This window comes from Streptomyces sp. NPDC046887, assembly GCF_040644755.1.
Taxonomy (GTDB): Bacteria; Actinomycetota; Actinomycetes; order Streptomycetales; family Streptomycetaceae; genus Streptomyces; species Streptomyces lichenis.
This window is the reverse complement of record NZ_JBEYXH010000049.1, coordinates 1-45,764: the sequence shown is the minus strand read 5'-3', so window position 1 is coordinate 45,764 and position 45,764 is coordinate 1. Positions and strand designations below refer to the sequence as shown.

Annotated in this window: 35 protein-coding genes and 1 pseudogene; 22 read left to right on the top strand and 14 right to left on the bottom strand. The window is 72.8% G+C overall.

All coding sequences use genetic code 11. The annotated features are described in order from the left end of the window. Positions 1-145: 145 nt before the first annotated feature. Positions 146-613 (bottom strand): ATP-binding protein, encoded by a 468-nt coding sequence (locus ABZ945_RS30335; protein WP_361276045.1) that lies wholly within the window; start codon positions 611-613, stop codon positions 146-148. Between the two features lie 287 nt (positions 614-900). Here ABZ945_RS30335 and ABZ945_RS30330 point away from each other — a divergent pair, with 287 nt between their 5' ends. The 9 genes from ABZ945_RS30330 (at position 901) to ABZ945_RS30290 (ending at position 11,595) form a co-directional block, all read left to right on the top strand. Continuing rightward, positions 901-1,782, top strand: coding sequence for a hypothetical protein (locus tag ABZ945_RS30330; RefSeq protein ID WP_361276043.1), 882 nt, complete (start codon positions 901-903; stop codon positions 1,780-1,782). 92 nt (positions 1,783-1,874) lie between these two features. Continuing rightward, positions 1,875-2,657: a YcnI family protein gene (locus tag ABZ945_RS30325; protein WP_361276040.1), complete on the top strand. Its 783-nt coding sequence runs from the start codon at positions 1,875-1,877 to the stop codon at positions 2,655-2,657. A gap of 287 nt (positions 2,658-2,944) precedes the next feature. Next, the gene (locus ABZ945_RS30320; protein WP_361276037.1) at positions 2,945-3,712 is read left to right on the top strand and encodes an SCO family protein; all 768 of its coding nucleotides are present in this window, start codon (positions 2,945-2,947) and stop codon (positions 3,710-3,712) included. Further along, positions 3,709-4,221 (top strand): copper chaperone PCu(A)C, encoded by a 513-nt coding sequence (locus ABZ945_RS30315; protein ID WP_361276035.1) that lies wholly within the window; start codon positions 3,709-3,711, stop codon positions 4,219-4,221. The genes ABZ945_RS30320 and ABZ945_RS30315 overlap by 4 nt, the downstream gene beginning before the upstream one ends. Positions 4,222-4,240: 19 nt before the next feature. Further along, positions 4,241-6,376 (top strand): copper resistance protein CopC, encoded by a 2,136-nt coding sequence (locus ABZ945_RS30310; protein ID WP_361276033.1) that lies wholly within the window; start codon positions 4,241-4,243, stop codon positions 6,374-6,376. An 8-nt stretch (positions 6,377-6,384) separates the two neighbouring features. Next, the gene (gene efeB, locus ABZ945_RS30305; protein WP_361276030.1) at positions 6,385-7,758 is read left to right on the top strand and encodes an iron uptake transporter deferrochelatase/peroxidase subunit; all 1,374 of its coding nucleotides are present in this window, start codon (positions 6,385-6,387) and stop codon (positions 7,756-7,758) included. A gap of 180 nt (positions 7,759-7,938) precedes the next feature. Continuing rightward, positions 7,939-8,874 (top strand): prephenate dehydratase, encoded by a 936-nt coding sequence (gene pheA / locus ABZ945_RS30300; RefSeq protein WP_361276027.1) that lies wholly within the window; start codon positions 7,939-7,941, stop codon positions 8,872-8,874. A gap of 556 nt (positions 8,875-9,430) precedes the next feature. Further along, positions 9,431-10,720, top strand: coding sequence for a serine--tRNA ligase (gene serS / locus ABZ945_RS30295; protein WP_361276024.1), 1,290 nt, complete (start codon positions 9,431-9,433; stop codon positions 10,718-10,720). A gap of 86 nt (positions 10,721-10,806) precedes the next feature. Continuing rightward, on the top strand, positions 10,807-11,595 hold the full coding sequence (locus ABZ945_RS30290) for an HAD family hydrolase (RefSeq protein ID WP_361276058.1): 789 nt from the start codon (positions 10,807-10,809) through the stop codon (positions 11,593-11,595). Positions 11,596-12,152: 557 nt separating this feature from the next. Here ABZ945_RS30290 and lpdA read toward each other — a convergent pair. Further along, positions 12,153-13,556 carry a dihydrolipoyl dehydrogenase gene (gene lpdA / locus ABZ945_RS30285; RefSeq protein WP_361276021.1) on the bottom strand — a complete coding sequence of 468 codons (1,404 nt, stop codon included), beginning with the start codon at positions 13,554-13,556 and terminating at the stop codon, positions 12,153-12,155. A gap of 194 nt (positions 13,557-13,750) precedes the next feature. Here lpdA and ABZ945_RS30280 point away from each other — a divergent pair, with 194 nt between their 5' ends. Both ABZ945_RS30280 and ABZ945_RS30275 read left to right on the top strand, forming a co-directional pair. Then, on the top strand, positions 13,751-14,431 hold the full coding sequence (locus ABZ945_RS30280; protein ID WP_361276018.1) for a FadR/GntR family transcriptional regulator: 681 nt from the start codon (positions 13,751-13,753) through the stop codon (positions 14,429-14,431). 234 nt (positions 14,432-14,665) lie between these two features. After that, a complete protein-coding gene (locus ABZ945_RS30275; RefSeq protein ID WP_361276016.1) occupies positions 14,666-15,943 on the top strand; it encodes an MFS transporter in 1,278 nt (425 codons plus the stop codon). A gap of 78 nt (positions 15,944-16,021) precedes the next feature. On the opposite strand, the gene ABZ945_RS30270 is transcribed toward ABZ945_RS30275, so the two are convergent. From ABZ945_RS30270 to ABZ945_RS30255, 4 genes are all read right to left on the bottom strand, one after another. Further along, positions 16,022-16,744, bottom strand: coding sequence for an ABC transporter permease subunit (locus ABZ945_RS30270; protein ID WP_361276014.1), 723 nt, complete (start codon positions 16,742-16,744; stop codon positions 16,022-16,024). A gap of 15 nt (positions 16,745-16,759) precedes the next feature. Next, positions 16,760-17,671: an ABC transporter ATP-binding protein gene (locus ABZ945_RS30265; protein WP_248631545.1), complete on the bottom strand. Its 912-nt coding sequence runs from the start codon at positions 17,669-17,671 to the stop codon at positions 16,760-16,762. 76 nt (positions 17,672-17,747) lie between these two features. After that, positions 17,748-18,641 (bottom strand): ABC transporter permease subunit, encoded by an 894-nt coding sequence (locus tag ABZ945_RS30260; RefSeq protein ID WP_361276055.1) that lies wholly within the window; start codon positions 18,639-18,641, stop codon positions 17,748-17,750. 83 nt (positions 18,642-18,724) lie between these two features. Beyond that, positions 18,725-19,738 (bottom strand): ABC transporter ATP-binding protein, encoded by a 1,014-nt coding sequence (locus tag ABZ945_RS30255; protein ID WP_361276053.1) that lies wholly within the window; start codon positions 19,736-19,738, stop codon positions 18,725-18,727. 380 nt (positions 19,739-20,118) lie between these two features. On the opposite strand from ABZ945_RS30255, the gene ABZ945_RS30250 reads away from it, so the two are divergent. The 6 genes from ABZ945_RS30250 (at position 20,119) to ABZ945_RS30225 (ending at position 26,578) form a co-directional block, all read left to right on the top strand. After that, on the top strand, positions 20,119-21,000 hold the full coding sequence (locus tag ABZ945_RS30250; protein WP_361276012.1) for a M24 family metallopeptidase: 882 nt from the start codon (positions 20,119-20,121) through the stop codon (positions 20,998-21,000). An 80-nt stretch (positions 21,001-21,080) separates the two neighbouring features. After that, complete coding sequence (locus ABZ945_RS30245) at positions 21,081-22,850, top strand: SDR family oxidoreductase (RefSeq protein ID WP_361276051.1); 1,770 nt, start codon at positions 21,081-21,083, stop codon at positions 22,848-22,850. 73 nt (positions 22,851-22,923) lie between these two features. Next, positions 22,924-23,856, top strand: coding sequence for a MerR family transcriptional regulator (locus tag ABZ945_RS30240; protein ID WP_361276009.1), 933 nt, complete (start codon positions 22,924-22,926; stop codon positions 23,854-23,856). A gap of 137 nt (positions 23,857-23,993) precedes the next feature. Further along, on the top strand, positions 23,994-24,536 hold the full coding sequence (locus ABZ945_RS30235; RefSeq protein ID WP_361276049.1) for an RNA 2'-phosphotransferase: 543 nt from the start codon (positions 23,994-23,996) through the stop codon (positions 24,534-24,536). 124 nt (positions 24,537-24,660) lie between these two features. Further along, a complete protein-coding gene (locus ABZ945_RS30230) occupies positions 24,661-25,572 on the top strand; it encodes an LLM class flavin-dependent oxidoreductase (protein ID WP_361276007.1) in 912 nt (303 codons plus the stop codon). 145 nt (positions 25,573-25,717) lie between these two features. Further along, positions 25,718-26,578: a Cof-type HAD-IIB family hydrolase gene (locus ABZ945_RS30225; protein ID WP_361276005.1), complete on the top strand. Its 861-nt coding sequence runs from the start codon at positions 25,718-25,720 to the stop codon at positions 26,576-26,578. A 10-nt stretch (positions 26,579-26,588) separates the two neighbouring features. Here the strand turns inward: ABZ945_RS30225 and ABZ945_RS30220 are convergent. From ABZ945_RS30220 to ABZ945_RS30210, 3 genes and pseudogenes are all read right to left on the bottom strand, one after another. Next, a pseudogene (locus ABZ945_RS30220) lies at positions 26,589-27,005 on the bottom strand (M23 family metallopeptidase); the annotation flags it as partial. 1,524 nt (positions 27,006-28,529) lie between these two features. After that, positions 28,530-29,558, bottom strand: a complete 1,029-nt coding sequence (locus ABZ945_RS30215; RefSeq protein WP_361276002.1) for an MBL fold metallo-hydrolase — start codon at positions 29,556-29,558, stop codon at positions 28,530-28,532. A gap of 44 nt (positions 29,559-29,602) precedes the next feature. After that, a complete protein-coding gene (locus ABZ945_RS30210; RefSeq protein WP_361276000.1) occupies positions 29,603-30,496 on the bottom strand; it encodes a helix-turn-helix domain-containing protein in 894 nt (297 codons plus the stop codon). A 386-nt stretch (positions 30,497-30,882) separates the two neighbouring features. Here ABZ945_RS30210 and fabG point away from each other — a divergent pair, with 386 nt between their 5' ends. Further along, complete coding sequence (gene fabG / locus ABZ945_RS30205; protein ID WP_361275997.1) at positions 30,883-31,587, top strand: 3-oxoacyl-ACP reductase FabG; 705 nt, start codon at positions 30,883-30,885, stop codon at positions 31,585-31,587. Between the two features lie 150 nt (positions 31,588-31,737). On the opposite strand, the gene ABZ945_RS30200 is transcribed toward fabG, so the two are convergent. The 5 genes from ABZ945_RS30200 to hisC all read right to left on the bottom strand — a co-directional run bounded on the left by ABZ945_RS30200 (position 31,738) and on the right by hisC (position 41,328). Beyond that, positions 31,738-33,444 carry a GAF domain-containing protein gene (locus tag ABZ945_RS30200; protein WP_361275994.1) on the bottom strand — a complete coding sequence of 569 codons (1,707 nt, stop codon included), beginning with the start codon at positions 33,442-33,444 and terminating at the stop codon, positions 31,738-31,740. 107 nt (positions 33,445-33,551) lie between these two features. Next, a complete protein-coding gene (gene cydD / locus ABZ945_RS30195; RefSeq protein ID WP_361275992.1) occupies positions 33,552-37,274 on the bottom strand; it encodes a thiol reductant ABC exporter subunit CydD in 3,723 nt (1,240 codons plus the stop codon). A gap of 117 nt (positions 37,275-37,391) precedes the next feature. After that, on the bottom strand, positions 37,392-38,396 hold the full coding sequence (gene cydB, locus ABZ945_RS30190) for a cytochrome d ubiquinol oxidase subunit II (protein ID WP_361275989.1): 1,005 nt from the start codon (positions 38,394-38,396) through the stop codon (positions 37,392-37,394). Between the two features lie 21 nt (positions 38,397-38,417). Further along, positions 38,418-39,941, bottom strand: coding sequence for a cytochrome ubiquinol oxidase subunit I (locus ABZ945_RS30185; protein WP_361275986.1), 1,524 nt, complete (start codon positions 39,939-39,941; stop codon positions 38,418-38,420). Positions 39,942-40,227: 286 nt separating this feature from the next. Next, positions 40,228-41,328, bottom strand: a complete 1,101-nt coding sequence (hisC, locus tag ABZ945_RS30180; RefSeq protein WP_361275984.1) for a histidinol-phosphate transaminase — start codon at positions 41,326-41,328, stop codon at positions 40,228-40,230. Between the two features lie 572 nt (positions 41,329-41,900). Here hisC and ABZ945_RS30175 point away from each other — a divergent pair. From ABZ945_RS30175 to ABZ945_RS30160, 4 genes are all read left to right on the top strand, one after another. Further along, the gene (locus ABZ945_RS30175) at positions 41,901-43,007 is read left to right on the top strand and encodes a LacI family DNA-binding transcriptional regulator (protein WP_361275981.1); all 1,107 of its coding nucleotides are present in this window, start codon (positions 41,901-41,903) and stop codon (positions 43,005-43,007) included. 256 nt (positions 43,008-43,263) lie between these two features. Next, positions 43,264-44,319 (top strand): metallophosphoesterase, encoded by a 1,056-nt coding sequence (locus tag ABZ945_RS30170; protein ID WP_361276047.1) that lies wholly within the window; start codon positions 43,264-43,266, stop codon positions 44,317-44,319. Positions 44,320-44,515: 196 nt separating this feature from the next. After that, on the top strand, positions 44,516-45,337 hold the full coding sequence (locus ABZ945_RS30165) for a hypothetical protein (RefSeq protein ID WP_361275977.1): 822 nt from the start codon (positions 44,516-44,518) through the stop codon (positions 45,335-45,337). A gap of 65 nt (positions 45,338-45,402) precedes the next feature. Continuing rightward, a complete protein-coding gene (locus tag ABZ945_RS30160; RefSeq protein WP_361275974.1) occupies positions 45,403-45,609 on the top strand; it encodes a hypothetical protein in 207 nt (68 codons plus the stop codon). The last annotated feature ends 155 nt before the right edge of the window (positions 45,610-45,764 follow it).

The window sequence follows — 45,764 nt, the reverse complement described above, 5'->3', positions numbered from 1 at the left end:
GTTGTGGTTGGGGGGCGGCGGGCGGGGGGGGGCGCCCGGGGGGGGCCCCGCCACCACCGGGGTGGGGGGGTGTTTATACCACGTGAAACCGATGTTTCACGTGAAACATCGCCCCGAACTGCTTCCTGGAGGAGTCAGGCGGGGATCAGGAGGCGACGAGCGGTGCCGGCGCGTCCGTCCCGTCCGTCCGCCACTTGACGATCTTGTCGAAGCTGACCACGGCCCCGCCCCGGCCGGAGCGGTTGCCGAAGTGGACATGGTCGGCCAGCTCCTCGATGAGGCTCAGCCCCCGTCCGCTCTCCGCCTCCGGGGTCGGTCTGCGCACTGCCGGGACCGGCCCCCGGGGGAATCCGGGCCCGGAGTCGGCCACCTCGATACGGCACTTCTCACCGTCGAGGTAGGCGGTCACCCGGTACTCGGCCGACGGCTCGCCCGTCCCCGTCCGGCCGCCGTGCTCCACGGCGTTGGCGCAGGCTTCGGTGAGGGCGAGCGACAGGTCGTACGAGACGTCCGGGTCGACGCCCGCGGTCTCCATGGTGCCGAGGAGAAGGCGGCGGGCGAGCGGAACACTCGCAGCCTCACGCCGCAAATGGAGAGACCACCAGATGCTCATGCTCCAGCCTCCTGGCTGCGGCTTGACATACCGATACGTATTGCCCGGCGACACGGACCGTAAGCGCGGGGTTGACAGGAGCGCGCCCGTTCGGCGGATGCGGGTAGCCCGGACGACGGGGTAGTGGAGCGCGGGCGCGGAGGAGCGCACGGGTGGTGGGGCACACGGGTGGTGGGGCACACGGGTAGCGCACCGCTAGGGGAGCGGCCGACCCGGGTCGGTCCCAAAGGTGATGTTCCGGACCTGCCGTAGGGCGGCGGGTGCGGCAGTGCGATGATGGCCCGGCCATGTCTGCCCCCTCCGGGTACGCCCCGACCACCGGTCCGCGGGTGCTTCCGCGACTGCTGAGGGCCGCGGTGTTCGCCGCGGTCTGCGTCGCGCTGTCCGGAGTGGGCCACGCCCTGGCGGCCTGCGCGACGGTCCCCTGGTGGACCCTGGTCGCCGGTTTCCTCGGGGTGTTCGCGGCGATCGTCCCGCTCGCCGGGCGCGAGCGCTCCCTGCCGCTCATCGCGACGGCCCTCGCCGGAGGCCAACTCGGCCTGCATGCGCTGTTCGGGCTGGGCGAGCGCTACCAGCATCTGCTGCACACCCTGCTCGGCGGCTCCCGCGCCGGCGGCGGGAACCTCGCCGCGAGCGGTGCGGGCGCGGGCGGGCAGGCGGACGACGCACTGATCCGGATCGCCGCCCAGCTGGTGTGCGGGGCCGGTCCGCGGTCGATCAGCACGGCGGACGCCTACCGGATCGTCGCGGGCGCGGGACTGGACCCGCAGGACGCCGCCACGGCCGCCACGGCCGGGCAGGGGGCGCACACCGCGCACGGAGCCGCCGCGTCGGCGGCGCTGCTGCCCGGCCTCCCCATGCTCCTGGGCCATCTGCTGGCGGCGCTGGCCACCGGCTGGCTGCTGCGCCGAGGCGACCTGGCCCTGCTCCGGCTGGCCCGGCTCTCCGGCCGCGGCGCCTGCGAGGTGGCCGACGGCGCGCTGGTACGCGCCCTGCGGGCCGCCCTCGCCCTCGTACGCGCGCTGGCGGGCGGACTGCCCGTGCCGCCCGTGTGCGGACCCCGGACCCGGCGTACCGGTGACGACTCCCCGCCGCCCGGTGCGGCGGACGCACTCCAGCACTCGGTGATCAGGCGCGGCCCTCCGGCCGTACTCGTCCTCGCAGCCTGACACGGTCCACTCGGCAGCGGGTGGTGCCGTGGCGCGTCCGCGCGCACACCGATATCACCGCATCCCTGCTCTTACGTGGAGTGTGCTTCCGTATGAACGTTTCCCGTGCCGCCCTCGTCGCCGGTGTCGCCGCCTCCTCGGTCGTCCTGCTGGCCGGGCCCGCCTTCGCTCACGTCAGCGTGCAGCCGCAGGGCGAGGCCGCCAAGGGCGGCTACGCCACCGTCAACTTCAAGGTGCCGAACGAGCGCGACAACGCCTCCACCGTGAAGCTGGAGGTCACCCTGCCGACCGACACCCCGATGGCCTCCGTGCTGCCGCAGCCGGTCCCGGGCTGGACGGTCAAGGTCGACAAGGCCAAGCTCGCCAAGCCGCTGGACGTGCACGGCAAGCAGATCACCGAGGCCCCGTCCAAGATCACCTGGACCGCCACGTCGTCCAAGATCGGCCCCGGTGAGTTCCAGCAGTTCCCGGTTTCCCTGGGCCAGCTGCCGGAGAACGCCGACCAGCTCGTCTTCAAGGCGCTCCAGACGTACGACAACAAGGAGGTCGTGCGCTGGATCGAGGAGCCCAAGGAGGGTGGCGAGGAGCCGGAGACCCCGGCACCCGTGCTGGAGCTCTCCGCGGCGACCGGCGACCACCACGGTGGCGGCGCGGCGGACCAGGACAAGGCCGAGAAGGACGGCGGGCAGGGCGCCGAGGACACCAAGGAGGCCGGGCACGACGACGGCGGCAAGCACGACACCGCGAGCGCCGAGTCCAGCTCCGAGGGCTCGTCCAGTGACACCACGGCCCGGGTCCTCGGCATCGTCGGCATCGTGATCGGCACCGCGGGCGTGGCGTTCGGCGTCCTGGCCCGCCGCCGCCGCTCCGTCTGACGCACCAGCCGAAACCGGGACCGCCCGACGGCGCACCCTGCCCGAGGGCGCGGACGGCTCGAAGGAGCGGACCGCTCGCGGCCGGGATGAGCCGTGGGGCGGATACGGCGGTGAGCAGCCCCGGACGACCGGACGGGCCAGGCATCCGGACCTGGCCCGCCCGGCCCCGGCGGCCGCCCTCGCCGTCCCCTCCCAGCCTCCTCGCCGTCCCTTCCCGCCTCCTCGCCGTCCCTTCCCGCCCCGCCCGTTTCCCGGGCCCGGGACACCAGCCGGAACACCGCCGGAACATGAGAGAGAAGCCCCACCCCATGCACCACCACATCGACACCTCCCCCGCCCCCGGGCCCGAGGAGCGGCCGCAGCGCCCGGCACGGGACCGCCGCGGCGGCCGCCGGACCGCCCGCCTCGCGACCGCTCTGGTCGCCGTGTCCGCGTTCGCCCTCACCGCCTGCGGTGGCGACGGCGGCGCCAAGGCGAAGGGCGACGGCTCGGTCGCCCAGGTCTCGGGCGGATCGTCGCAGGACAAGGCGGCGACCGTCCTCGACCAGCCCTTCAAGAAGCCCGACCTCGTCCTGACCGACACCAAGGGCGAGAAGTTCGACCTGCGCGAGCGCACCAAGGGCAAGCCGACCCTCGTCTACTTCGGCTACACCCACTGCCCGGATGTGTGCCCGCTGACCATGAGCAACATCGCCCTGGCGAAGAAGGAGCTGCCCAAGGCCGACCAGGACAAGCTCCAGGTCGTCTTCGTCACCACCGACCCCGAGCGGGACACCTCGGCGGAGCTGGCGAAGTGGCTGCCCGGCGCGGGCGACCCGTCCTTCACCGGGCTCACCGGCGACTTCGCCACCATCCAGGCGGGCGCGCGCCAGCTCGGCATCACCATCGAGCCGTCGAAGAAGAACAAGGACGGTTCGATCGAGTCCATGCACGGCACCCAGGTGATCGCGTTCTCCCCGAAGTCGGACGCGGGCTATGTGCTCTACGGCGAGGACACCCGCTGGGAGGACTACGCCAAGGACCTGCCCAAGCTGGTGAAGGGGGAGCGTCCGTGACCCGCCCCGGTACGGCGCTGGGCGCCGCCATGGCACTCGCCGCGGCACTGGTCCTCGGCGGCTGCTCCTCGTCCGCCACCCACGACGGCGACAGCGGTACGGAGGCGGGCTCGGCGCCGCGGCTGAAGGTAGCCGACGCGTATATGCCGCAGCCGGTGGGCGACACCGCGGGCGGCTTCCTCACCGTCACCAACACCGGTGGCGGCGCGGACAAGCTGGTCGCGGTGAGCAGCCCGCTCTCCGACGACGTAGAGATCCACGAGACGAAGGACCAGCGGATGCGGGAGGTCGAGTCGTTCGACATCCCCGCCGGCGGTGAGCTGCACCTCGAACGGGGCGGCAGCCATCTGATGTTCATGGAGATCAAGAAGCAGCCGAAGCAGGGCGAGAAGGTGGCGGTGGAGCTGCGCTTCGAGAAGTCCGGCCCGATCCGGATCGAGCTGCCCGTCGAGGCGCCCACCCACAACCCCGCGTCCGGCCACACGGCCCACGGCTCCGCCCACCACTGAGAGACGGGGACGAGACACCATGACGGCCACTGCCCCGGGGACCGCCACCGGCACCCCCACCCGCGGCCGAGCCCCCGCCCGGAACCACATCCGAGGCCGGAACGGGATCCACGGCCGGGACCGGATCCGCGGCTGGGGCGTACGGCCCGGGGACGGCCGGCCCGCCCCGGTGGCCGTACGGCTGCTGCTGGTGCTGGCCGCGCTCCTCGGCGCCGTGCTCGCCGGGGCGGCGCCCGCGTCCGCGCACGCCGCGTTGACCGCGAGCGACCCCCGGGACGGCGCGGTCGTCAAGGCCGCCCCGAAGGAGGTGACGCTCACCTTCTCCGAGCAGGTCGCCATGGGCGACGACTCGATCCGGGTCCTGGAACCCAGCGGCAAGCGGGCCGACACCGGCACGGTCCGGGACCGGAGCGGCGGCGGCGAGGTCCGGCACTCGGTCGGGCTGCACTCCGGGCTGCCGGACGGCACGTACACCGTCGCCTGGCGCGTGGTGTCCGCCGACAGCCACCCGATCTCCGGGGCGTTCACCTTCTCCATCGGCGCCCCCTCGGAGCAGCGGGCGGTGGTGGCGCAGGCGGAGGCCGGCGGCGGGCTGGTCGGGGTGCTGTACGGGATCGCGCGCTACGTCTCGTACGGCGGCTTCATCCTGCTCGTCGGCGGCGGCGCGTTCGTACTGGCCTGCTGGCCGCGCGGGGCGGCGGTACGGCCGCTGCAGCGGCTGGTGGTACGCGGCTGGGTGGCGCTGACCGGCGCCACCCTGGTCCAGCTGCTGCTGCGCGGGCCCTATACGGGGGTGGGCGCCGAACCGGGCGCGGAGGCCTCGGTGGCCGACGCCTTCGACCTGGACGTCCTCGGCACCGTACTGGAGACCAAGACCGGCACGGCGCTGGTCTCCCGGCTGCTGCTGCTCGGCGCCGCCGCGCTGTTCGTCGCGGTGCTCTTCGGCGCGTACACCCGGCGCGCGGAGGAGAGCGAGCGCAAGGACCTGTCCTTCGGCCTGGCGGTCGGCGGCACGGTCGTCGCGGCCGGGATCGCGGCCACCTGGGCGCTCTCCGAGCACGCCTCGACCGGCATCCAGACCGCCGTGGCGATGCCGGTTGACGTGCTGCACCTGCTCGCCATGGCCGCTTGGCTGGGCGGGCTGGCGGCGCTGCTGGTGGTGCTGTTCCGGGGTCCGTCGATCGAACGGGAGGCGGTACGGCGGTTCTCCCGGCTGGCGTTCGGCTCGGTGGTGGCCCTGGCGGTGACCGGGGTCTACCAGTCGTGGCGGCAGGTCGGTACCTGGAGCGCGCTGACCGGTACGGCGTACGGGCGGCTGCTGGTGCTCAAGGTCGTGCTGGTCGCGGCACTGGTCGGCCTCGCCTGGTTCTCCCGCCGGTGGACCGGGCGGCTGAGCGAGACCGCCGAGACCTCAAAGGCCCCGGAGAAGGCCGAGACCTCGGAGGGGGCCGAGGGCGCGCCGGTCGCGGCGGTCGCCGCCACGGGCGCGGCAGGGCGGGGCGGCGAAGCCACCGAGCAGGACGCCGGCAGCACCGCCGGAAACGGGGACAGCACCGCCGGGGCGGAGCCGTCCGCCGAGCGGGCGCGGCAGCTGGCCCGGCAGCGCGCGGCCCTGGCCACCGCCCAGGACAAGCGGCGGCGCGACGCCGACCCGGTCCGCTCCGGGCTGCGCCGCTCGGTGCTGGCCGAGGCGGCCGTGGCGGTCGTCCTGCTCGCCGTCACCACCGTGCTGACGACCACCGAGCCCGGCCGTACGGAGGAGGAGGCCGGGCGGGCGCAGGCGGGCGCGGCCCAGACCGCCCCGGCACCCACCGGGCCCGTCGAGCTCACACTGCCGTTCGACACCGGCGGGGTGAACGGCAAGGGCACCATCCGGCTCACCGTCGATCCGGGCCGGTCCGGCGCCAACACCCTGCATGTCTTCGCCGACGGTACCGACGGCCGACCGCTGGACCTGCCCGAGCTGAAGGTGTCCTTCACCCTGCGCGAGCAGCAGATCGGGCCGCTGCCCGTACAGCCGGACCGCGTCGCGGCCGGACACTGGAGCGCGGAGGGCCTGCAGATCCCGATGCCCGGCGAGTGGACGATCCAGGTGACCGTCCGTACCTCCGACATCGACCAGACCACCCTCGACAAGAACGTGAAGATCGGCTGACCCCCGCTATGCAGCACAACCACCGGCGCGAGCGCGAGAACGACCCGAAGGCTCAGGGAGCCGCGAAGGGGCCCCATCAGCTTTCGGAGCGGCCACCCGCCGAGGCGCGGCCCGGCCAGGAGCAGGCGTCCGGGGCCGGGGTGTCCCGGCGGCGGCTGCTGGGCAGCGCGGGCGCGGCCGGAGCGGCCGGGCTGGTGCTCGGCGGGGCGGGCGGCGCCGCCGTCCACGCCGCCGCCGCGCCCGAACCGGGGACGGCGCTGTCCACGGTCGGCTCGTCCCGGGTGCCCTTCCACGGGCGGCACCAGGCGGGCATCCTCCAGCCGATGCAGGCCCGGGGCCATCTGATCGCCTTCGACCTGGTGCCCGGTGCCGGGCGCCGGGAGGCCGCGGCGCTGCTGCGGCGCTGGTCGGCGGTGGCGGAGCGGCTGATGGCGGGACGCCCGGCGGGCGGCGGGGACACCGGGGTGGCGCTGGACGCGGGGCCGTCCTCGCTCACGGTCACCTTCGGCTTCGGCGCCTCCTTCTTCGACCGCACCGGGCTGACCGGGCGGCGACCGGTCGAGCTGGAGCCGCTGCCCGCGTTCTCCGCCGACCGGCTCGACGCCCGCCGCTCCAACGGCGACCTGTGGGTGCAGATCGGTGCCGACGACGCCCTGGTGGCCTTCCACGCGCTGCGCGCCGTACAGAAGGAGGCGGGCGGGGCGGCGAAGGCCCGGTGGCAGATGAACGGCTTCAACCGGGCGCCCGGTGCCACCGCGCAGCCGATGACCACCCGCAATCTGATGGGCCAGGTCGACGGCACCGGCAACCCCAAGCCGTCCGAGCCGGACTTCGACGCGCGGGTGTTCGTCCCGGCGGGCGGTGGCCGTGGCGGGGGCGGAGGCGGGGCCCAGGCCTGGATGGCGGGCGGGTCGTACGCGGTGGTCAGGCGGATCCGGATGCTGCTGGACGACTGGGAGAAGCTGTCCCTGGCGAAGCAGGAGCAGGTCATCGGGCGGCGCAAGGCGGACGGCGCCCCGCTGACCGGTGGGACCGAGACGACCGAGCCCGATTTGGAGAAGACCGGCGCCGACGGCCGCCCGGTCATCGCCGCCGACGCGCACTCCCGGATCTCGGCGCCCGAGCAGAACGGCGGGGCCGCGATGCTGCGCAGGCCCTTCTCGTACCACGACGGGATCGGCCCGGACGGGGAGCCGGACGCCGGGCTGATCTTCGTCGCCTGGCAGGCCGACCCGCGCCGGGGCTTCGTACCGGTGCAGCGGAAACTCGACCGGGGCGACGCGCTGTCGCCGTTCATCCGGCACGAGGCGAGCGGCCTGTACGCGGTGCCCGGCGGCCCGGCGGAGGGCGAGTACGTGGGCCAGCGGCTGCTGGAGTCCTGAGCCGCGTTCCCCTCTTGTCCCGTGGGCCTTGTCCCGTGGTCCGGGTTCGCGGCCGAGGCGGGGCCCTGCCCGGTTCGCGTCCGAGGTCTGGCCCTGCCCGGTTCGCGGCCGAGGCGGGGGCCTTGTCCGTCATCTGGCGACCGCCGCCCCGGCCCCGGGGCGCGCATTAGGGTGACCGGTATGTCGGCCACGCGCTATACGTATCTCGGTCCCGAGGGCACCTTCACCGAAGCCGCCCTCCGTACGCTTCCGGAGGCCGCCACCCGCGAGCTGGTGCCCATGGTCTCGGTGGCGGCCGCGCTCGACGCTGTACGCGGCGGGGAGGCAGCCGCCGCCTTCGTGCCCATCGAGAACTCGGTCGAGGGCGGAGTGACGGCCACCCTGGACGAGCTGGCCTCCGGCGAGCCGTTGATGATCTACCGCGAGGTCCTGCTGCCCATCGCGTTCGCGCTGCTGGTGCGGCCGGGCACCAAGCTCACCGACATCAAGACGGTGACCGGCCATCCGGTGGCCCAGCCGCAGGTGCGCAAGTGGCTGCGCGCCCATCTGCCGGAGGCCGTGTGGGAGTCGGCCGCCTCCAACGCGGACGGCGCGCGGCTGGTGCAGGAGGGCCGGTACGACGCCGCGTTCGCCGGGGAGTTCGCCGCGGTGCGGTACGGGCTGGAGACCCTGGTCCGGGACATCCATGACGCCGCCAACGCGGAGACCCGGTTCGTGCTGGTCGGCCGTCCGGCCCGGCCCGCCGCGCCCACCGGCGTGGACAAGACCTCGGTGGTGGTCTGGCAGCAGGAGGACCACCCGGGCACCCTGCAGGCCCTGCTCCAGGAGTTCGCCGCGCGCGGGGTCAACCTGATGCTGCTGCAGTCCCGTCCGACGGGCGCCGGTATCGGCAACTACTGCTTCGCGATCGACGCCGAGGGCCATATCGCGGACCTGCGGATGGGCGAGGCGCTGATGGGGCTGAAGCGGAGCTGCGCCAAGGTGCGGTTCCTCGGTTCGTACCCCCGGGCCGGTGCCACCGTCGAGGACGTCACCCCACTGCACCCGGGGATGTCCGACGCGGACTTCACGGCGGCCTCGGACTGGCTGGCCCGCTGCCAGGACGGCCGGGCCTGAGACCGTACGGGGGCGGGGGCTCGGGGCGTACCGGGTCCCGGGGGAAAGTTATCCACAGGGTTGCTTCTCGACCTGGGGACAAGTCGACATCGGTCAAGGCGGGGTCGACAAATCGCCCCCAGAGAGCGCCGGCCGGGTCCCGGTGGGGCTCAAGCGGGATGGAGCCCCGCTCCCCCGCCCCGATGTCCCGATTCCACCGATCGCCCCTTTTGAGAGCTGATTTCCCACTCGAATGAGTGGGAAGTCCCAGGTTTGCCCGGCATTCCGCAGCAGAGAAATAACTCCGGAATGATCAATTCGGAAGTTCCCACTGATCCACTCGCTGATCCACAGAACTTCCACACAGCCTGTGGATAACAATTCCCTCCCACGGTCGGGCTGTGGACAACCGCGGTCGCCACGCACCGCCCGTCCCGCCGGGCGCCAGGGCCGAAGCGGCCCCCGCCCCTCCGCGACCCCCTCAGCCCAAGCCGCCCCATTTCGGGCTTTCCGTACGTAACGACACGCGCCGTAAATCCGTGAAGGGGCCGCCGTCCGGCACCGGTAGCCTGGTGGGGTGATTGACCTTCGCCTGCTCCGTGAGGACCCCGACCGTGTTCGCGCCTCCCAGCGCGCCCGTGGAGAGGACGTCGGCCTCGTCGACGCCCTGCTCTCCGCCGACGAGCGGCGCAGGTCGTCCGGTGTCCGCTTCGACGAACTGCGTTCCGAGCAGAAGGCACTGGGCAAGCGCATCCCCAAGGCCTCCCCGGAGGAGCGGGCCGAGCTGCTGCAGCGCGCCGAGCAGCTGAAGACGGACGTCAAGGCCGCCGACGCCCAGCAGCACGAGGCCGACGAAGAGGCCAAGCAGCTGCTGCTGAAGCTGGGGAACCTGGTCCACCCCGACGTCCCGGAGGGCGGCGAGGAGGACTTCGTCGTCCTGGAGACGCACGGCACCATCCGGGACTTCGGTGCCGAGGGCTTCCAGCCCAAGGACCACCTGGAGCTGGGCGAGGCGCTCGGAGCCATCGACATGGAGCGGGGCGCCAAGGTCTCCGGCTCGCGCTTCTACTACCTCACCGGGGTCGGCGCCCTGCTGGAGCTGGCCCTGGTCAACGCGGCCATCGCCCAGGCGACCGAGGCCGGGTTCATCCCGATGCTGACGCCCACCCTGGTCCGGCCGCGCGCCATGGAGGGCACCGGCTTCCTCGGCCAGGCCGCCGAGAACGTCTACCACCTGGAGAAGGACGACTACTACCTGGTGGGCACGTCCGAGGTGCCGCTCGCGGCGTACCACATGGACGAGATCCTCGACGCCGACAAGCTGCCGCTGCGGTACGCCGGGTTCTCCCCCTGCTACCGGCGCGAGGCTGGGACCTACGGCAAGGACACCCGGGGCATCTTCCGGGTCCACCAGTTCGACAAGGTGGAGATGTTCTCGTACGTCGCACCCGAGGACGCCGAGGCCGAGCACAAGCGGCTGCTGGAGTGGGAGAAGCAGTGGCTGAACTCGCTGGAGCTGCCGTTCCAGGTGATCGACGTCGCCACCGGCGACCTGGGCGCCTCCGCCTCGCGTAAGTACGACTGCGAGGCCTGGATCCCGACGCAGGGCAAGTACCGCGAGCTGACCTCCGCGTCGAACTGCGACAGCTTCCAGGCCCGCCGCCTGTCCGTGCGGATGCGCGAGGAGCGCGAGGGCAAGAAGACGGTGCAGCCGCTGGCCACGCTCAACGGCACCCTGTGCGCGGTGCCGCGCACCATCGTCGCGCTGCTGGAGAACCACCAGCAGGCCGACGGCACGGTGCTCGTCCCGCAGGTGCTCCGCCCCTACCTGGGCGGACGCGAGATCCTGGAGCCCCTCGCCAAGTGACCACGCTCCCCGGCCCCGCCGCCCCCACCCAGCCGGCCTCCTTCCCCCTCCAGTCCGCCACCCGCCGGTCCCCGTTCCCGTTCAAGCTGGTCGCGACCGACCTGGACGGCACGCTGCTGCGCTCCGACGACACCGTCTCGCAGCGCACCCGCGACGCGCTCGCCGCCGCCACGGCGGCGGGGGCCGCGCACATCGTGGTGACCGGGCGCTCGGTCCCCTGGACCCGGCACATCCTGGACGACCTCGGCTACGACGGTCTCGCCGTGTGCGGCCAGGGCGCGCAGGTCTACCACGCGGGTGAGCACCGGCTGCTCACCTCGGTGACGCTGGACCGGCAGCTGGCGGGGCTGGCGCTGTCGAAGATCGAGGCCGAGGTCGGCCCGCTCGCCATCGCCGCGAGCCGGGACGGGCTCGACGGGGACGTTCTGGTCGGCCCCGGCTACCGGGTCCAGGAGGGGCCGCTGCCCTACCTGCCGTACGAGGACCCGGCCGATCTCTGGTCGGCGCCGCTCAACAAGGTGTACATCCAGCACCCCACCCTTGACGACGACGCCCTGGCCGCCGCCGCGCGGCAGGCCGTCGGCAGCCTGGTGGACGTGGTCATGGCGGGTTCGGGCATCGTGGAAATCCTGCCGCTGGGCCTGAGTAAGGCCACGGGTCTCTCGCTGGCGGCACGGCGGCTGGGCGTGAAGGCGTTCGAGACCATCGCCTTCGGCGACATGCCCAACGACATCCCCATGTTCGCCTGGGCCGAGCACGGCGTCGCCATGGCCAACGCCCACGACGACCTCAAGGCCGTCGCCCACGAGGTCACGGCGTCGAACGACGCCGACGGCATCGCGGTCGTGCTGGAACAGCTCCTCGCAGAGGGGTGACCCGGCTTCCCGTGGCGGGTGAAGCGGCTTCTCGTGGCGGGGTGACCCGGCTTCCCGTGGCGGGGTGAACCGGCTCCTCGTGGCGGGTGAACCGGCTTCTCGCGGCGGGGTGAACCGGCTCACCGGCTTCGGTTGGGGCGGTGTCCGGTGGGGGCGCTCTCGGGTTTGCCGTACTCAATCACTTGGGTATTTGGGGGGGTCCCCCTCCCCCCCACCCCCCACCCCCGCACCCCTCCTCCTCACCACGGAAACTCAGTGGTGCCCGTGCCCCGGGCCGAGGCACAGTGATGACGCACCGGGACCGGGGGGCGCGGGCCGCCGCACCCTCAGCGGGGCAGGCCGCGGGGCGTCGAGCACCGGAGTCCAGCGACGACTCCGAGTGCCCCGCCCGGCGCCGCCCGGGGCGGCCGCTTCGAGCGCGCTTTCCGCGCGGGCCGCCCCTCCCGGTGCCCACCCCCTCCCGCTGCCCGTCCCGTGGTGCCTCTCGGCTCGGTCGGTGCACCGATCCAGCCGGTCGGAGCAGTCCGGAACAGCCCCGGGGGACGGCGGCGCACGCGTCAGAAGTTGATCATGTGGCCTGCCAGTCCGTGCACCGCCTCCTTCACTGCCTCGCCGAGCGTCGGGTGGGCGTGGACGTTACGGGCGACCTCGTGCACCGTCAGGTCCCACTGCTGGGCCAGGGTCAGCTCCGGCAGCAGCTCCGTCACATCCGGGCCGATCAGATGGGCGCCGATGATCTCGCCGTACGTGGCATCGCTGATCAGCTTGACGAAGCCGGTGGAGTCGCCGAGGCCGTGGGCCTTGCCGTTCGCCGTGAAGGGGAACTTGGCGACCTTGACGTCGAAGCCCTTCTCCCGGGCCTGCTCCTCGGTCCAGCCGAAGCTGGCGATCTGCGGCTGGCAGTAGGTGGCCCGCGGAATCATCGGGTAGTCGAGCTCCATGGTCTCCGCGTCCGCGATGGTCTCCGCGGCGACCACGCCCATGGCCTCCGCCGTGTGAGCCAGCATCAGCTTCGCGGTGACATCGCCGATGGCGTAGATGTTGGGCACCGAGGTCCGGCACCGCCCGTCCACCTCGATGGCCCCGCGCTCGGTGAGCCGCACCCCCGTCTTGTCCAGACCGAAGCCGTCGACGTTCGGCGCGAAGCCGATCGCCTGGAGCACCTTGTCCGCCTCCAGGACCTTCTCGGCGCCGTCCTTGCCGGTGACCGTCACCCGCACCTGGTCGCCGGACTCGTCGATGGACTCGACCCGTGTCGAGGTCAGCACGTTGATGCCGAGCTTTCGGTACTGCTTCGCCAGCTCGGCCGAGACGTCCTTGTCCTCCAGCGGCGCCAGACGGTCCAGGAACTCGACGATGGTGACCTCGACCCCGTAGTTCCGCATCACATAGGCGAACTCCACGCCGATGGCACCGGCTCCGGCGATCACGACGGACCCGGGCAGGTCCTGGTCGAGGATCTGCTCCTCGTAGGTCACCACCCGCTCGCTGCGCCGGGTGCCGGGCAGCAGGCGGGGGGTCGCGCCGGTGGCGATGACGCAGTGGTCGAACGAGATCGTGGTGGACGACCCGTCGGCCAGGTCCACTTGAAGCGAGTTGGCGTCGAGGAAGGTGCCCCGGCCGGTGAACTCGGTGATGCCGTTCTTCTTCATCAGGTAGTGGACGCCCTTGACCCGGCCGTCCGCGACCCGGCGGCTGCGCTTGAACGCCTCTCCGTAGTCGAAGGACACCTCGCCCTCCACCTTGATGCCGAAGGTCTTGGCCTCACGGGTGAAGATGTGCGCCAGCTCCGCGTTGCGCAGCAGGGCCTTGGTGGGGATGCAGCCGACGTTCAGACAGACGCCGCCCCAGTACTTCTCCTCCACGACCGCGACCCGCTTGCCCAGCTGGGCGGCGCGGATGGCGGCGACGTAACCGCCGGGGCCTGCTCCGAGTACGACGACGTCGAAGCGGTCTGACATGGCGTGCTCCCCAGGTGTGTGATGTGCCCAGCTTGCGTGCTTGTGCGGCACCGGCCGGCCTCCCGTGGTGCGGGCTCGCACGGTGGTGATCCGTGCCCACAGTAAGCCCGGCGGCCCCCGGCCGTCCGGGCCTGTGGATAAGTTGTAGGATGACCGGGCAACTGGAGAAACGACAGGGGAAGGGAGCAGTGCTCATGGCTCTGCGGGCAGCGGGGCGCATGTCCCTGGTGGACACCGTGGTCGAGCAGTTGCGCGCCCAACTGGCCGATGGGGAGTGGGCGGTGGGCGACCGCATCCCCACCGAGCACGACCTCGCCGAGCAGCTCGGCGTCGGTCGCAACACCGTGCGCGAGGCCGTGCGGGTCCTGGTCCACGCGGGCCTGCTGGAGTCCCGCCAGGGGAACGGCACCTTCGTCCGCTCCACCGCCGACCCGGCCGCGGTGCTCCGCACCGTACGCGCGGCGGGCGCCCTGGACGTGCTGGAGCTGCGGATGGCGCTGGAGACCGAGGCGGCCCGGCTGGCCGCCGAGCGGCGCGACACGCATGACCTGCTGCGGTTGCGGGCGGCGCTCTCGACCCTCCACGAGCAGGGCGACCGCGCCGCCGACGCGGATGTCGCCTTCCACCGTGCGGTGGTGGAGGCCAGCCACAACGCCGCGTTCACCGAGGTCTACCGCTTCTTCTCGGTCCAGGTGCACGAGAGCCTGGTCGCCTCGCTCGGCGACCAGGAGATGCCGTCGATCCATCTGGACGCACACACGGCCCTGGTCGTCGCCATCGAGCAGAGCGACCCGGACGCGGCGGACACCGCCGTACGGGAACTGCTCCGAGCTCCCATGGAGACGGTCCGCGCCATCGTCCACCGCCACCGCTGAATCGGAGCCGGGCCGAGCCGCGCCCGGTCGACGCCGGGGCCGGAGCCGGTGGCGGGTGTGCCCATGTCCGAACCCATGTTCCGAGCCGCTGGCCCGCATGCCGAAGGCCCGTTCCGCGCCGCCCCGAGCCTCCGCCAGGCTCGCTCCCACTGGGTGTGGCGCCCGCCTACCGGCCCTACCGGCCCCTCCCGGGCCGTCCGCAAGACCGATGAACGCTGTGAAAGGTGCCGCCCCATGCCACGTCCCGATGCCGAGCAGTTGCTGCTGGACGCCGAAGTCGATGTGCGGCCCTCCCCGCAGGCGTCGGCGGCTCGGCGGGCGCTGCTCGCCCACCCGGTGCTGCTGCTCGTCGGCATCGTGCTCGCCTCGCTCAACATGCGGGCCGCGCTGGCCGGGGTGTCCCCACTGGTCGGGGAGATCAGCGGCGACTTCGGGCTGTCCGCCACGGCGACCTCGCTGGTGACCTCGGTGCCGGTGCTGTTCCTCGGCGCCGGTGCCGCCGTCGCGCCCTGGCTCGCCCGGCGGTTCGGCGCGGAACGGGTGCTCTGCGGCGCGCTGGTGCTGCTGGCGGCGGGGATCCTGCTGCGGGTCGCCCCCTCCACGTACGCGCTCTACGGCGGCGGAGTGCTGGTGGGCAGCGCGATCGCCCTGCTCAATGTGCTGATGCCGGGTCTGATCAAGCGGGACTTCCCGGACCGGGCCGCCGCCATGACCTCGGTCTACACCGGTTCGATGATCGCCGGGGCCACCCTGGCGGCCGCCGCCTCGGTCCCCCTGGAGCACGCCTTCGGCGGCAGCTGGCAGGCCTCGCTGGCGTTCTGGTCGCTGCTGGCACTGGTCGCGGCGGTGGCCTGGGTGCCGCAGGTGCTGATCGCGCGGGGGCGTACGGGGCATGAGCTCCGGTCCACCGGCACCGGCACCGGCACCGGCACCGGCACCGGTCGGAGTGTGTGGCGGTCGGCGCTGGCCTGGCAGGTCACCCTCTTCATGGGGCTGCAGTCGCTGTGGACGTACGTCCTGATCGCCTGGCTGCCGACCCTCCTCACCGACCACGGGATGAGCCGTTCGACGGCGGGTGTGGTCTTCGCCTTCAACAACCTGGTGCAGGTCGCGGGGGCCTTCCTGGTGCCGCTGCTGGCGGGCCGGATGCGCAGCCAGCGCCCCCTGGTCGTCCTGGTGACCGGGCTCGTCGCGGCCGGCTATGCCGGTCTGCTGGCCGCTCCGGTGGCCGGCGCGTGGGTCTGGTCCGGCTTGCTGGGCATCGGGCAGGGCGGGGCGGTGGGCCTGGCGCTCACCCTGATCGTGCTGCGCAGCGGTGACGCGGCGACCGCCTCGCGGCTCTCCGGCATGTCCCAGACGGTCGGCTATCTGCTGGCCGCGGCGGGTCCGCTGGCGGCCGGTGCGGTCCACCAGGCGACGGGCGGCTGGACGGTGCCGATCGTCCTGGTCCTCGCGGTATGCGCGGCGGCGCTGGGGGTGGGGCTCCTCGCCGCCCGCGACCGGCGCGTGTAGCCGGCGGATCGACGGTTCGGCGGCTACGAGGCGGGGTCGGCCCGTGGGCGGCGGGGGCGAGGAGCGGGTACCGGGGGGCTACTCTTCGCCCGCCGGGGCGAGCGTGCGGAGCTTCTGGCCGGCGTACCAGGTGGCCGCCACGGTCACCGCCACCAGCAGCGTGACCGCCACCGGGAGGCCGACGTCCGAGGCGATCATCCCGTTGTCGCCGCTCGCCTTCTGGGCGACGGCGAGGGACCACTGCTGGACGCTCAGGGTGCGGGCGCCCTCGATCAGGGTGCCGAACAGGGCCTCCCAGACCAGGGCGTAGACCAGGCCGATGACGACCGCGTGCCGGCTGACCGTGCCCAGCAGCAGGAAGAGCGAGCTGTAGGCGATCGAGGCGACCAGCGCGGCGATGGTGTAGGAGACGGCGATCTGCTGGCCGTTGCCGTTGAGGATCAGGCCGGCCAGGAAGGTGGGGACGGCGGAGAACACCATGGTGACGGCGATGGCCACGGTCAGCTTGGTGACGATGATCGTCGGCCGCTTCACCGGCTTGGCCAGCAGGTACACGATGGAGCCGTCGTCGATCTCCGGCCCGATGGCGCCCGTCCCGGCGATCACGCCGATCAGCGGCACCATGGTGGCGAGGGCGAAGCCGCCCAGGACATCGGCGGCGATCTGGTCGTCGGCGCCGTTGAAGGCGCGGACGGCCGCGGCGATGAGCAGCAGCAGTCCGGGCAGCAGGAAGAGGATCGCGGCGCGGCGGCGGCCGAGCAGCGCCCGGTAGGTGAGCCGGGCGACGGTGGGGTGGTACATGGTCGAGGGCTCCCTTCAGGCCGCGACGAGGTAGGAGAAGACCGACTCCAGGGACTCGTCCGAGGGCGAGACCGTGAGCAGCCGGATGGAGTGCTTGCGCGCGACCTGCGGCAGGAGTGCGGTGAAGCGGCCGAAGTCCACGGCCTGGATGTGCAGGGCGCCCTCGGTGGTGTCCACGGTGATGCCCGCGGTGGAGGGGTCGGCGATCAGCGCGGCGGCCAGGGCCCGGTCGTCGCTGGAGCGCACCAGGTAGCGGTGCGGGCGGTCGGTCATCAGTCGGCGGATGCGGCGGAAGTCGCCGCTGGCCGCGTGCCGGCCGGCGACGATCACCTCGATGTGCGAGGCGAGTTGCTCGACCTCCTCCAGGATGTGGGAGGAGAACAGCACGGTGCGGCCGTCGGCGCCCATCCGGCGCAGCAGGTCCATCAGCTGCATCCGCTGGCGCGGGTCCATGCCGTTGAAGGGTTCGTCGAGCAGCAGGACGGACGGTTCGTGGACCAGGGCGGAGGCCATTTTGACCCGCTGGCGCATGCCCTTGCTGTACGTGGCGATCTTCCGGTCCTGGGCGTACTCCATCTCCACGGTGGCCAGCGCCCGCTGGGCGTCCCCGGCGCCGAGGCCGTGCAGTTCTGCGTTGGCGACGACGAACTCCCGCCCGGTGAGGAAGTCGTACATCGCCTCCCGCTCGGGGACGACGCCGATGTGCCGGTAGGCGGACTCGTTGCGCCAGATCGGCGTCCCGTCGAGGGTGACGGAGCCGGTGGACGGGTCGAGGAAGCCGCCCATCATGTTGATGAGGGTCGACTTGCCGGCGCCGTTGGGGCCGAGGAGCCCGGTGACGCCCGGACCGATCGTCATGGTGACGTCGTTGACGGCGACGACGTTCCCGAACCACCGGGAGACGTGGTCGATCTGCAGAGTGCTCACGGACGCTGCCCATTCCTTGGCTGGATGGTGGTGGGTGCCGGGTGGGACGCCGGCCCGGTGGGGGGCCGCCGCCCGGTCACAGGCCGACCCTGCGGTAGCGGCGCATCAGCACGGCGTAGGAACCGGCGATCAGGGCGAGGACGGTCAGCAGATAAACCGCGCCCGGTCCGGCGCCCGGCCCGGACTCGTTCGGGAAGGACGAGGTGGCGCCGAGGAAGGCGGTCTGCACGCCGTCGATCAGGGTGATCGGCGAGAACAGCCCCAGCCACTCGATCGCGCCGAGGTTGTCGGTGGCCCAGGCGATGCCCTGGAGGGTGGTGACCGCTCCGACGGAGATCGTCAGTACGGCGATGACGGCGGCGACGCCGAAGCCGCGGCGCGGGGTGAAGGCGGCGAGGACCAGGCCGATGCCACCGAACAGGACGGAGAGCAGTGCCACGGAGACCAGTCCCTGGGCCAGGCCCGCCGTCTGGTCGGAGAAGTCCATCTTCGCCAGCAGGGACCCGATATAGAGGATGAGCAGGGGAGACGCCGTCAGAATGAAGAGCGCCGTGGCCATCGCGCCGAACTTGGCGACGACGTAGTCGACGCGTTCGACGGGCCGGGAGAAGTACAGCGGCACGGTCCGGAACCGCAGGTCGCGGGAGACGGACTGGGGTGCCTGCCCGGCCAGGAAGAGGCCGATGACGGCCTGCATGATGATCGCGTACCGGGTGTACTCCACCGGCAGGTCGTTCAGCTTGGTGGTGACGGCGACCGCGACCATCACCAGCGCGGGGATGCACATCACCGCGAAGATGATCATCGGCAGCACCTTGGACTTGGCGCTGCGGCCGAGTCCGTACGCACCCTTCAACGACTGGGCGAAGAGCGAGCGGCGCGCATAGGCGCGGCCGAGGCGCGGCCCGTCGTAGGAGCGGTAGCCGATGTTGTGGATCCGGCTCTGCTCACCACCGCTCTGGGCGGGCAGCTGTCCCGGGAGGGGAGCCTTGGTCCCGAGAGGTGCCGAGGGCGCCGGGAGCGAGGCGTGGGCGGGGGTCCGGTTGTCGTGGTTCACCGGGACTGCACCTCCTGGGCGGGCCGGTCCGCGTCCGTCGGCCGGTGGGTGTCGGCGGGCCGGTCGGCGTCCGCGGGAGCCTCGGCGCGGAACACCTCGGCGATACGGTGGCGGCGCTGCTCCATGCGCACCAGCCCGAGGCCGAGTTCGGCGACGGTGTCGCGCACGATGTCGTAGGTCTCCTCTCCCTCGGCGTCGAGGAGCAGGATGTGACCGGCGCCCGGCAGCCCCTCCTCCTCACCGGCGTGGAGGGCGACCCCGGCGGCGGTGAGCGCCTGGCGCAGCGCCTTGGTCCCGTCCGGGTGCGCGTCGGTGTCGGTGACCTCGATGGCGAGGGTGGCGGTGGCCTGGGTGAAGTCGCTGGTGGAGCTGGAGCGCAGCAGCCGGCCGCCGTCGATGACGACCACATGGTCACAGGTGCGTTCGAGCTCACCGAGGAGGTGGGAGGTGACCAGGACGGAGATGCCGAAGTCCGTCCACACCCGCCGGATGAGGCCGAGCATCTCGTCCCGGCCGACCGGGTCGAGGCCGTTGGTCGGCTCGTCCAGCAGGACCAGCTTCGGGTCGTGCACCAGCGCCTGGGCCAGTTTGACCCGCTGCTTCATACCGGTCGAGTAGCCGCCGATGGGGCGGTAGCGCTCCTCGTAGAGGCCGACATGGCGCAGGGTGTCGGCGGTGCGCTCGCGGGCCGCGGTGGGCGGCAGTCCCGACATCCGGGCCATATGGACGACGAACTCGGTGGCCGAGACGTCCGCCGGCAGGCAGTCGTGCTCGGGCATATAGCCGACCCGTTCGCGGATGGCACCGCCGCTGGTGGCCACGTCGAGCCCCAGGACCTCGGCCCGGCCCTCGGTGGCCGGGGAGAGCCCGAGCAGGATCTTGATCATGGTGGACTTGCCCGCGCCGTTGGCGCCGACGAGCCCGGTCACGCCCGGTCCGATGTCGAGGGAGAGCCGGTCGAGGGCGGTCACCCGGGGGAACCGCTTGCTGAGGCTCTCGGTAGCGATCACAGTCACTCTTCGACCGTAGTGTCCTGGGCCACACCCGTCGTCAGACCTGACGGTCGGATCCATGTCCGACTCCAGGCGTACGGGCCCGTAGGGGCCGGGCGGCCGGGTGCCCGGTCTTGCCCGCCATGGATGGATGTTTCACGTGAAACCACACCCGGTGAGCGTTCGAGGGCCGATTCGGCCGATGTTTCACGTGAAACACCTCATGCGCATGACACTAGCCTGCGGAGTTGTCCACAGGGTGGTGCAGGCCCCTTGACGTAGCCGCCGACCATTGTCACATTCATCGATGTCACGTTACGACCACGTAGCGCTCTGCCGCGGTGCGTGGGCCCGGGCCGGCCCGACCGGCCTTACGCGAGACGACGGTGGACGGTGGCATGACTTCGACGACCTGGGCGGCTGCGGCGCCCCTGACGACCCCGCCGAGGACCTCGGCGGTCCCGGCGGCCGAACTGGACGGCTTCCGTGAGGCGCAGCGGCTCGCCTATGCCTGCGCCGAGGCGGTGGCCGCCCGGCTCCACCCCGGGGTGACCGAACGGGAGGCGGCCCGCATGCTGCGCGAGTGGCTGCGGGAGCGCGGGGTCCGCGACTGGTTCCATCTGCCGTTCGCCTGGTTCGGGGACCGGACCGCCTTCACGGACTTCCGGATACCGCTGCAGTTCTTCCCCACCGGCCGCCGGCTGGAGCCCGGGATGCCGTTCATCCTGGACCTGGCCCCGGTGCACCGCGGCTTCCCCGCCGATGTCGGCTACTCGGGCTCCCTGGGGCTCAACCCCTTGCAGGACCGGCTGATGGACGATCTCCAGGAGCACCGCGAGCTGATCCTGCGGGAGGTACGGGAGCGCCGGACCCTGCGGGAGGTGTACGAGGACGTGGACCGGCTGATGGTGCGGCAGGGCTATGCCAACCGGCACCGCGCCTACCCCTTCGGGGTGATCGCCCACAAGGTGGGCGCGGTACGGCAGCGGCGCTGGTCGCCGACCCTGTTCGGGTTCGGCACCCAGGCCCTGAGGGGACTGGCGGGCGACGCCCTGCACGGGCACCGCGACGGCTGGTCCCCGCTGTGGTCGCCGTACACCTTCTCCGACCACCCACCGCGGCCCGGGCTGTGGGCGGTCGAACCGCACCTCGGCTTCCGGGGTACGGGCGCCAAGTTCGAGGAGCTCCTGGTGGTCACCGACTCCCGGGATCCCGAGGAGAGCGCGTTCTGGCTGGACGACGATCTGCCGCATGTGCGGCGCTGGGAGGCGGTTCGATGACGGCGGAGGGGAGCGGTCCGGTGGATTCCGTGGGTGGGAGCGGTACGGAAGGGAGCGGTGCCGTGCAGGAGGCGCGCGGGGTGGGGCTGCTGCGCGGGGCCCGGGAGCGGGTGGTGCGCACCGGCGGGGTGGAGCTGTGCGTGGCCGAGCTGGGGGACGCGGCGCGGCCCACGGTGGTGCTGGTGCACGGCTATCCGGACTCCAAGGAGGTGTGGGCCGAGGTCGCCCACCGGCTGGCGGACCGGTTCCATGTGGTGCTCTACGACGTCCGCGGCCACGGCAGGTCCTCGGCGCCGAAGCCGCTGCGCGGCGGGTTCACCCTGGAGAAGCTGACGGACGACTTCCTGGCCGTGGCGGCCGCGGTGAGCCCCGGGCGGCCGGTGCATGTGGTGGGGCACGACTGGGGCTCGGTGCAGGCCTGGGAGTTCGCGACGGTACGGCGCACCGAGGGCCGGATCGCCTCCTTCACCTCGATGTCCGGCCCGTCCCTGGACCACTTCGGGCACTGGATCAGGCGGCGGGTGGCACGGCCCACCCCGCGCCGGGTCGGCCAGCTGCTGGGGCAAGGTGCCAAGTCCTGGTACGTCTACGCGCTGCACACCCCGGTGCTGCCCGAGCTGGCCTGGCGCGGGCCGCTCGGCAAGCGCTGGCCGGGGCTGGTCCAGCGGCTGGAGAAGACCCCCGACGACGGCTATCCGACCTCCTCGCTGCCCCGGGACGCGGCGCACGGCGCCTGGCTGTACCGGGACAACGTCCGGCCCCGGCTGCGCAGGCCGCGCCCGGACGCGTACGCCCATGTCCCGGTGCAGCTGATCACCCCGACCGGGGACGCCTTCCTGTCCGAGCGGCTCTACGACGACCTGGACCGCTGGGCGCCGCAGCTGGTGCGCCGCGCCCTGGACGCCAAGCACTGGGTGCCGAGGACCCGGCCGGACCAGCTGGCGGCGTGGATCGGCGAGTTCGTCACCGCGCACGAGGAGCCGGGCGCCGAGCTTCCGGTGCCGCTCGCCACGGCCCGCCCCTACGCGGACCGGTTCAGCGGCCGACTGGTCCTGGTCACGGGCGCGGCGAGCGGGATCGGGCGGGCCACCGCCTTCGCGTTCGCGGAGGCCGGGGCCCGGGTGGTGGCGGTGGACCGGGACGCCCAGGGCGCGGCCCGGACGGCCGAGATGGCCCGGCTGGTGGGTGCCGCGGACGCCTGGGCCGAGGAGGCGGACGTCTCCGACGAGCAGGCGATGGAGAAGCTGGCCGAGCGGGTCGCCGCCTCGTACGGCACGGTGGACGTCCTGGTGAACAACGCGGGCATCGGTCTGTCGGGCACCTTCCTGGACACCTCGGCCGAGGACTGGCGGCGGGTGCTGGATGTGAACCTGTGGGGGGTGATCCACGGCTGCCGGCTGTTCGGGCGGCAGATGGCGGAGCGCGGTCAGGGCGGCCACATCGTGAACATCGCCTCCGCGGCGGCCTACCAGCCCTCGCGTACGCTGCCCGCCTACAGCACCTCCAAGGCGGCGGTGCTGATGCTCAGCGAGTGCCTGCGGGCCGAGCTGGGGGACCGCTCCATCGGGGTGAGCGCGATCTGCCCCGGGATCGTGAACACCTCCATCACCTCCACGGCCCGGTTCACCGGGGTGTCGGCGGAGGAGGAGCGGCGCCGGCAGCGGGAGGCGGCCCGGCTGTACGGGCTGCGCAACTACCCGCCGGAGAAGGTCGCCGACGCGATCCTGCGGGCGGTGGCGCGCAACGAGGCGGTGGTCGCGGTGACCCCCGAGGCCCGCGTCTTCCGGCTGCTCGGCCGGCTGTCCCCCGGGGCGGCCCGTGCCCTGGCCCGGATCAAACCGCGGGACTGAGCGGCGTCTACCGTCACCCCTGGGGGCCGCCCCCGGGCCGGTGGGCGGTCCGCAGCGCGTGAGGGGAGCTGTCGTGGAGGAACGGTCGGAGTACCGGATCGAGGATCTGGCACGCCTCGGTGGCGCCACGGTCCGCACCGTCCGCGCCTACCAGGACCGCGGGCTGCTGCCGAGGCCGGAGCGGCGGGGCCGGGCCAATGTGTACGGCGACGAGCACCTGGCCCGGCTCCAGCAGATCGCCGACCTGCTGGAGCGCGGCTACACCCTCGCCTCCATCAAGGAGCTGCTGGAGGCCTGGGACACCGGCCGCGGGCTCGGCGGGGTGCTGGGACTGGTCGCCGAGGTGCACGGACCGTGGACCGACGAGCAGGAGGACCGCATCAGCCGCGCCGAGCTGGACGCGGCCTTCGGCAGCACCCCGGACGAGGACGCCGTGCGCGAGGCCGTGGAGCTGGGCGTGCTGGAGCGGGTGCCCGGCCGGGACGACGAGTTCGTGGTGCCGAGCCCGCAGGAGCTGGCGGTCGCGGTCGAGCTGTACGCGGCCGGGGTGCCGCTGGCCGCGATCTCCGGGCATCTGCGGGAGCTGCGCGGCCAGGTCGAGCACATCGCCGGACGGTTCCTGGAGTTCACCACGGAGCATGTCTTCGCCCGCTATCTCGACCGGCGGCCACCGACCGACGCCGACGCCGCCGAGGCGGCCGCGCTGGTGCGGCGGCTGCGTCCGCTGGCGCAGCAGACCGTGGACGCCGAACTGGCCCGCGCCATGCGCACCTTGGCCACCCGGCATCTCCAGCAGCAGCTCGCGCCTCCCGGACCGCCGAAGGAGGACGAGCACCGGTTGACGTCCCTGCCCGCCGCCACCGTCGAGGCCGTGACCCGGCTCGTCGGGGCCGCGCAGGTCGCGGAGTTCGTCACCGCCGCGGTCGAACGGGAGGTGCAGAGCCGGAGGTTGGACGCCCTGGCGCCACCGCCCCAGCCGCACCACGTGGTTGGACAATCGGACTGACGGGACCTCACGTTGTCCACAGTGTTCCCCAACTACTCTGTGGAAAAGCGGCGTTACCTGTGGACGAAACCTCCCATCGGAAAAAATCCGGGCAGGGATCCTGTGACTCCTGGCACACTGCGCCGATGACCGCGCCCATGGACGACCGACGCACCGTGAAGGTGTCGAAGTACCTCTCCAAGCACCTGCGCCATCAGCCCGAGCGCATCGGGCTCGTCCTCGACCCTCAGGGCTGGGTCGCCGTCGACGAACTGCTCGGGGCCCTCACCCGCAACGGCATGCCGCTCACCCGGGCGGAGCTGGACCATGTGGTCGCGGTCAACGACAAACGGCGGTTCACCATCGACGGCGACCGCATCCGCGCCAACCAGGGCCACACCGTACGCGTCGACCTCGACCTGCCGGCCGCGGTGCCGCCTGCCTTCCTGTACCACGGCACCGTCGCCGGCTCCCTGGACGCGATCCGGTCCGAGGGGCTGCGCCCGATGGGCCGCCACCATGTCCACCTCTCACCGGACCGCGAGACCGCCACCCGGGTCGGCGCCCGGCGGGGCCGACCCGTCGTCCTGGCCGTCGACGCCGGGGCGATGCACCGGGACGGCCATGTCTTCCGGGTGAGCGCCAACGGGGTGTGGCTCACCGACGCCGTACCCCCGGTATATCTGCGCCTCCGCGACTGACGGCAGCCCCGCGGCCCCCGCCGGAGCCGTCGGCCCCGGCCGCCCGCACCGGTGCCGTGTCGCCCATCCGGGCCGGACCCCAGGCGATCGGGACCGCCCCACCGCGGGACGTAGGCTCGGGGGCATGAGCCTGCGTCTGAGCACCGTGATCCTCCCCGTCGACCGCTGGCACGAGGGCGGCCGCGCGACGTGGCAGCGGGCCGAGGAGCTCGGCTTCCACGCCGCGTACACCTACGACCACCTGTCCTGGCGCACCTTCCGCGACGGCCCGTGGTTCGGTGCCCTGCCGACCCTCACCGCCGCCGCCGGCGCCACCGAGCGGCTGCGCCTGGGCACCATGGTGACCTCGCCCAACTTCCGCCACCCGGTGACCCTGGCCAAGGAGCTCATCTCGCTGGACGACGTCTCGGGCGGACGGATCACCCTGGGCATCGGGGCGGGCGGCAACGGCTTCGACGCCACCGCGCTCGGACAGCAGCCGTGGACCCCGCGCGAGCGGGCGGACCGGTTCGCCGAGTTCACCGCCCTGCTGGACCGGCTGCTGACGGAGGACGCCGTCTCGCAGCAGGGCACCTTCTACTCCGCCGAGGAGGCCCGCAACATCCCCGGCTGCGTTCAGCGCCCCCGGCTCCCGTTCGCCGTCGCCGCGACCGGCCCGCGCGGACTGCGGCTCGCCGCGCGCCACGGGCAGGCCTGGGTGACCACCGGAGACCCCAAGCTGTACGAGGAGGGCACCCCGGAGCAGTCCGACGCGGCGCTGCGCGGCCAGCTCGACCGGCTCGGCGCGGCCTGTGCGGAGGCCGGCCGGGATGTCGACGGGATGGAGAAGATCCTGCTCACCGGTTTCACCCCGGAGCGCAGCGGTCCGCTGGAGTCGCTGGACGCCTTCGTGGACTTCGCCGGCCGCCACCAGGAGCTGGGCTTCACCGAGCTCGTCGTCCACTGGCCGATCGCCGACTCGGACTTCGCGGCCGACCATGCCGTCTTCGAGAAGATCGCCACCGAGGCCCCCGCCCAGCTCGCCACCGCCGGGTAGCGGCGGTCGCCCGGCGGCCTGGACTCGCCCTGGCCGCCCTCGCGCGGCGACCAGGCGCACCGGTTCGGCCACAGACGAGCATATGGCTGGCTCAGATGTGCGGTATGCCGCACGCACGTGCGGACCGGTGCAGGAGAATGGGGCCGTGACCACACCGACCCGCCCCACGCCCCGGCCCCTGGCGCACCGCCGTCCCCGGCTGATCGCCACCGATCTCGACGGCACCCTCCTCCGGGACGACCAGTCCGTCTCGGACCGCACCGTCGCCGCGCTGGCGGCCGCCGAGCGGGAGGGCATCGAGGTCTTCTTCGTCACCGGACGGCCGGCCCGCTGGATGGGTGTGGTCGCCGACCATGTGCACGGGCACGGGCTCGCCATCTGCGCCAACGGCGCGGCGGTCGTGGACCTGCGGGCCGGCGGCACCCTGCTGGAGACCCGGCCGCTGGAGCGGGAGATCGCCCTGGACGTGGTCCACACCCTGCGGCGGGAGGCCCCGGGCACCGCGTTCGCCGTGGACCTCACCTCCGGGGTCCACTACGAACCCGACTACCCGCCGTTCTATCTGGACACCGCCGGCTCCATCGCCCCGGCCGAGAAGCTGCTGCACGAGGACGAGCCCGGCTCCGGCGACCCGGTGCTGAAGCTCCTCGCCCTTCACCCGGAGATGAGCCCCGACGCCTTCCTCGCCCTGGCCCGTACGGCCGCCGGCGAGCGGGCGAGCATCACCCGCTCCAGCCCCACGGCCCTGCTGGAGATCAGCGGACTGGGCGTCTCCAAGGCCAGCACGCTCGCGCTCTGCTGCGCCGAACGCGGGGTCTCGGCCGACGAGGTGGTCGCCTTCGGCGACATGCCCAACGACATCGAGATGCTGACCTGGGCCGGGCGCTCCTACGCCATGGGCAACGCCCACCCCGATGTGGTCGCCGCCGCCTCCGGCCGTACCGTCGCCAACAACGACGACGGGGTGGCGCGCATCATCGAGGACCTGCTCGCCGCCCCCGCCTGACCCCTGGCCTCTACGGGGTGGGGTGGAGGCGGACCCCGCGTTCGGCCAGCCAGCGGACCGGGTGCACCGCCGAGCCCATATACGGGGTGAGGCGCACCTCGAAGTGCAGATGCGGGCCGGTCGAGTTACCGGTACTCCCCGACCTGGCGATGCCCTGGCCGGCGGTGACCCGCTGGCCCGGCCGCACCCCGGGCGAGGCCAGGTGCGCGTACTGGGAGTACCAGCCGCCCGGGTGCTCCACCACGATCTCCACCCCGAACGGTCCTCCGCAGGACACCGAGTGGACCCGCCCCGGGCCGATGGACCGCACGGTGGTGCCTGGATCCACCGCGAAGTCCTGGCCGGTGTGCCGATGGGCCCAGTGCGCGCCGGTGCTGTCGAAGCCCGCGGACAGCGCGTACCGCGCCACCGGCGCCACCCAGCCCGGTGCCCGGACCGTCCCGCGTCCGGTGCCCTCCGGGGCGGACGCCCCATCGGCCATCACGCCGCTGTCCCGGGCGGCCGGGGTCCGCGGGCCGATCTCGCCCGGGCCACTGCCCGGACCCGTATCCGCGGTCGCCGTCCCGCCCTCGGCCGTCACCAGATCGGCGACGGTGGCCATGAGGTCCGGAACATGGCCCGTGCCGGCGTCCACGCCGGGGATGGTCTCGGAGGCCGCGCCGGTCACGGTCAGCTCCGGCCGGTCGGGCGGCAGGGCGGCAGCGGCGCCGTCTGCCGGCGAGTGGGACGGTTGAGGGGTCACGACACCGACCGGCAGCGGGGCGGCGGTGTGGTGAGCTGTCTCATCACCGGCCTGCCCGGTCGTGTGGACAGCGGCCGGTGAGTGGCTGCCGGCCTCGGAAGGCCCCGTGGTCCTCGTGCCCGGTGATCCGACGCCTTGCGGGCCGCTGACGTGCGTTGCGGTGCCGACATGGACCGGCGGCGGGGCGCCGCAGGGGCGCGCGGTGCGCCAGGCGTTCGCCACGGTCCGCAGACTCAGCTCAGCGCGCTCCAGCCGGCGCTCGATCCCCTTCCGGAGGGCATCGAGCCGGGTCTGACGGTCACGCAGTTGCCGCCAGGCGGTATCGGCGGCCTCCTCCGCTCGCGCGAGTCCGCGTTCCGCGGTACGGGCGTCCGCGAGCAGCGCGGCCACCGCCCGGTGTGCCCGCCGCGCCACTTCTCCTCGGCGTACCGCGCTGTCCGGATCCCCGGCGGTGAGCAGCCGGGCGGTCACCGCCAGAGCTCCACCCGTCCGGTACTGGTCCCGGGCGACCGCGCCGACCCGGTCATGGAGCTGTTCCCACGCCTGGCGCTGCTGCTCCCGTTGCCGACCCAGCCGCCCGGCGAAAGCCCGTTGGGCCGTGATCTGCCGTTGCCCCCGCTCATACGCATCGGTGGCGAGGGCCGCCTCCGTATAGAGGCGGGTCACTTCGGCGGCCGGCCCCACCGCACCGCCGACGGGCCCGGCAGGGCGAGGGAGGAAGACCAGCACCAGGGTGAGCGCCACGACGAACATCCTGGGATGGTCCCGCCGACGGCCGCGAATCCATGGCACCCGGGCGGTGTCGTACCGCCGACCGGCCCAGAGGCGCTCCCCCCAGGGGATGTTTCACGTGAAACATCGCGTCGCAGGGAGGGTGTGGTGGCTCGCCCTCTACGTCGCCGCTCTCCGCACCCGCGTAGTCGCGGGTGCGGAGAGAGGCTCCCCCGTTGCCGGCCCGGTGAGTCCCGGGCCGGGCTGTGGCACCGACAGAAGCGGTGCCAAGTTCCTCTCGGCTCAGATGCTTCTCCACAGCCGCGGGAAGTGCCAGGAAGGGTTCCTTCCGGCAGTCGCGCTTCCGGTAGTTCGTTTTCAGGAAATTCCCTTTCAGGAAGTTCCTCTTCAGGCAGTGTCCTCTCAGGAGGTGTCTTCTCAGGAGGTGTCTTCTCAGGAGGTGTCTTCTCAGGAGGTGTCTTCTCGGGAGGTGTCTCGTCAGGAGGCCTGGATCGGGACCGTTCCGGGCGTGGTGGCCCGATCGGCGTCCGGCTGTCCGGTGTGCTCCGTCAGCACGGCCCGGTCCCGGGCGATACGGGCGGCGTGCTCCATCGGCAGCAGCAGCTCGGGGACGGTGCGGTTGCCGTCGAGATGCCGGAACTCCGTGCTGAGGCTGATGGCCAGCCGCTCGGGCAGGCCGAGACCGGGATAGCGGTCCTCCGCGATGAGCAGCCGGGCCGCCTCCGGGGCGGACCTGCCCTGGCCGTGCAGAAGACGGGCCTGCGCGGCGAGGTCGTCGAGGTAGCCGAGGTGCTCCCGCAGCCCGTCGGGGGTCAACAGCGGGCCGTGACCGGGGACGATCCACTCGGGTTCGAGGTCCAGGATCCGCCGGCAGGCCGCCGAGATCAGCTCCAGGGGCCCCGCCCAGTGCGAGGGATGGTCCCCGGCGAAGACGAGGTCGCCGGCGAAGACGACCCGTTGCTCGGGCAGATGGACGAACAGGTCTCCGACGGTGTGCGCGGGCCCGGCCTCGTACAGGACGACGGGCGTCCCGCCGACCGTCAGCTCATGGCGCCCGGTGAACGTCGTGGTGGGCGGCAGGACCGTGATACCGGAGAAGTCGAACGCGCCGAAGTGGCGGCGGAAGTACCAACCCAGTGGCTGGTCCGGATCGGAGTCATGGACGAGGGCGTGCAACTGGCCCGGGGTCGGCTCCACGCACTGGTGCTCCAGCGCCGCCTGAGTCGCGATGATCTCGGCACCCGGGAGCTGCTGACTGCCCCAGGTGTGGTCGCCGTTGGCATGGGTGACGACGACTCGGTTCAGCGGGGTGCCGGCCCCGATCACCTCTCGCGCCGCGGCCAGGAAGGCGTCCGTCAGGGCGGGTGTGTACGGCGTGTCGACGATCAGCGCCTCACCCCCGGCCCTGATCACACCGCAGTTGGCCAGCCCCCAGGCCGCCCCGCCGTCCGGCTGCCACACATAGACGCCCGGAGCGATCGGTCCGAAGTGCGCAGTGGGTTTCATGGACAGACGTTTCATGGACAGACATTGTGGCCGGTGAACGGCGTTCAGGCCGATGCGGCCGGTGCCTTCCGACCGTCCGGCTGGAAGACCAGCAGGAAGAACCGCGCACCCGGGCTGCCGAAGGGCTGCGCCGCGCACATGGTCACGATGCCCGACTGCGAGACCACATGGCGGTCGCAGCAGTGGTCCCGGGTGTCGTTGCCGTCCTCCGGGACGAAGCCCGCGTGGCGCATCCGGCGGGAGTCGCCGTCCGGGTGGACATAGGCCACGTTGTGGTTCCGGTAGATCGGCCCCGCCACCGGGTCGTCGTTGACCTCCTGGTCCAGCCGCTGGAGCTCCTCGTTGTCCGGGCGTGCCGCGACGGAGGTGCGCAACTGGGCGGCGACCGGCTCCGCCCACCGCTTCTCCCAGTCGACCAGGTGGTGCTCGCGGGACTCCTCCCGCAGCAGCATCCAGCGCATCAGGTTCTGCTCCGGCAGCCGAGGCGGCTCACCGGGCACCTGCGGGAACATCCGGATGAAGTCGTCATTGGCGGCCAGCACGTTCCAGGCCACGTCGTTGATGTAGCAGGGCTGGCCGGCGACGTTGCTGACGGCGTGCTGCCAGGCCGGGGCCACATTGCTGCCCGCGGTGGGATCCATCGGGATCGGCGGCTCGTACCCGAGGGCGTAGACATACAGGGCGGTGCGTTCCCGCTCCTCCATGCGCAGCACCTGGGCGACGCTGTCGAGCAGGTCCGTGCTCGGGGTGGCCGTGTCGCCGCGCTCCAGGTCGGCGTAGGTGCGCTCGGACACATAGAGCGCCTGGGCGACCTGGGCCTGGGAAAGGCCCTTGGAGCGCCGGCCCCGGCCGGAACGCCTCAGCCAGCCGAGCTCGACCGGGTCTATCTGCTGTCGCTTCCAGCGCAGCAGTTGCTGCAGCGCCTCCTTGTTGCTCAACGCGAAGCCTCTCCTGCGCCGACTCGGACAGGACGGTCCCCGACCGTCCGGCGACGGGCGCCGCCACCCTGCGCGGGGATCCCCGGGCGGGCGCCTGCGAGGACGGGGACGGGTCCGACCGCAGTGCCCCGCGGACACGGCCCGCGCCGACCGGTACGTCGCACGCCTCTCCCCCCTTCCCTCGAAGCACCGAACGCCTCATCGGGGGCTGATCGGATGTCACCTGCGATGAAAGATGTGCCCGTCACACTACCGCCGGGGACCGTTCGCATCGCAGTCATTTCGGCCTCCGCCCTTTTCACTGTCGATTGAGGGTGTGCGCGGGGAACGGCCCGGCTGGTTGACTGCGGCACACAGCTGACAGAGTCTCGGAAAGGACCGCCCGCGTGTCCCGTTCAGTCCTGATCACCGGTGGCAGCCGAGGCATCGGCCTGGCCATCGCCCGCCGTCTGGAGGCCGCCGGAGACCGCGTGGCCGTCACCTACCGCACCGGGGAGCCGCCCGAGGGCCTGCTCGCCGTGGAGTGCGACATCACCGACGCCGCGCAGGTCGACACCGCGTTCCAGAAGGTCGAGGCCGAGCACGGCCCCGTGGAGGTGCTGATAGCCAACGCGGGCGTCACCAGGGACGCGTTGCTGCTCCGGATGAGCGAGGGCGACTTCGCCTCGGTCCTGGACACCAACCTCACCGGCGCCTTCCGGGTGGTCAAGCGCGCCACCCGCGGCATGCTGCGCGCCAAGAAGGGCCGGGTGGTGCTCATCTCCTCGGCCGTGGCCCTGCGCGGGGAGAGCGGCCAGGCCAACTACGCCGCCTCCAAGGCCGGGCTGGTCGGCCTCGCCCGTTCGGTGGCCCGCGAGCTCGGCTCGCGCGGCATCACCTGCAACGTGGTCGCGCCCGGGCTCACCGAGACCGCGATGAGCAGCGGCCTCAGCGACGAGCAGCGTGCCAACCTGGTCGAGCAGATCCCGTTGGCCCGGCTGGCCCGCCCCGAGGAGATCGCCGCGGCGGTCGCCTTCCTCGCCTCCGAGGAGGCCGGCTACATCACCGGTGCCGTGGTGCCGGTCGACGGCGGGGCGGGGATGGGGCACTGACCTCCCGGCAGCCCGATGGTCCCGCGTGACCGGCCGGGGCCGTCAGGGCGGCCGACACCCGGGACCGGTGCCAGTGCCGGGACCGGTGCGGGTGCCGGTGGGCAGCGCGGCCCGGCGGAGGCCCCGAGGTAGCCGTCCTCTGCTCGGCGGCTACCTCGGGGCCTCCCAGACCACGGAGGTCCCACCGCCGTCCGCGCCCAGGCCGGGGCCGCAGTGGCAGGAACCGCCCAGCGACTCCGCCCGCCGGGCCAGGTTGCGCAGCCCGCTGCGCCGGCCGTCCTGCGGCATCCCGACCCCGTCGTCCGCCACGGTCAGCCGTACGCCGGGAATGCCGCCGGGCAGCGTCACCCGGGCGTCCACCTCGACCAGGACCCGGTCGGCGTGCGCGTGCCGGAAGGCGTTGGACAGCGCCTCGCGCAACGCGGCCACCAGGTTCCTGCCGGTGAGCTCGCCGATCTCCGTGTCCACCGGCCCGGTGAGGCGGTACTCCGGGGTGAAGCCGAGGGCGACGGCGGACAGGGCGATCTCCCGCAGTACCCGGGTCCGCAGACCGGCCGGTGGGTCGGCCGGGCCCTGCTGGAGGGCGAACACCGCGGTGCGGATCTCCTGGATGGTGACGTCCAGTTCCTCGGCCACCCGGCCCACCCCCTCCCGGACGGCCGGTACGGCGGAGGTGCGCTGCGCGTTCTCCAGCGCCATCCCGGCGGCGAACAGCCGCTGGACGACCAGGTCGTGCAGATCGCGGGCGATACGGTCGCGGTCCTCCAGTACGGCGAGCCGCTCGCGGTCGCGCTGGGCATCGGCCACCCTCAGCGCCAGCGCGGCCTGGGAGGCGAACCGGGCCGCCAGGGCGCGCTCCGCCTCGGTGAACGGCCGCTCGCCGGGCGCCCGGGGGATGACCAGGGCGCCCAGCACCCGGTCGCCGCTGCGCAGCGGCAGCAGCAGCGCGGGGCCGGACCGCCGCGCCGGCATGCCCCGCAGCCGGGGGTCGGTGGCCGCGTCGGTGACGACCACCGGCTCCCCGGCCAGCAGCAGGGCGACGGCCGGGCTCCCGGCCGGCGCGACCGCCCCCAGCAGGGCCTCCGGCCCGTCGGAGGAGACCGCCACCGCCTCCAGTCCGCCGTCGGCGGTGGGCAGCAGAACGATGCCGGCCCGGGCCCCGGCGAGTACGCGGGCCTGCTCGGCCACCACGGACAGCGCCTCGTCGGCGTCGGAACCGGACAGCAGCGCGGTGGTCACGGCGACCGATCCGTCGATCCAGGCCTCCCGCCGACGGGAGGCCTCGTACAGCCGGGCGTTGCCGATGGCCGTCCCCGCTCCGGCGGCGAGCACCCGCACGGTGTGCAGATCGCCCTCGTCGAACCGCGCCCCGCCACGCTTCTCGGTGAGGTAGAGATGGCCGAACACCTCCCCGTGCACCCGGATGGGGACACCGAGGAAGCTCCGCATCGGCGGATGCCCGGCCGGCAGGCCGGCGGCGCGCGGATCGGTCGTCAGATCGGTGAGGCGCAGCGGCTCGGGATGGTGGAGAAGGGCTCCGAGCAGCCCGGTGCGGCCGTCCGGGCGGCGGCCGATCTCCCGGGCGGTATCCGGCGGCACGCCGTGGGTGACGAAGTCCGCCAGCCCGCCGCCGTCCTCGTCCACCACGCCGATCGCCGCGTAGCGGGCGTCGGTGAGTGCGGCGGCGGTCCGGCAGATCCGGTCGAGGGTGGAGTGCGGTTCCAGCCCGGTGCCCACCAGGCGCACCGCCTCCAGCAGCCGCGGCAGACGGTCACCGGGCCCGTCGTCCGGACCCGGCGGGAGCCCGGTCGCCTCCGAGGGAGGGCCGGGGGAGTCCTGGGGGTCGGGCGGGGCCATGCCACTGAGCGTAGTAAGCCCGATCCGTCACGGAAAGTCGGCTATGCCCGGTGGCTCGGATGGACGTCGCGGCGATCCGGCCGGCTCCGGTTGCGGGTACAGGTCCATCAGGCGACCGGGACCCGGTGGTCCCGGCCGGGGCGGGCGGCCGGGGCGGGGACGGTCGGGCTGGAGCGGAGCCGGTCGGCGGCCTGTTCGCGGGTGAGCATCCGGCGCAGGGGGCCGTCCACCGCCGCGAGGGCGCTGTAGGGGCCGCGCTGCACGATGCGGCCGGCCTCCAGCACCAGCACCTCGTCCACCGCCTCCAGTCCGTGCAGCCGGTGGGTGATCAGCACGGTGGCCCGGCCGCGGGTGGCGCGCAGCAGGTCGTCGGTGAGCGCGTCGGCGGTGGCGAGGTCCAGGTGCTCGGCGGGCTCGTCCAGGACCAGGACCGGGAAGTCGGCCAGCAGGGCGCGGGCGAGCGCGAGCCGCTGGCGCTGCCCTCCGGAGAGCCGGGCCCCGTGCTCGCCGACCAGGGTGTCCAGGCCGTCGGGCAGAGCGTCCGCCCAGTCGAGCAGCCGGGCCCGGGCGAGCGCCTCGCGCAGCTCCGCCTCGGTGGCGCCGGGCCGGGCCAGGCGCACGTTCTCCCGGATGGAGCTGTCGAAGAGGTGGGCATCCTGGGCGCAGAGCCCGACCAGCTGGCGCACCTCGTCCCCGTCCAGGGCGGCGGTGTCCTCGCCGCCGATCCGGTACGTGCCCTCACGGGTGTCCAGGAACCGCAGCAGTGTCTGGGCGAGGGTGGTCTTGCCGGAGCCGGACGCACCGACCACCGCGATCCGCCGCCCCGCCTCCAGCCGCAGCCGCACCCCGGTCAGGGCGTCGCGGTCGGCGCCGGGGTGGCGGGCCGAGATCCCGTCCAGCTCCAGCGGGAAGGGGCCCGCGGGCGCCGGGCGCGGCTGCTCGGGCTCCCGTACGGGCAGGGGCGCGTCCAGCACCTCGTACACCCGCTCGGCGCTGCGCCGGACGCGCTGGCGGTACTGGACGGCCAGCGGGAGCCCGGTGACGGCCTCGAAGGCGGCGAGCGGGGTGAGGACGACGACGGCGAGGGCGACACCGTCCAGCCGCCCGTCGTGCACGGCGAGGATCCCGGCGAGCGCGGCGCCCGCCCCGGTGACCCCGGTGACCAGGGTGGTCAGTCCGGCGCCGAGCGCGGTCGCGGCGGACTGCCGGGTGGCGATCGCGGTGAGGGCACCGTCGGCTCCCCGGGCCCGGTCCAGCCGGTCGCGCAGGGCGCCCGCCACGGTCAGCTCGGCGCAGCCGCGCAACAGGTCCACCACCCGGCCGGCGAGCACCCCGCGGGCGGGCGCGAGCCGGGCCTCGGCGCGGCGGGCGATGGCGCCGGTCAGCAGGGGCACGGCCACCCCGGCCAGCAGCAGTCCGGCGGCGAGTACGGCGCCGGCCGCGGGGACCAGCCAGCCGGTGAAGGCGACCGCGGCGTTGGAGACGATCGCGGCGGTGGCGGCCGGCAGCAGCCAGCGCAGCCAGTAGTCCTGGAGCGCGTCCACATCGGTCACCAGCCGGGACAGCAGGTCGCCGCGGCCCCGGTCGCGCAGTCCGGCCGGGGCGATCCGCTCCAGCCGGCGGTAGACGCCGACCCGCAGCTCGGCGAGCGTCCGCAGTACGGCGTCGTGGGAGACCAGGCGCTCGGCGTAGCGGAACACGGCCCGGCCGATGCCGAAGGCGCGGGTGGCCGTCACGGCCACCATCAGATAGAGGACGGGCGGCTGCTGGGAGGCGCGGGAGATGAGGTAGCCGGAGACCGCCAGCAGACCGACGGCGCAGCTCAGGGCGAGGCTGCCCAGCAGCAGGGCGAGCAGCAGCCGTCCGCGCAGCGGGGCGGCCGCGTCCCGTACCCGGGTGAGGGCGCGGGCCGTCCGGCCGGCCGCGGGCACCACCGGGCCGGTGCCGTGCGTGCCGTGGCGGACGCCCGGTCCGGTGCGCACTCCGCCGACCAGTCCGAAGGTCTCGGTGAAGGTGTCGTCGAGCGGGCCGTCCACCGGTCGGGGAGTGATGTCCGGGCGGGGTGCGGCGGCGGAGGCGGGCCCGTCCAGGGCGACCACTCGGTCCGCCACCGCGAGCAGCGCGGGGCGGTGGACGACCAGCAGCACCGTACGACCGGTGGCGAGCCGGCGTACGGCGGCCACCACGGCCTCCTCAGTCCGCCCGTCCAGCGCGGCCGTCGGCTCGTCCAGCAGCAGCACCGGGCGGTCCGCGAGGAAAGCCCGGGCCAGCGCGAGCCGTTGGCGCTGGCCCGCGGAGAGTCCCGCGCCGTCCTCGCCTAGCACGGTCGCTGACCCGTCGGGCAGTGCGGCGACGAACTCCTCGGCGCCCGCGTCCCGCAGCGCCGCTGCCACCGCCTGGTCGTCCGCGTCCGGCCGGGCCAGGCGCACATTGTCGGCGATGGTTCCGGCGAAGAGGTGGGGGCGCTGCGGCACCCAGGCGATGCGCGAGCGCCACTGGTCGAGATCGAGGTCGGCCAGGTCGGTGCCGCCGATCCGGACGCCGCTGCCGCCCTCGGGCCGCTCCTCGGGGCGTACGAAGCCGAGGACCGCGTCGAGCAGGGTGGACTTGCCCGCGCCGCTCGGCCCGACCAGGGCCACCGTCTCCCCGGGCTCCACCACCAAGGAGGCCTCCCGCAGAGACGGTTTGGTGCGGCCGGGGTGCCGTACGGTCACCCGGTCCAGGACGATGCGCGGGTGGTCCGGCACCGCCGCACCGCCCCGGGGACGAGGGGCGTCGGCGGTACCGGCGGCCTCCCGGGCGTCCGCGGTGCCGGTGGCCTTCATGGCGTCCGCGGTGCCGGTGGCCTTCGTGGCGTCGGCGGCAGGGCGGTCGAGAGGGGTTTCCAGCACCGCGAAGATCTCCTCGGCGGCGGCCAGGCCCTCGGCGGCGGCGTGGTACTGGGTGCCCACCTGGCGCAGCGGCAGATAGGCCTCGGGCGCCAGGATGAGGATGACCAGCCCGGTGTAGAGGTCGAGGTCGCCGTGGACCAGCCGCATGCCGACGCCGACCGCGACCAGGGCCACCGAGAGGGTGGAGAGCAGTTCCAGGGCGAACGACGAGAGGAAGGCGATCCGCAGGGTGCGGACGGTGGCCTGCCGGTACTCCGAGGTGATGGAGCGGATCGCCTCGGCCTGGGCCTTGGCGCGGCCGAACACCTTCAGTGTGGGCAGTCCGGCGACCACATCCAGGAAGTGGCCCGACAGCCGGGAGAGCAGCTTCCACTGGCGGTCCATCCGGCTCTGGGTGGCCCAGCCGATGAGGATCATGAAGATCGGGATCAGCGGCAGGGTGCCCACGATGATGGCGGCGGACACCCAGTCCTCGGTGACGATCCGGGCCAGGACCGCCACCGGGACCACGATCGCCAGGCCCAGCTGGGGCAGATAGCGGGAGAAGTAGTCGTCCAGCGCGTCCACGCCCCGGACGGCGAGGGCCGTCAGGGAGCCCACCCGCTGCCCGCTCAGCCAGCTTGGGCCCAGCGCGGCCGCCCGCTCCAGCAGCCGTCCCCGCAGCTCGGATTTGACGGCCGCACCGGCCCGGTGGGCGGCCAGCTCGGTCAGCCAGGACACCAGCGCACGGCCGACGGCGGTGGTGGCCAGCAGCACCAGCGGGGCGGTCAGCTCCCCGGCCCCGAGGTCCCGTTGGAAGGCGCCGACCACCAGCTCGGCGATCAGCATCGCCTGGGCGATGACCAGTACGGCGCCGATGCCGCCGAGGAGCACCACCGCGGCCAGGAAGAGGCGGGTGGCCCGGGCGTACCGGAGCAGACGCGGGTCGATGGGCTTCACGTGGAACATCCCCTGCCGTGGGCGGTGGTGGGAGACGGAGGAAGGCGGCGGGCGGAGGGTTTCACGTGAAACATCGGGCGATGTTTCACGTGAAACACCTCCAGCGCGACGTGGTCGCTAGTGCGCGGCGTCGGCGATGTGCTGGGTGCCGATCCGCTTGCGGAACACCCAGTAGGTCCAGCCCTGGTAGAGCATCACCAGCGGGGTGGCGATGGCTCCGCACCAGGTCATGATCTTCAGGGTGTACGGGCTGGAGGAGGCGTTGGAGACGGTGAGGCTCCACGCCGGGTCCAGCGAGGAGGGCATGACGTTCGGGAAGAGCGTCAGGAAGAGCATCGCCACCGCGGCGGCGATGGTGACGCCGGAGAACGCGAACGACCAGCCCTCGCGTCCGGCCTTCACCGCGACCAGCGCGGCCAGCAGCGCCACCACCGCGATGCCCATCGCCACCAGGCTGCCGGCGTCGCCCCGGGAGAGCTGGGTCCAGCCGAGGAAGCCGACCGCCAGCGCGGCGGTGACCAGGCCCAGGGTGAACGCCAGCCTGCGGGCCCGCAGCCGGATGTCCCCGACCGTCTTCAGCGCGGTGAACACCGCCCCGTGGAAGGTGAACAGGGTGAGGGTGACCACTCCGCCGAGCAGGGCGTACGGGTTGAGCAGGTCGAAGAGCGTGCCCACGTACTCCTTCTCGGCGTCGATCGGCACCCCGCGCACGATGTTGGCGAAGGCCACGCCCCAGAGGAAGGCGGGGACCAGGGAGGTCCAGAAGATGGCCCGCTCCCAGTTGCGCTGCCAGGACTCCTCCGGGCGCTTGGCCCGGTACTCGAAGGCGACGCCCCGGACGATCAGGCAGACCAGGATGGCCAGCAGCGGCAGGTAGAAGCCGGAGAAGAGGGTGGCGTACCAGTCCGGGAAGGCGGCGAAGGTGGCCCCTCCGGCGGTGAGCAGCCACACCTCGTTGCCGTCCCAGACGGGACCGATGGTGTTGATCAGCACCCGCTTCTCGGTCCGGTCACGGGCGAGCAGCCGGGTCAGGACGCCGACCCCGAAGTCGAACCCCTCCAGGAAGAAGTAGCCGATCCACAGGATGGCGATGGCGACGAACCAGATGTCGTGAAGTTCCATGGCGCTTCCAGTCCTCGTCGATCAGTAGGAGAAGGCCATCGGCCGGTCGGCGGCTTCGGGGTCCTTGGCGTCCCGATCGTGGCCGCCGATCCTGGTGGGCGGGTTGAGGTCGGCCTCGGTGAGCTCGGGCGGACCGGCCTTGACGTACTTGACCAGCAGCTTCACCTCGATCACCGCGAGAATGGCGTACAGCGCGGTGAAGATGACCATCGAGGTGAGCACCTCGGCCTGGGAGACACCCGGGGAGACCGCCGAGCGGGTCTGCAGCACCCCGTAGACCACCCAGGGCTGGCGGCCCATCTCGGTGAAGATCCAGCCCCAGGAGTTGGCGATCAGCGGGAAGCCGAGGGTCCACAGCGCCGCCAGCCAGTACAGCTGGGTGAACTTGGGGCTCAGCGGCGTCCGGAACAGCACCAGCTGGGGCACCTCGTCCTCGCCGGTGCGCAGCCGCTGGGGCAGCAGGAACCGCTTGCGGGTCAGCCAGAGCCCGAGCAGGCCGAGCGAGAAAGAGGCCATGCCGAAGCCGATCATCCAGCGGAAGCCCCAGTAGGCCACCGGGATGTTGGGCCGGTAGTCGCCCGGGCCGTACTTCTCCTGGAGCGCCTTGTTGGTGTCGTTGATGCCTGGGACATGGGACTCGAAGTCGCTGTGGGCGAGGAAGGAGAGCAGCCCGGGGATCTCGATGGCGACCTTGTTGTGGCCCTTGTCGACGTCCCCGTAGGCGAAGACCGAAAACGGCGCGGGGCTCTCGCCCTCCCACAGCGCCTCGGCGGCGGCCATCTTCATCGGCTGCTGCTGGTACATGACCTTGCCGAGGAAGTCGCCGCTGATCGCGGTGAGCATCCCGGCGATCACCATGGTGACCAGCCCCAGCCGCAGCGAGGAGCGCATCACCGGCACATGCTTCTTGCGGGCCAGGTGGAAGGCGGCGATGCCGACCATGAACGCGCCACCGGTGAGGAAGGCGGCGGACATGGTGTGGAAGACCTGGGTGAGGGTGGTGTTCTGGGAGAGCACCGCCCAGAAGTCGGTGAGCTCGGCCCGGCCGTTGGCCGGGTTGATCCGGTAGCCCACCGGGTGCTGCATCCAGGAGTTGGCCGCCAGGATGAAGTAGGCGGAGAGGATGGTGCCGATCGACACCATCCATATGCAGGCCAGGTGGATCCGCTTGGGTAGCTTGTCCCAACCGAAGATCCACAGCCCGATGAAGGTCGACTCGAAGAAGAAGGCGATCAGCGCCTCGAAGGCGAGCGGCGCACCGAAGACATCCCCGACGAAGCGCGAGTAGTCGGACCAGTTCATGCCGAACTGGAACTCCTGGACGATGCCGGTGACGACACCCATCGCGATGTTGATGAGGAAGAGCTTCCCCCAGAACTTGGTGGCCCTGAGGTACTTCTCCTTCCCGGTGCGCACCCAGGCGGTCTCCAGCCCCGCGGTGAGCGCGGCCAGAGAGATGGTCAGGGGGACGAAGAGGAAGTGGTAGACGGTCGTGATACCGAACTGCCACCGCGCCAGCGTCTCTGGCGCCAGAGCCAGGTCCACGTCAGCTGCTCCTTACGGCCTACGTCCTATGGTCCGGACGTCCTTGCGTCGCGCCTCGTCCATACCGGTGGATCATGGGAGGAACCAGGCCCGCTTGTGAATGCGTTCACAATCACAAGCTATTATGACTCACACGAAATCCGTACCGGAAACCGGGGTCCCCTCACCGAGACCTCAACACCTTGTTGAGTCCGGCCGGGGCGGTGCGCGGCCCGGGCGGTGGGTCAGCGGGCATACGGAGGGGCGGCCGGGCACCAGGCCCGACCGCCCCCGCGCGACCGATCCGTCAGTAGCGCTCCTTGCGGAACGCCTCCGCCGTGCGCAGGAAGATGTCGTTGCCCTCGGTCTCGCCGATGGTGACCCGCACCCCCTCGCCGGGGAACGGCCGCACCACCACACCCGCGCGCTCGCAGGCCGCGGCGAAGTCCACCGTCCGCTCCCCCAGCCGCAGCCAGACGAAGTTGGCCTGGGACTCCGGCACCGTCCATCCCTGGCCGGCCAGCCCCTCGTACACCCGGGTGCGCTCGCCCACCAGCGACCCCACCCGTCCCAGCAGTTCGTCCTCCGCGCGCAGCGAGGCGACCGCGGCGTCCTGGGCGACCTGGCTCACCCCGAACGGCACCGCGGTCTTGCGCAGCGCCGCCGCCACCGGCTCGTGCGCGATGGCGAACCCGACCCGCAGACCGGCCAGCCCGTACGCCTTGGAGAAGGTGCGCAGCACGGCGACGTTGGGGCGGTCGCGGTAGATCGCGCAGCCGTCCGGCACCTCGGGGTCGCGGATGAACTCCTTGTACGCCTCGTCCAGCACCACCAGCACGTCCGACGGCACCCGGTCGAGGAATCGTTCCAGCTCGGCCCGGCGCACCACGGTGCCGGTGGGGTTGTTGGGGTTGCAGACGAAGATCAGCCGCGTGCGGTCGGTGATCGCCTCCGCCATCGCGTCCAGGTCGTGCACATCGCCCTCGGTGAGCGGCACCTGCACCGAGGTCGCGCCGCTGACCTGGGCGATGATCGGGTACGCCTCGAAGGACCGCCAGGCGTAGATCACCTCGTCACCCGGGCCCGCGGTGGCCTGGACGAGCTGCTGGGCGACGCCCACCGAGCCGGTGCCGGTGGCGATGTGCGAGGCGGGCACCCCGAAGCGCTCGGCGAGCTCGGCCACCAGCTCCCCGCAGCCCATGTCGGGGTAGCGGTTGAAAGCGGCGGCGGCGGCCAGCGCGCGCTCCATCACCCCGGGCAGCGGCGGATAGGGGTTCTCGTTGGAGGACAGCTTGTACGCGACCGGTCCCCCGGCCGCCGCGGGCCGGCCCGGCTTGTAGGTGGGGATGCCGTCCAGTACGGCGCGCAGCCTGGGTCCCGTGCCGCTGGTCCCGCTCGTCTCGCTCACTGTGGTCCTCCTCGACCGAACGTGCCACCAATGCTGCTCACCTTATGAGGATTCCGCCCCGCTGCGAATGGCCGATTTCCGGTAATCGGCCACGCACCCGCGGTCACCGGGCCGGGGGGCGGGAGCCGAAGGCAAGGGCCCGGAGGACGGGGGCCCGAGGAGCGGGGGCCAGGAGGTCGGGGGCCAGGAGGTCGGGGGCCAGGAGGTCGGGGGCCCGGAGGTCCGAGGGAGCCGGGTGCCAGGGGGCCGGGGCCGGAGGGGGCCGGGAGACCAAGGGGCCGAGGGGGGCAGGACAGCCGGGGTCGGCAGTCAGGGGGGCGTTCGCGAGCATGGCGCGCGCCCCTGGCTCACTCCCTGGCGCGCGTCCCCCGTAGAGGTGAGTTGAGAGCCCGCACCAGCCGGGCGTTCTTGGCAGGCACATGCGCGGCGACAAGCGGCGGCGGGCCGCCGGACCCGCCAACCACCTGCGATTGCATGGCATTTGGTGTTTCAGGCCTTGCAGAAACGTGCCTGTCAACGGCTGAATATGCGACCGGCTCAACCGCCCGCCGTCGCCCTACTATCGGCTCGCCATGACAGCAGCAGGGAAGCACCAGGTGACCCGGACACAGCCCCGGGGGAGCCGGCAGCAGCGAGCGGGCATCCGGGATGTGGCCGCCGCGGCCGGTGTCTCCATCACGACTGTCTCCGACGCGCTCAACGGCAAGGGCCGGCTCCCGGACGCCACCCGCCGCCATGTCCGCGAGGTCGCCGACCGGCTGGGCTACCGCCCCTCCGCCGCGGCCCGCACCCTCCGTACCGGCAAGTCCGGCCTCATCGGCCTGACCGTGACGACCTACGGGGATGAACCTTTCACCTTCACCGAGTTCGCCTACTTCGCCGAGATGGCGAGGGCCGCGACCTCCGCGGCGCTGGCCCGGGGGTACGCCCTGGTCATCCTCCCGGCGACCTCCCGCCATGACGTGTGGTCCAACGTCGCCCTCGACGGCACCGTCGTCGTGGATCCCTCCGACCACGACCCGGTCGTCGCCGAACTGGTCCGCCAGGGGCTGCCGGTGGTCTCCGACGGCCGCCCGGCCGGGACCCTGCCGGTGACCGCCTGGGTCGACAACGACCACGAGGCCGCCGTCCTCGACCTGCTCGACCACCTCGCCGCGGCCGGGGCGCGCCGGATCGGCCTGCTGACCGGCACCAGCACCGACACCTACACCCGGCTGTCCACCACCGCCTATCTCGACTGGTGCGCCCGGGTGGGCCAGGAGCCGGTGTACGAGGCCTACCCGGCCCATGACCCGTGCGCCGGAGCGGTGGCCGCCGACCGGCTGCTCGCCCGCCCCGACCGGCCGGACGCCGTGTACGGGCTGTTCGACCCCAACGGCACCGATCTGCTGGCGGCGGCCCGCCGCTACGGGCTGCGCGTCCCGGAGGACCTGCTCCTGGTGTGCTGCAGCGAGTCCCCGGCCTACGCCACCACGGAACCGCCGGTCACCACGCTCTCGCTGAAGCCGCGCCGGATCGGCACCGCCGTCGTCCAGCTGCTGATCGACGCCATCGAGGGCGTCGGTTCCGAGCGGCCGGTCGAGCAGGTGATACCGACCGAGCTGATCATCCGCACCTCCTCGCAGCGCAGGCCGCCGCGCACCACCGTCAGTCCGCCCCGGACCCCCTCCCAGGAGTGACCATCAGGGGCGATCCTGCCGGTCGCGGCCGCGGGGCCGTCCGCCACCCGAGGTGGGGGACGGCCCGGGTCATCCCTACAGAACCCACCATGTGGGGCGATAACGACCACCCGAGAGGGACCGTCGCAGGATTCACCACCCCTGGTGCGTCACAGACGGCGAGGCGCATTCCTATGATGGGCGGACGACACCGCGGACCGCCTCGACCAGGCAGGTCCGCCAGGTGCAGGGCGTGGCGACGGTGGTGGAGGGGTCGATGACTCAGGGGGCCGGTCAAGGACCCGTGGTGCGGACGGAGACGTTGCGCGACTTCCGTGTACCTCCGTACGCCCAGGTGCCCGTGCAGGGGCACCCCGGCAACGCCTTCCCCGAGGGCGCGGTGCCCGAGGGCTACACCCCCACCGAGCGGGATCTGCCGGTGATCAACCGCGGCGACACGGTCCAGGTGGCCGTCGACCCGGAGTCCGCCCCGGCGCCCGCGCCGGGCGACGGCGGGCCCGGTCCGCTGTACGTGGTCGGCGATGTCCACGGCTATCTGGACGAGCTGCTCGCGGCCCTGCGCGCCGAGGGCCTCATCGACGACGAGGGACGCTGGGCCGCCGGGAACGCCCGGCTGTGGTTCCTCGGCGACTTCACCGACCGCGGCCCCGACGGCATCGGTGTGATCGACGTGGTCATGCGGCTGTCAGCCGAGGCGGCCGCCGCCGGCGGCTACTGCAAGGCGCTCATGGGCAACCACGAGCTGCTGCTGCTCGGCGCCAAGCGCTTCGGCGACACCCCGGTGAACTCCGGCGCCGGGACGGCCACCTTCCAGGCGGCCTGGCTGCTCAACGGCGGGCAGAAGAGCGATATGGACCGCCTCCAGGACGTCCATCTGCAGTGGATGTCCCGGCTGGACGCGGTGGTGGAGGAGGACGGCCACCTCCTGGTGCACTCGGACACCACCGCCTACCTGGATTACGGCGACACCATCGAGGACGTGAACGACACCGTCCACTCCGTGCTCACCCGCAATGACGCCGACGAGTGCTGGGAGTTGTTCCGCAAGCTCACCAAGCGCTTCGCCTTCCGGGACGAGGGCGGCACGATGGCCGCACAGGAGCTGATGGCCGCCTATGGCGGTCAGCGCGTGGTCCACGGCCACAGCCCCATCCCCTATCTGCTGGGCGAGGTGGGCTCCGAGGACGACGAGGGCAGCGGCCCGGTTATCGAGGGTCCGCATGTGTACGCCGACGGCCTGGCCATCGCCATGGACGGCGGGGTGACCATGGCCGGCAAGCTGCTGGTCGTCCAACTCCCGCTGCTCAACTGACCGGTCGACCGGGCGACCGGGCGGCTGGGTGACCGGTCCACTGAGAGCAACCGGACGCAGCGATTTCGGCTAATTCCCTGTCACCCCCGGCCGCTACGGCTCTACCATCGGTATTTCCGTAGCAGGCTCTCCTCCGTTTCTGCCCGACTGCCCGGTCCGCTCGGGCACGCAGGCCCTACGGAGCATCGGGGGATGGATGCACATGAGCAAGGCTCCGCGTCTGCCGGCCGAGGACCGCGTCGAGTTCGACCGCCTCCTCGACGAGACACTGCGCACCGCGCACGACCGCCCGGACCTTACCGGGATCGGACAGCGGCTCAACTCCGAGCAGCTGCGCACCATGGCCATGGGCGCGATCGCGCTGATCTGCTCGGCCGCCGCCTCGGAGTACGACCACTATGTCCGGGTCCGGGAAGAAGCCCGCGCACCGACCGGGCTGGCCGCGATCAGCTCCGTCCTCCAGCCGAGCGCCGATCCGGATGACGGCCCCGGCGCCGGCCTCGGGGTGATGGTCACCGTGCTGGCCCCGGTGCTCGCCGGGACGGCGGCGGTCATCTTCCTGCTGACCGGGTCGGTGCTGAAGGTGTTCGACGCGGTGCCCTCGTTCGCCGAGTCACTGGTCACGGCGGGCTGGTTCTTCGCCGCCGTGATGGCCGCCGGCATCCTGGCCGCGGCCGTCGCCCTGCTGATCACCGCCGTGCGCAACAGCTCCACCCAGGTCCCGGCCCAGCAGCCGGGCGGTGAGCTGCCCGAGGAGGTCGCCCGGGCCCGGGAGGCCTGGCTGCACGCACTGCTGGAGCGCGGGCTGCTGCCCTTCCTGCGCACCGCCCTGGCCGATCCCAGCGCTGATCCGGCCTCCGGCGCGCCACCCCGGCCCATCAGCCGCATCCCCAAGGTCGGCTACAGCGGGCCGGAGTTCTCCAGTCCCCGGGAGGGCTCCTCCGGCTCCCGTCCGGCCTTCACCAGCCCCGACTTCACCAGTCCGGACTTCGGCGGCCCGGAGCACCGGCCCGACTGACTCCCGGGTGCGCCGGGTCGGTAGGTTTCCCGTGAAACCGCCCCCGGACAGAGGAAGATGAGCACATGAGGTTCGCGTGGCTGGTGTGGCTGGCCGACGAGGGGCGCGAGCTCGGCTACAGCAACGGGCTGCTGCCCGGAGCGATCGGCACCATCGCCGTGCTGCTCACCGCTCTGCTGGTCGGCCAGGCGCTGCGTCGGCACCGTCCCGCCGCCCTCGCCTGCGCCGGCCTGGTCTGCGCCGCGGGTATCGGCTGGCTGGCGACGCACTGAACCAGCGGGCACCCGGGTCCCGGAGCGGTGGAGGTCGAAGCGGTGCGGGTCGGGGAACTGCTCCGGATCGCGGTTGGCGGCGGCCGAGGCCGAGCAGCGGGTGGCCGAGCACGCCGACGACGCCTTCCGCCTGCTGGAACTGCTCTCCCCCGACG

Coding starts and splice junctions, on each gene's coding strand:
- ABZ945_RS30280 (WP_361276018.1), top strand. CDS start 13,751: ATGGCTCTGCGGGCAGCGGGGCGCATGTCCCTGGTGGACACCGTGGTC.
- ABZ945_RS30320 (WP_361276037.1), top strand. CDS start 2,945: ATGAGAGAGAAGCCCCACCCCATGCACCACCACATCGACACCTCCCCC.
- ABZ945_RS30330 (WP_361276043.1), top strand. CDS start 901: ATGTCTGCCCCCTCCGGGTACGCCCCGACCACCGGTCCGCGGGTGCTT.
- ABZ945_RS30275 (WP_361276016.1), top strand. CDS start 14,666: ATGCCACGTCCCGATGCCGAGCAGTTGCTGCTGGACGCCGAAGTCGAT.
- lpdA (WP_361276021.1), bottom strand. CDS start 13,556: ATGTCAGACCGCTTCGACGTCGTCGTACTCGGAGCAGGCCCCGGCGGT.
- cydB (WP_361275989.1), bottom strand. CDS start 38,396: ATGGAACTTCACGACATCTGGTTCGTCGCCATCGCCATCCTGTGGATC.
- efeB (WP_361276030.1), top strand. CDS start 6,385: ATGCAGCACAACCACCGGCGCGAGCGCGAGAACGACCCGAAGGCTCAG.
- ABZ945_RS30175 (WP_361275981.1), top strand. CDS start 41,901: ATGACAGCAGCAGGGAAGCACCAGGTGACCCGGACACAGCCCCGGGGG.
- ABZ945_RS30270 (WP_361276014.1), bottom strand. CDS start 16,744: ATGTACCACCCCACCGTCGCCCGGCTCACCTACCGGGCGCTGCTCGGC.
- ABZ945_RS30230 (WP_361276007.1), top strand. CDS start 24,661: ATGAGCCTGCGTCTGAGCACCGTGATCCTCCCCGTCGACCGCTGGCAC.
- ABZ945_RS30310 (WP_361276033.1), top strand. CDS start 4,241: ATGACGGCCACTGCCCCGGGGACCGCCACCGGCACCCCCACCCGCGGC.
- ABZ945_RS30170 (WP_361276047.1), top strand. CDS start 43,264: ATGACTCAGGGGGCCGGTCAAGGACCCGTGGTGCGGACGGAGACGTTG.
- ABZ945_RS30215 (WP_361276002.1), bottom strand. CDS start 29,558: ATGAAACCCACTGCGCACTTCGGACCGATCGCTCCGGGCGTCTATGTG.
- ABZ945_RS30235 (WP_361276049.1), top strand. CDS start 23,994: ATGGACGACCGACGCACCGTGAAGGTGTCGAAGTACCTCTCCAAGCAC.
- ABZ945_RS30160 (WP_361275974.1), top strand. CDS start 45,403: ATGAGGTTCGCGTGGCTGGTGTGGCTGGCCGACGAGGGGCGCGAGCTC.
- ABZ945_RS30325 (WP_361276040.1), top strand. CDS start 1,875: ATGAACGTTTCCCGTGCCGCCCTCGTCGCCGGTGTCGCCGCCTCCTCG.
- ABZ945_RS30335 (WP_361276045.1), bottom strand. CDS start 613: ATGAGCATCTGGTGGTCTCTCCATTTGCGGCGTGAGGCTGCGAGTGTT.
- pheA (WP_361276027.1), top strand. CDS start 7,939: ATGTCGGCCACGCGCTATACGTATCTCGGTCCCGAGGGCACCTTCACC.
- ABZ945_RS30250 (WP_361276012.1), top strand. CDS start 20,119: ATGACTTCGACGACCTGGGCGGCTGCGGCGCCCCTGACGACCCCGCCG.
- ABZ945_RS30165 (WP_361275977.1), top strand. CDS start 44,516: ATGCACATGAGCAAGGCTCCGCGTCTGCCGGCCGAGGACCGCGTCGAG.
- ABZ945_RS30200 (WP_361275994.1), bottom strand. CDS start 33,444: ATGGCCCCGCCCGACCCCCAGGACTCCCCCGGCCCTCCCTCGGAGGCG.